The 57117-nt window shown below is 46.1% G+C and carries 59 protein-coding genes (2 of these 59 only partly in view); 23 read left to right on the top strand and 36 right to left on the bottom strand.

What is annotated here, in order from left to right:
• The 4 genes from FIU82_RS07405 to FIU82_RS07390 form a co-directional block, all read right to left on the bottom strand.
• A protein-coding gene (locus FIU82_RS07405; RefSeq protein ID WP_045978789.1) for a SulP family inorganic anion transporter crosses the window boundary here: on the bottom strand, positions 1-50 show its start. It extends 1507 nt beyond the left edge of the window; the window shows 50 of its 1557 coding nt (coding positions 1-50); its start codon is at positions 48-50; the stop codon falls past the left edge of the window.
• A 110-nt stretch (positions 51-160) separates the two neighbouring features.
• Positions 161-619 (bottom strand): Lrp/AsnC family transcriptional regulator, encoded by a 459-nt coding sequence (locus FIU82_RS07400; protein ID WP_022944202.1) that lies wholly within the window; start codon positions 617-619, stop codon positions 161-163.
• Between the two features lie 68 nt (positions 620-687).
• Positions 688-1329, bottom strand: a complete 642-nt coding sequence (locus FIU82_RS07395; protein ID WP_152440732.1) for an MBL fold metallo-hydrolase — start codon at positions 1327-1329, stop codon at positions 688-690.
• 3 nt (positions 1330-1332) lie between these two features.
• On the bottom strand, positions 1333-3102 hold the full coding sequence (locus FIU82_RS07390) for a M14 family metallopeptidase (protein WP_152440731.1): 1770 nt from the start codon (positions 3100-3102) through the stop codon (positions 1333-1335).
• Positions 3103-3221: 119 nt separating this feature from the next.
• On the opposite strand from FIU82_RS07390, the gene FIU82_RS07385 reads away from it, so the two are divergent.
• Positions 3222-4049: an SDR family oxidoreductase gene (locus FIU82_RS07385; protein ID WP_045978871.1), complete on the top strand. Its 828-nt coding sequence runs from the start codon at positions 3222-3224 to the stop codon at positions 4047-4049.
• Positions 4050-4121: 72 nt separating this feature from the next.
• On the opposite strand, the gene rplT is transcribed toward FIU82_RS07385, so the two are convergent.
• The 4 genes from rplT to thrS all read right to left on the bottom strand — a co-directional run bounded on the left by rplT (position 4122) and on the right by thrS (position 7437).
• Complete coding sequence (gene rplT / locus FIU82_RS07380) at positions 4122-4481, bottom strand: 50S ribosomal protein L20 (RefSeq protein WP_022944198.1); 360 nt, start codon at positions 4479-4481, stop codon at positions 4122-4124.
• Positions 4482-4496: 15 nt separating this feature from the next.
• A complete protein-coding gene (gene rpmI / locus FIU82_RS07375; protein WP_022944197.1) occupies positions 4497-4697 on the bottom strand; it encodes a 50S ribosomal protein L35 in 201 nt (66 codons plus the stop codon).
• A gap of 208 nt (positions 4698-4905) precedes the next feature.
• Positions 4906-5466: a translation initiation factor IF-3 gene (infC, locus tag FIU82_RS07370; protein WP_022944196.1), complete on the bottom strand. Its 561-nt coding sequence runs from the start codon at positions 5464-5466 to the stop codon at positions 4906-4908.
• Between the two features lie 60 nt (positions 5467-5526).
• A complete protein-coding gene (gene thrS / locus FIU82_RS07365) occupies positions 5527-7437 on the bottom strand; it encodes a threonine--tRNA ligase (RefSeq protein WP_152440730.1) in 1911 nt (636 codons plus the stop codon).
• Positions 7438-7683: 246 nt separating this feature from the next.
• Here thrS and FIU82_RS07360 point away from each other — a divergent pair, with 246 nt between their 5' ends.
• Positions 7684-8124: a DUF3010 family protein gene (locus tag FIU82_RS07360; RefSeq protein WP_022944194.1), complete on the top strand. Its 441-nt coding sequence runs from the start codon at positions 7684-7686 to the stop codon at positions 8122-8124.
• Between the two features lie 41 nt (positions 8125-8165).
• Here the strand turns inward: FIU82_RS07360 and FIU82_RS07355 are convergent, their stop codons facing one another.
• Positions 8166-9188 (bottom strand): DNA topoisomerase IB, encoded by a 1023-nt coding sequence (locus tag FIU82_RS07355; protein WP_152440729.1) that lies wholly within the window; start codon positions 9186-9188, stop codon positions 8166-8168.
• 287 nt (positions 9189-9475) lie between these two features.
• Between FIU82_RS07355 and FIU82_RS07350 the strand changes: the two genes are divergently transcribed.
• The 4 genes from FIU82_RS07350 (at position 9476) to FIU82_RS07335 (ending at position 15059) form a co-directional block, all read left to right on the top strand.
• Complete coding sequence (locus FIU82_RS07350) at positions 9476-9916, top strand: PA2169 family four-helix-bundle protein (protein ID WP_022944192.1); 441 nt, start codon at positions 9476-9478, stop codon at positions 9914-9916.
• 185 nt (positions 9917-10101) lie between these two features.
• Complete coding sequence (locus FIU82_RS07345; RefSeq protein WP_152440728.1) at positions 10102-11817, top strand: AMP-binding protein; 1716 nt, start codon at positions 10102-10104, stop codon at positions 11815-11817.
• A 115-nt stretch (positions 11818-11932) separates the two neighbouring features.
• A complete protein-coding gene (locus tag FIU82_RS07340; RefSeq protein WP_152440727.1) occupies positions 11933-13777 on the top strand; it encodes an ABC transporter ATP-binding protein in 1845 nt (614 codons plus the stop codon).
• Positions 13778-14015: 238 nt separating this feature from the next.
• Entirely contained in the window at positions 14016-15059 is a 1044-nt protein-coding gene (locus tag FIU82_RS07335; RefSeq protein ID WP_152440726.1) for an IS110 family transposase, read from the top strand.
• A 481-nt stretch (positions 15060-15540) separates the two neighbouring features.
• On the opposite strand, the gene FIU82_RS07330 is transcribed toward FIU82_RS07335, so the two are convergent.
• The 9 genes from FIU82_RS07330 to lrp all read right to left on the bottom strand — a co-directional run bounded on the left by FIU82_RS07330 (position 15541) and on the right by lrp (position 24872).
• The gene (locus FIU82_RS07330; RefSeq protein WP_152440725.1) at positions 15541-15936 is read right to left on the bottom strand and encodes a hypothetical protein; all 396 of its coding nucleotides are present in this window, start codon (positions 15934-15936) and stop codon (positions 15541-15543) included.
• A 132-nt stretch (positions 15937-16068) separates the two neighbouring features.
• Positions 16069-16770 (bottom strand): hypothetical protein, encoded by a 702-nt coding sequence (locus FIU82_RS07325; RefSeq protein WP_152440724.1) that lies wholly within the window; start codon positions 16768-16770, stop codon positions 16069-16071.
• A gap of 691 nt (positions 16771-17461) precedes the next feature.
• Complete coding sequence (locus tag FIU82_RS07320; protein ID WP_152440723.1) at positions 17462-17881, bottom strand: MAPEG family protein; 420 nt, start codon at positions 17879-17881, stop codon at positions 17462-17464.
• Positions 17882-17982: 101 nt separating this feature from the next.
• Positions 17983-19278 carry a serine--tRNA ligase gene (gene serS, locus FIU82_RS07315; protein WP_045978778.1) on the bottom strand — a complete coding sequence of 432 codons (1296 nt, stop codon included), beginning with the start codon at positions 19276-19278 and terminating at the stop codon, positions 17983-17985.
• An 8-nt stretch (positions 19279-19286) separates the two neighbouring features.
• The gene (gene crcB / locus FIU82_RS07310; protein WP_022944185.1) at positions 19287-19670 is read right to left on the bottom strand and encodes a fluoride efflux transporter CrcB; all 384 of its coding nucleotides are present in this window, start codon (positions 19668-19670) and stop codon (positions 19287-19289) included.
• Complete coding sequence (locus FIU82_RS07305; protein ID WP_152441474.1) at positions 19657-20940, bottom strand: replication-associated recombination protein A; 1284 nt, start codon at positions 20938-20940, stop codon at positions 19657-19659. Before FIU82_RS07305 ends, crcB begins: the two co-directional genes overlap by 14 nt.
• Positions 20941-20986: 46 nt before the next feature.
• Positions 20987-21631 (bottom strand): outer membrane lipoprotein chaperone LolA, encoded by a 645-nt coding sequence (gene lolA / locus FIU82_RS07300; protein ID WP_152440722.1) that lies wholly within the window; start codon positions 21629-21631, stop codon positions 20987-20989.
• A gap of 9 nt (positions 21632-21640) precedes the next feature.
• Positions 21641-24268 carry a DNA translocase FtsK gene (locus FIU82_RS07295; protein ID WP_152440721.1) on the bottom strand — a complete coding sequence of 876 codons (2628 nt, stop codon included), beginning with the start codon at positions 24266-24268 and terminating at the stop codon, positions 21641-21643.
• Positions 24269-24392: 124 nt separating this feature from the next.
• Positions 24393-24872 carry a leucine-responsive transcriptional regulator Lrp gene (lrp, locus tag FIU82_RS07290; protein ID WP_022944181.1) on the bottom strand — a complete coding sequence of 160 codons (480 nt, stop codon included), beginning with the start codon at positions 24870-24872 and terminating at the stop codon, positions 24393-24395.
• Positions 24873-25013: 141 nt separating this feature from the next.
• Between lrp and ald the strand changes: the two genes are divergently transcribed.
• Positions 25014-26135, top strand: a complete 1122-nt coding sequence (gene ald / locus FIU82_RS07285; protein ID WP_022944180.1) for an alanine dehydrogenase — start codon at positions 25014-25016, stop codon at positions 26133-26135.
• A 233-nt stretch (positions 26136-26368) separates the two neighbouring features.
• Here ald and FIU82_RS07280 read toward each other — a convergent pair whose 3' ends face one another.
• From FIU82_RS07280 to FIU82_RS07260, 5 genes are all read right to left on the bottom strand, one after another.
• Positions 26369-26758, bottom strand: coding sequence for a hypothetical protein (locus tag FIU82_RS07280; RefSeq protein WP_152440720.1), 390 nt, complete (start codon positions 26756-26758; stop codon positions 26369-26371).
• A 102-nt stretch (positions 26759-26860) separates the two neighbouring features.
• Positions 26861-27163, bottom strand: a complete 303-nt coding sequence (locus FIU82_RS07275; protein ID WP_152440719.1) for a hypothetical protein — start codon at positions 27161-27163, stop codon at positions 26861-26863.
• Positions 27164-27219: 56 nt separating this feature from the next.
• Positions 27220-28062 (bottom strand): IS3 family transposase, encoded by an 843-nt coding sequence (locus tag FIU82_RS07270; protein WP_253946357.1) that lies wholly within the window; start codon positions 28060-28062, stop codon positions 27220-27222.
• Between the two features lie 11 nt (positions 28063-28073).
• Complete coding sequence (locus FIU82_RS07265; protein WP_216651825.1) at positions 28074-28385, bottom strand: transposase; 312 nt, start codon at positions 28383-28385, stop codon at positions 28074-28076.
• Positions 28386-28506: 121 nt separating this feature from the next.
• Positions 28507-29949, bottom strand: a complete 1443-nt coding sequence (locus tag FIU82_RS07260) for a DUF2971 domain-containing protein (RefSeq protein WP_152440718.1) — start codon at positions 29947-29949, stop codon at positions 28507-28509.
• Positions 29950-30036: 87 nt separating this feature from the next.
• On the opposite strand from FIU82_RS07260, the gene FIU82_RS07255 reads away from it, so the two are divergent.
• Entirely contained in the window at positions 30037-30333 is a 297-nt protein-coding gene (locus FIU82_RS07255; RefSeq protein ID WP_152440717.1) for a hypothetical protein, read from the top strand.
• A 154-nt stretch (positions 30334-30487) separates the two neighbouring features.
• Here FIU82_RS07255 and FIU82_RS07250 read toward each other — a convergent pair whose 3' ends face one another.
• The 6 genes from FIU82_RS07250 to pssA form a co-directional block, all read right to left on the bottom strand.
• The gene (locus tag FIU82_RS07250) at positions 30488-31396 is read right to left on the bottom strand and encodes an AraC family transcriptional regulator (RefSeq protein WP_253946352.1); all 909 of its coding nucleotides are present in this window, start codon (positions 31394-31396) and stop codon (positions 30488-30490) included.
• Between the two features lie 16 nt (positions 31397-31412).
• Positions 31413-32039: a hypothetical protein gene (locus FIU82_RS07245; protein ID WP_152440716.1), complete on the bottom strand. Its 627-nt coding sequence runs from the start codon at positions 32037-32039 to the stop codon at positions 31413-31415.
• 27 nt (positions 32040-32066) lie between these two features.
• The gene (locus FIU82_RS07240) at positions 32067-32702 is read right to left on the bottom strand and encodes an SDR family oxidoreductase (protein WP_152440715.1); all 636 of its coding nucleotides are present in this window, start codon (positions 32700-32702) and stop codon (positions 32067-32069) included.
• 68 nt (positions 32703-32770) lie between these two features.
• Positions 32771-33706 carry an alpha/beta hydrolase gene (locus FIU82_RS07235; RefSeq protein ID WP_152440714.1) on the bottom strand — a complete coding sequence of 312 codons (936 nt, stop codon included), beginning with the start codon at positions 33704-33706 and terminating at the stop codon, positions 32771-32773.
• Between the two features lie 69 nt (positions 33707-33775).
• Positions 33776-34690, bottom strand: coding sequence for an alpha/beta hydrolase (locus FIU82_RS07230; RefSeq protein ID WP_152440713.1), 915 nt, complete (start codon positions 34688-34690; stop codon positions 33776-33778).
• A 611-nt stretch (positions 34691-35301) separates the two neighbouring features.
• Positions 35302-36627, bottom strand: coding sequence for a CDP-diacylglycerol--serine O-phosphatidyltransferase (gene pssA, locus FIU82_RS07225; protein WP_152440712.1), 1326 nt, complete (start codon positions 36625-36627; stop codon positions 35302-35304).
• 261 nt (positions 36628-36888) lie between these two features.
• Here pssA and trxB point away from each other — a divergent pair, with 261 nt between their 5' ends.
• The 4 genes from trxB (at position 36889) to infA (ending at position 39599) form a co-directional block, all read left to right on the top strand.
• Entirely contained in the window at positions 36889-37839 is a 951-nt protein-coding gene (gene trxB / locus FIU82_RS07220; protein ID WP_045978766.1) for a thioredoxin-disulfide reductase, read from the top strand.
• A 30-nt stretch (positions 37840-37869) separates the two neighbouring features.
• On the top strand, positions 37870-38613 hold the full coding sequence (gene aat / locus FIU82_RS07215) for a leucyl/phenylalanyl-tRNA--protein transferase (protein WP_152440711.1): 744 nt from the start codon (positions 37870-37872) through the stop codon (positions 38611-38613).
• Positions 38579-39283, top strand: coding sequence for an arginyltransferase (locus FIU82_RS07210; RefSeq protein WP_152440710.1), 705 nt, complete (start codon positions 38579-38581; stop codon positions 39281-39283). Before aat ends, FIU82_RS07210 begins: the two co-directional genes overlap by 35 nt.
• Positions 39284-39380: 97 nt before the next feature.
• Positions 39381-39599, top strand: coding sequence for a translation initiation factor IF-1 (infA, locus tag FIU82_RS07205; RefSeq protein WP_010560183.1), 219 nt, complete (start codon positions 39381-39383; stop codon positions 39597-39599).
• A 68-nt stretch (positions 39600-39667) separates the two neighbouring features.
• On the opposite strand, the gene clpA is transcribed toward infA, so the two are convergent.
• On the bottom strand, positions 39668-41935 hold the full coding sequence (clpA, locus tag FIU82_RS07200) for an ATP-dependent Clp protease ATP-binding subunit ClpA (RefSeq protein ID WP_045978764.1): 2268 nt from the start codon (positions 41933-41935) through the stop codon (positions 39668-39670).
• A 26-nt stretch (positions 41936-41961) separates the two neighbouring features.
• The gene (gene clpS, locus FIU82_RS07195; protein ID WP_026110999.1) at positions 41962-42279 is read right to left on the bottom strand and encodes an ATP-dependent Clp protease adapter ClpS; all 318 of its coding nucleotides are present in this window, start codon (positions 42277-42279) and stop codon (positions 41962-41964) included.
• Between the two features lie 200 nt (positions 42280-42479).
• Between clpS and cspD the strand changes: the two genes are divergently transcribed.
• The 9 genes from cspD (at position 42480) to FIU82_RS07150 (ending at position 51262) form a co-directional block, all read left to right on the top strand.
• Positions 42480-42701, top strand: a complete 222-nt coding sequence (gene cspD / locus FIU82_RS07190) for a cold shock domain-containing protein CspD (RefSeq protein WP_022944168.1) — start codon at positions 42480-42482, stop codon at positions 42699-42701.
• A 304-nt stretch (positions 42702-43005) separates the two neighbouring features.
• Positions 43006-45228, top strand: a complete 2223-nt coding sequence (locus tag FIU82_RS07185) for an NADP-dependent isocitrate dehydrogenase (RefSeq protein WP_151172808.1) — start codon at positions 43006-43008, stop codon at positions 45226-45228.
• A 64-nt stretch (positions 45229-45292) separates the two neighbouring features.
• Positions 45293-45928: a pseudouridine synthase gene (locus FIU82_RS07180; protein WP_138547248.1), complete on the top strand. Its 636-nt coding sequence runs from the start codon at positions 45293-45295 to the stop codon at positions 45926-45928.
• Positions 45921-46364: an NUDIX domain-containing protein gene (locus tag FIU82_RS07175; RefSeq protein WP_138547247.1), complete on the top strand. Its 444-nt coding sequence runs from the start codon at positions 45921-45923 to the stop codon at positions 46362-46364. The genes FIU82_RS07180 and FIU82_RS07175 overlap by 8 nt, the downstream gene beginning before the upstream one ends.
• 83 nt (positions 46365-46447) lie before the next feature.
• Positions 46448-47548, top strand: a complete 1101-nt coding sequence (gene mnmA, locus FIU82_RS07170; RefSeq protein WP_022944164.1) for a tRNA 2-thiouridine(34) synthase MnmA — start codon at positions 46448-46450, stop codon at positions 47546-47548.
• A 1-nt stretch (position 47549) separates the two neighbouring features.
• Complete coding sequence (hflD, locus tag FIU82_RS07165; RefSeq protein WP_045978760.1) at positions 47550-48152, top strand: high frequency lysogenization protein HflD; 603 nt, start codon at positions 47550-47552, stop codon at positions 48150-48152.
• Positions 48153-48219: 67 nt separating this feature from the next.
• On the top strand, positions 48220-49587 hold the full coding sequence (purB, locus tag FIU82_RS07160) for an adenylosuccinate lyase (RefSeq protein ID WP_152440709.1): 1368 nt from the start codon (positions 48220-48222) through the stop codon (positions 49585-49587).
• Between the two features lie 65 nt (positions 49588-49652).
• Positions 49653-50795 carry a cupin domain-containing protein gene (locus tag FIU82_RS07155; protein ID WP_152440708.1) on the top strand — a complete coding sequence of 381 codons (1143 nt, stop codon included), beginning with the start codon at positions 49653-49655 and terminating at the stop codon, positions 50793-50795.
• An 8-nt stretch (positions 50796-50803) separates the two neighbouring features.
• Positions 50804-51262, top strand: a complete 459-nt coding sequence (locus tag FIU82_RS07150) for a GNAT family N-acetyltransferase (protein WP_152440707.1) — start codon at positions 50804-50806, stop codon at positions 51260-51262.
• On the opposite strand, the gene FIU82_RS07145 is transcribed toward FIU82_RS07150, so the two are convergent.
• The 5 genes from FIU82_RS07145 to FIU82_RS07125 all read right to left on the bottom strand — a co-directional run bounded on the left by FIU82_RS07145 (position 51246) and on the right by FIU82_RS07125 (position 55884).
• A complete protein-coding gene (locus tag FIU82_RS07145; RefSeq protein WP_022944159.1) occupies positions 51246-51668 on the bottom strand; it encodes a DUF4826 family protein in 423 nt (140 codons plus the stop codon). The genes FIU82_RS07150 and FIU82_RS07145 overlap by 17 nt on opposite strands.
• Before the next feature lie 83 nt (positions 51669-51751).
• Complete coding sequence (locus tag FIU82_RS07140) at positions 51752-52993, bottom strand: lipoprotein-releasing ABC transporter permease subunit (protein ID WP_022944158.1); 1242 nt, start codon at positions 52991-52993, stop codon at positions 51752-51754.
• Entirely contained in the window at positions 52990-53688 is a 699-nt protein-coding gene (lolD, locus tag FIU82_RS07135) for a lipoprotein-releasing ABC transporter ATP-binding protein LolD (RefSeq protein WP_152440706.1), read from the bottom strand. The genes FIU82_RS07140 and lolD overlap by 4 nt, the downstream gene beginning before the upstream one ends.
• Positions 53681-54889, bottom strand: coding sequence for a lipoprotein-releasing ABC transporter permease subunit (locus FIU82_RS07130; protein WP_152440705.1), 1209 nt, complete (start codon positions 54887-54889; stop codon positions 53681-53683). The genes lolD and FIU82_RS07130 overlap by 8 nt, the downstream gene beginning before the upstream one ends.
• Positions 54890-54990: 101 nt before the next feature.
• Positions 54991-55884 carry a LysR substrate-binding domain-containing protein gene (locus tag FIU82_RS07125; RefSeq protein ID WP_240701081.1) on the bottom strand — a complete coding sequence of 298 codons (894 nt, stop codon included), beginning with the start codon at positions 55882-55884 and terminating at the stop codon, positions 54991-54993.
• An 89-nt stretch (positions 55885-55973) separates the two neighbouring features.
• Here FIU82_RS07125 and FIU82_RS07120 point away from each other — a divergent pair, with 89 nt between their 5' ends.
• Positions 55974-57101, top strand: a complete 1128-nt coding sequence (locus tag FIU82_RS07120; RefSeq protein WP_053911303.1) for an S-(hydroxymethyl)glutathione dehydrogenase/class III alcohol dehydrogenase — start codon at positions 55974-55976, stop codon at positions 57099-57101.
• Between the two features lie 8 nt (positions 57102-57109).
• Positions 57110-57117 carry the 5' end (the start) of an S-formylglutathione hydrolase gene (gene fghA, locus FIU82_RS07115; RefSeq protein ID WP_152440704.1) on the top strand. The gene runs 841 nt beyond the window's last position, so only the first 8 of its 849 coding nucleotides appear in the window; it begins with the start codon at positions 57110-57112; its stop codon lies beyond the right edge, outside the window.

Genomic DNA, 57117 nt, shown 5'->3' with positions numbered 1-57117 from the left:
AATATATCGTTTTTAGCAGAGCTTGGGGCTTTGCTTAATAAGTTAAACATTCATTCCTCGTGTACGTTAGGCAGAGCTCTTCGAAAAGGCCGCAGAGTCTAGCAAAATACCGAGAAATTAACAATTGAGTAAAAAGCTGAAGGCAGGCTTACTGCCACTTTTACAGTGGCAGTGCGGTGGAGCGCTTAACACAGGTCATAGTCACATTCGAATGTACTTCTTGCACATAGGGAAGGCTTAATAAGTGGTCTCGAACGAACTGCTCATAGCCTTCAATACCCTTGGAGATAATACGCAACATAAAGTCCATGGTACCCGCCATAGTGTAGCATTCAGTGACCTCATCATAGCTCATAATCAGCTTTTCAAAATCTGCGAGCTGGTCTCGGCCGTGGTTAGACAAACGTACATGGGCGTATACAAGCATATCGAAGCCTAGCTGCTTCTCATCTAGCAAGGCCACTTTGCCTTTGATATAGCCCTCCTGCTCAAGACGTGCAATACGGCGCCAACATGGTGATTGGGAAAGGCCGACTTGATCGGCTATTTCGGCGGTCGATAAACTGGCATCCTGTTGCAGCAATGCCAAGATCTGACGGTCAACTTGGTTTAATGACATTGATTTTTCTTTTTTAATTGTGAATTAGGTAAAATTATACATAACGCAAGGGTTTTCGTCTGTACTTTTTAACCGAATTTTCCGCTAATAAACGGGTTTTTATGGCGCTCTTGTCCTACCAAGGTCTCTTCACCATGACCGCTAAGCAATCGATAGTCATCATCTAGGCTAAGCACCTCTCGTTTGATAGAAGCGATTAATGTTGGGCCATCGCCTTTTGGAAAGTCCGTCCGCCCTATTGAACCTTTAAAAATCACATCGCCAACAACGGCAAGCTTATGACTATGACAAACAAAAATCACGTGCCCTGGCGTATGTCCCGGGCAATGGCGTACTTCAAATTGCTGCTCACCTAAACTTATTGTTTGCCCATGCTCGAGCCAGGTGTCGGGCAAAAAAGGCACTTGCGGCGCAAAGCCAAACATCTGAGCCTGCTGCGCCAAGGCATCAAACCAAAATTGCTCATCTCGTTGCGGGCCAACAATGTCGATTTGGTAATGTTTGCGCAATGTATCCGCTGCACCAACATGATCTAAATGGCCATGAGTTAGCCAAATCACACTGGGCTCAATGCCGCGCTGTGTTAACGCACGGATGATTTTATCACTATCGCCACCGGGGTCGATAATAGCGGCCTGACCACTTTGTGCGCATTGCAATATGCGGCAATTTTGCATAAAGGGAGTAACAGGAATGGTGGTAATTTTCATAAGTTAAAACTGCATTAATATTGGGTAGTGCAAATAATGCTGATCATAATACGGTGTTTGCGCATAAAGCCAAGCTCTGCGAGCATCACTGTCGTTTGCAAAGTCTTCATCTTTAAGTTTGGCGTTGTAACGCTCGGCGATATCCGGGTTTGACTCAAGCATTTGCTGCGCATATGGAGCGAGTGCATAGTTCTCAACATACTCAGTGCGCTGAAAAATACTGTGGAAGAAGCCCCACTGGAACAATGAGTCTGGCGCCTCTGGGTGCAGCATATGTGTAGCCAAAAGCCCTAAGGGTTGTGTCGTGCTTACCTTCAGCCACTGCTGATTTACTGTCGTTTTCGCCGTGCTGTAATCAAACTCTGCACTAACGCGAAAGCGCCCCTCAAATGGTGCTTGAGCAAATTGATGATTAACAATACGTGCTTGTGCCAATGGCAACTCGATGTCTGCGGTAACAGGCTTAATTTCAATTCCCTGCATTTTTAAGGTCGCGATCACATCAGTATATTGGCGTGGAATATAAAAAGCCTTGGGCACATCAACCTCGGTTTTTATCTCCTTTTGCCAGAATATGGGTAACGCATCGTAATGCTTAGGTTTGCCTAAATAACGTACTTCTTTAGCACCCGTTGCAGTGCTTTCATAGTAATCATAGGCAATCCCCTTAAAGGCAATGGTATCAGGCTCTTTGGCATAGCTGCGTTCAACAACGAGATGTTCTTGCTGCTGCACTTTAGACTGTGCCACGGCCGCGTTTATATCATCACCATGTCGGGTCAAGGCGGTGATAGCGCCGTCAATAAGCACATAAGTACCCAATACCCGTTGTTTATAGGGCTTAAGCGAATGGTTTTCTACCAAAATGGTGGGTAAATGGCGTAACTCGCCCCAACCATTTGAATAGCGAGGTCCAGCGACCCACCCAGCAAGACCTTTCGCAAAATCCATTTTATCCATGACGAACACTAAAGGCCCAGGAATATGCCCCATTTCTTCAAGTTTCTGGTCAATGACAGGCGCTATCCATTGATCCATCGCAGCTGTCACTTTTGGTGTGGCGCTGGCGAACGTTGGCGCATAACCATAAGTAATATCGTATTGGTAATCGGCGCCATCGGTAACATGAATATCGAGGTACAGACTGGGTTGATACTGATTAACAACCTCAGCTAATGCGCACACACCAGGGGTATCAAGCTTAGTGAAATCACGGTTTAAATTGAGGTTTTGACCATTGGTTCGAAAACCCATAACAGCAGGACCGCGCTGGTTGATGCGATTATAGGCACTGGCACGCTCGTGACCGTCAACGTTTAAAATCGGTATAAACAGTAGGTTAACGCTTTTTAAGATATCCAATCGTTTACCGGTGGCAATGTCTCGCAACAACATAAAGCCTGCGTCTTTACCGTCAATTTCACCACTGTGAATACCCGCTTGAATCAATAACGTGGGTTTGTCGCTATTAGCAATGTGCGCCGCGCTATTATTTCCTTGCTCGCTGGCAACCAGCATGTTGATATCACGACCCGCGTCACTTTGACCTATTTTAACTAGGCTGAACTGGGTCGGGTTAGCCTGTTGTAAGCGCTTTAAATAGGTCATCGTCGCTTGATAGTCGGGAGAGATCATTCCCCCAGAGTGTTCAAACGCCGTGGTTAACACGCCTTGTTGCTGCATCAACGCTTCACTTTGGCCATGCCAAGGGAACAGTTTGGGCAAGTGGGCATCAGCGGCTAGGGCCGTGGCTAATAACAAGCTGGTAAACATAATACGCTCTTTTTGTTGTTGTTTTGCTGTATTTGAGTATAACAAGGGGGCTTTAAAGGTGGCCAGGATTGCGACGAAATGGTAGTTTTTCGCTATGACGTTGGCACTGAGTGCAAATTATGAAAACCATTCTTATCACCGGCTGCTCTAGCGGTATAGGCTATTACTGTGCTAAACAACTGCAAAAGCGCGGTTACCAAGTGATCGCTAGTTGTCGCAATGTAGACGACGTACGCGCTCTCAACGAGCAAGGCATCACCTGTGTGCAGCTTGATTACACCGATACTGACTCCATTGAACAAGGGCTAGCCGATGCCCTGGCTTTTAGCGGCGGTAAACTAGACGCCTTGTTCAATAATGGCGCTTATGGTCAACCTGGCGCTGTGGAAGATTTACCCGTGGCAGCGCTGCGCCGGCAATTTGAAACCAATGTTTTCGGCTGGCATCACCTTACCCAATTAGTATGTAAAAAGATGCGCCAACAAGGTCATGGCCGTATCATTCAAAATTCATCGGTGTTGGGGTTAGTCACCTTGCCCTATCGCGGCGCTTATAATGCCAGTAAATTTGCATTGGAGGGATTAACAGATACCTTGCGCTTAGAGCTACAAGGCTCCGGTGTATATATTTCTTTGATTGAGCCTGGGCCGATCAGTTCGCGCTTTCGTGATAATGCACTGCACGCATTTTTAACCTCAGGCATTGATATTGAAAAAAGTGCGCACCGAGATAATTATTTAGCGCAGCAGCGGCGGTTGGAGTCCACCAGTGGCCCTCAGCCTTTTACCCTGGGACCTGAAGCGGTTTATAAACGCTTGGTGCATGCGTTAGAGTCGCAGCGCCCGCAGGCCCGTTACTATGTTACCACGCCCACCTATCTATTCGGTTTCCTTAAACGTATTTTACCAAGCAGCTGGCTTGACTGGGTGCTTACCAAGTCGCGCTAATGGCTATAGAAGTGATTTTCAGGCATTAAAAAAGGAGCCAAAAGGCTCCTTTCTTCTGCTAACACAGGTAGATTAAGCTGAAAGACCTTCTTTCGCTTTAGCTACTAATGCTGCGAATGCAGTTTGGTCATAAACAGCGATATCTGCAAGGATCTTACGATCGATTTCTACAGAAGTCTTTTTAAGACCGTTGATGAAACGGCTGTAAGACAAACCATTTTGACGAGCTGCAGCGTTGATACGTGCAATCCATAGTTGACGGAAAGTACGTTTCTTCGCACGACGGTCACGGTAAGCGTATTGACCCGCTTTAGTAACCGCTTGGAAAGCTACGCGGTAAACACGTGAACGTGCACCGTAGTAACCTTTAGCTTGCTTTAAAACTTTCTTGTGACGTGCGCGCGCGATAGTACCGCGTTTTACTCTTGCCATTATTCTATACCCCTATTAAGCGAATGGTAACATACGAGAAACTAAGCCGTGATCGTTCTTGTGAACCATTAGCTTAGGACGTAGGTGAAGCTTACGCTTAGAGGTTTTCTTGGTCAGAATGTGACGAAGGTGCGCTTGTTTACGCTTGAAACCACCAGAAGCAGTTTTCTTGAAGCGCTTAGCGGCGCCACGGTGTGTTTTTAGCTTATAAGCCATTGCAATAACTCCAATTGATATTGCTTAAATTTAGCAAGCAGGCGGTTTGAGTTCACAAACACTTTTTTGGCCCAACTTACTCCCAAAACCGGTGAGAGCGCTTAAAAAAGCGCCCTACTTCAACCGGATAGATACAGGTGCCACTGCCTTAGAAAATAAGTCATGTGGCTTGTAAACCTGCACTAATTCGTTAAACGCGCGGAGTATACTATTTTTTAGCCACCGGCGCTAGCATCATGATCATTTGGCGGCCTTCCACTTTTTTCGGGAATGACTCGACCTGTGCCAACTCTTGCAGATCATCTTTAATGCGATTCAAAAGCTCGATACCAATTTCTTGGTGGGCCATTTCACGACCACGGAAACGGATCGTTACTTTTGCCTTATCGCCAGCTTCTAAGAACTTGGTTAGATTGCGAAGCTTAACTTGGTAGTCACCAATGTCTGTACCAGGGCGGAACTTAACTTCCTTAACCTGAATTTGCTTTTGCTTCTTCTTCTGTTCTTTTTGCGCTTTGCTTTTTTCAAAAAGGAACTTACCGTAGTCCATTACCTTACAAACGGGGGGTTCAGCATTTGGGCTGATCTCTACTAGATCGACACCCGCCTCATCCGCCATTGACTGAGCTTCACTCAGGGACACGATGCCTGCTTGTTCACCTTCAAAGTCAATTAGTCGAACTTCTTTTGCCGTAATATCTTCGTTAATACGATTTTTTTGGACCTGTTGTTGGCCCTTTTTTCCGCCTCTAATGGTACGTTCCTCCAAGAATATTAAAAACTAAAAGGGTGTATTCGATACTGTTTGATACACCCTTTCGATCACAAATTACTGTCTTGTTTTAATTTCATTTGTGATTTTAGTGATAAAGTCATCGACTTTAAATTTACCTAGGTCTTCACCTGTACGTGTTCTTACTGCCACTTCTTGCTGCTCTACTTCTTTGTCACCAACAACTAGCAAGTAAGGAATACGTTTTAAAGTATGTTCGCGAATTTTAAAGCCAATTTTCTCATTTCTCAAGTCGGCTGCGGCGCGAATACCCAGTTTATTCAATTTTTGTACAACTTCGTGCACATAATCAGACTGTTTGTCAGTGATGTTCATAATCACCACCTGCTTAGGAGCAAGCCAGGTTGGGAACAGCCCTGCGTATTCTTCGGTCAAAATACCGATAAAGCGTTCGATTGAACCCAGAATAGCACGGTGAATCATCACCGGAGTGCGACGCTCGTTGTTCTCAGCCACATAAGTTGCGCCAAGACGTCCTGGTAACATAAAGTCTAGCTGTACTGTACCACACTGCCACGCTCGCTCTAAGCAATCATACAAAGTAAATTCAATTTTCGGACCATAGAAGGCACCTTCACCTGGTAGGTATTCGAATTCAATGTCTTTATCGCTCAATGCTTGCGCCAAGGCTTTCTCGGCTTTATCCCACAGTTCATCTTCACCGATGCGCTTTTCTGGGCGTGTAGAAAGCTTTACAACAATCTTTTCAAAACCAAAGGTCGAATAAGTGTCGTAAACCATATCGATACACGCCGTCACCTCTTGCAAGATTTGCTCTTCTGTACAGAAAACATGAGCATCATCTTGAGTAAAGCCACGTACGCGCATCAAGCCGTGCAACGCACCCGATGGCTCGTTACGGTGACAACAACCAAATTCGGCCATACGCAAAGGTAAATCACGGTAAGATTTCAAACCTTGGTTGAAAATCTGCACGTGACCAGGACAGTTCATTGGTTTAATAGCATACTCACGTTTCTCTGACTCCGTGGTGAACATGGCATCGCCGTATTTGTCCCAGTGGCCTGATTTTTCCCACAGTCCACGGTCCATCATTAGCGGCCCTTTCACCTCTTCATAGTCATATTCGCGCAGTTTTTCGCGAACAAACTCTTCGAGCTCGCGGTAAATGCTCCAACCATCATTGTGCCAAAACACCATACCTGGCGCTTCTTCTTGCCAGTGCCATAAATCTAGGGCTTTACCAATTTTACGGTGATCGCGTTTTTCCGCTTCTTCTAAGCGCTGCAAGTAGCCTTTAAGTTGCTTTTTATCACTCCATGCGGTGCCATAAATACGCTGCAACATTTTATTGTCAGAGTCGCCACGCCAGTATGCACCTGCTACTTTCATCAATTTAAAGTGCTGACAAAAGCTCATATTAGGTACGTGTGGGCCACGACACATATCCACGTACTCTTCGTGGTGGTATAAACCAGGACGGTCATCTTTAGCGATATTCTCGTCCAAGATTTCAACTTTATAAGGTTCGCCACGTTGTTCAAACGTGTCGCGGGCCTGTTGCCAGCTCACGGTCTTCTTAACCACGTCATATTTGGTTTTCGCAAGTTCTTTCATACGCTTTTCAAGCGCTTCTAAATCTTCTTGCGTCAGCGAGTGCTCCATATCGACATCATAATAAAAGCCGTTGTCGATAGTTGGACCAATGGCCATTTTTGCATCAGGATACAATTGCTTAATGGCGTGGCCGATAAGGTGCGCACAGGAGTGACGGATAATTTCTAAACCGTCTTCATCTTTTGCGGTGATGATCTCTAACCGTGCGTCTTCGCTGATTAAATCACAGGCGTCAACACGCTCACCGTTAACACGCCCAGCGATGGTCGCTTTGGCAAGGCCTGGGCCGATGTCTTGTGCTACGTCTAACGTGGATACAGGGTTTTCAAATGAACGCTGACTGCCGTCAGGAAGAGTAATTACTGGCATGTTTAATCCTTGTACAGTGGTGACACCTACGCCGCGCCACGTGTATTTATTTGTCTATTTAATAAGTCTAATCAACGCTTATACCAACAAGCATTGCGATGATACTGCCGCCCACACAGCGTGAGCGAGGCGCTATTTTGGCGCGCTATAGAGGTAAATACAAGGCTCGTCTGCTAATTTTCTTAACAAATTTTGTATGCGCTTCTGATATACTAATGCCATTGATAAAAAAGGTGATATTTGACTATGCATACTTGCGGCGTAGAAATAAAAGGCAGTGAAGTTTTACTATGCCTTCTAAGTAAAGAAAATGATGTGTTTGACATCCGTGATGTGCGCCAAACACGTTTTGTTTTAAGCGATGCCAACGATACTGAAGAAATCCAAAAGTTTCATCGCGACTTTAAAAAGCTGATGGAAGATTACCAAGTGGATGCTATCGCCATCAAGGCGCGACCTCATAAAGGAAAGTTCGCTGGCGGCGCGGTTGGCTTTAAAATGGAAGCGGCACTGCAGCTGATAACTAACTTAGATGTGCACATTATTAGTGCCACAGAGATGAAAGAGCAGCTTAAGCGCAACCCATTACCTATTGAGTTCGCTGATACGGGGCTGAAGAAGTTTCAAGAGCAAGCCTTTATGACGGCGTATGTCGATATTATGCTGCGCACTTACGCTAAGCAGTAATCTCCCCCGACAGTAACAGGCCGCAGAAATGGCCTGTTACGTTATCGCCCGGTAATAATCGCTAACGCATGCCTCTCATCCATGTCTAACTCCCCGGCTAAAGAGCGCGGTGTCGCGTCAAAATGCGCAAACGGGTGTTCATTTTCATAGTGTTCGCTGAGGTGTTCTAACACCTTCGGATGAATATAATACTGTTCGCAAATGTTCGCGGTATTGCCTAATTGTTTGGCAACGAGTTTAACCAGCTGAGACTTAAATTTGCGCCTTGGGTGCGCCTGTACCTGCTCTGCGGCTACGTGGGCAAAGCGCACCGCCATTCGCGTCCCCGCCCAGGTACGATAATCTTTGGCACTAAAGTGGCCGCCAAAAACACGGTGGATAAATTCGTTAATATCATCACTTTGCAGGTCATGCCATTGGCCTTGTTGATAATAACGTAGCAAGCTATACCCTTGTTGCTCTGCACTTGAAGCCACTAATTCAGCAAGCTCAGTATCGTCGATGCGCACCTCTCGGTGTTTTGCGTGTTTACCTTTAAAGCTAAATTGTACATGGTCGTCTTTAATATCCACATGCTTGCGTCGAAGCGTGGTTAACCCGCAAGTTTCATTGGCTTTGTAATAATTATTATTGCCTACACGAATCGCGGTAAGGTCTAAGATTGCGCACCCAAGCGCGCACACTTTGTCTTTCGTCCAATCAGGTTCTGCCAATAAGGATAAGCATTGCCCTCGCGCATCTGGAAGCTGAGCAGCGAATTCACCTAACTTGGCAAATTTTTTTTGCTGTTGCGCCAATTGCCAATGGGCGTGGTAAATGTATTGTCGCTTTCCTTTGCCATCAACGCCAACGGCCTGCACCTTATTGTACTGGCAAGCGCTAATACGTACATCACGCCACATAGGAGGCACAACCAACTCTCGCATTCGTTTTAAGTAAGCACGACTGGTTATCTTTTCCTTATCAAGATGGAAGTATTCAAATCCTTTTCCCCGTTTACGACGCGTTGTCGTAAGGGTATTACACTCGTGGTAGGTTGTGCTTGGGGCAACGTTACAATCCATTCTTCTTCCTTTTTTTTCCGATAATAGCTACTACGCAGCACATCTTCACCTGGCGCACTGTGAAAGGTAAAAAATAATACGCTTTGTTGGCTGTACGACTATGACGTTTTTACCGCCTACAATTGAAAAGCTTTCATAGTTGCCCATGAAAAAGGCGTTGGTTTATACATTTCAAGCGTTCGAAGATAAAGATAAAACACTGTTTAATAATGGTTTTTATGTATTCCCTCGATTTGGCACAAGCATTGCTCCTATTAAATCGAATTCAAAATTGAAGGAGCACAATTATGACAATGCAACGTTCAGAGAAAATCACAGACATTATCAAAGTACTAAAGGGTGGCATTGATTTTTACTCCGATGCCAAAGACAACATTGATAGTAATGATGTACGTACCGTGTTCCAAAACATGATCGATGAAAAGCACAAAGCGGTGACCGACTTGCAACCCTTTGCCATTGAAGAGCAAGGCGAAATTGAAACCGGCTCAGACACCCTGGTTGATGTACGTAAAACCTACACTAAGGTGATGAGCGCGATTAAGAGCAACGAAGAGCATACGTACATCAAACACCTTGAAGAGGTTGAAGATAAAGTGCTTGAAGAGTTCGACGATGCACTAGAAGAGTCGCAGCCACCTCAGTGCGCACAAGTTCTTTCTCAGCTTCGTGAACGCATGCAAATTTGCCACGATAAAATGAAGGCACTGCAAGAAGCAACGAGCTAAATTATTTCTCTCCCCAAGACGATGTAGCGGGCCCATGGCCCGCTTTTTATGTCGACAAAAACTAAACCTTTAGTCTAATTCCAATAGAAACCACCTCAAAATAATGGAAAGTGTCGACACTCTGTGCTTGATTAGGTGTTGAAGAACCTAAAATGACAACATCTATCCGGGCAAGGAGGCAGTCAATGCCGCAACAACAAGACAATCACTCCCCTTCACTACCGTTAACGTTGAGCCAGTACCACGGCTCATTTTTAACGCCGCTTAGCGAGCGAACCATCGCCGAGCATCTTGATTATATTGTCGACAAATACCCTGACAATGAAGCGATTGTGGTGCGCCACCAAGGGATCCGTTGGACTTACCGCCAGTATTTACGGGAAATAGAGCGCCTCGCTGCGGGCTTACTCGCTCTAGGTGTACAGCCAGGGGATCGGGTTGGCATTTGGTCTCCCAACAATATTGAATGGTCCTTGGTGCAATTCGCAAGCGCCAAAATTGGCGCCATTATGGTGTGCATTAATCCCGCCTATCGCCCTCATGAGTTGGCCTTTGCCATTAACAACGTGGGTGTAAAGTATTTGGTGATGGCCGAGCAATTTAAAGCATCAAACTACGTTGATATGATCTACCAACTTGCACCGGAATTAAAAGACGGTGGCAAAACCACCCTGCAAGCGCTGCCCACTCTAGAGCAAGTTATTATTCTCTCCGAGCAACCTTTTGCCGGCATGACATCATTTAAGTCGGTTCAACAATTGGGCGAGGATACGCACTACCAGCAAATGAGGGTTATTGAAGCGCAACTTCGACCCGATGACGCCATTAATATCCAATTTACCTCGGGGACAACCGGGAACCCCAAAGGCGCCACGCTCTCGCACCGCAATATTTTAAACAACGGTTTGCTGGTTGCCCAAGCGATGCACTTTAATGATAAAGACAGACTGTGTATTCCGGTGCCCCTGTACCATTGCTTCGGCATGGTGCTGGGTAATCTAGTGTGTTTGGCCAGTGGTGCCTGTGCGATATTTCCAGCTCCCTCATTCGATGCAATCAGCACCCTAAGCTGCGTTGAGCAAGAACGCTGTACGGCGCTCCACGGCGTACCAACGATGTTTATTGCGCAACTAGAGCACCCCGACTTTCAGCAGTACGATCTCAGTACCTTACGCACCGGAGTCATGGCTGGCAGCACCTGCCCGCAAGAATTGATGCGCAAAGTACACAGTGATTTTCATATGCGCGAGGTGGTGATTGGCTACGGGCAGACCGAGTGCAGCCCCATCAACCATATTACCCAAACCGATGCACCAATTGACAAACAAGTGCAAACCGTGGGCCGAGCGATGGCGCACACAGAAATTAAAATTATTGATGAACGCGGCCAAATCGCTGCCATTGGTAGCCCGGGTGAAATTTGTGCTCGCGGCTACTGTGTGATGCAAGGCTATTGGGGCGATGAAGCGAAAACTAACGCCACGATCGACGCTGAGGGCTGGCTACACTCTGGCGATTTAGGGGTCATGGATGAGCAAGGTTACGTGACCATCGTTGGCCGTATTAAAGATATGATAATTCGTGGTGGCGAGAACATTTATCCGCGCGAAATAGAAGAAGTGCTGTATTTGCACGATGCTGTCAGTGATGCGGCGGTCTTTGGTATCCCCGATGATAAATTTGGCGAGCAAGTATGCTTGTGGCTCAAAGCAAAGGACAACCGCGATATCGATGAGCCGCAAATTCGGGCCTACCTAAAAGATCAACTCGCATATTTTAAAGTGCCTAAGTATATTCGTATCGTCGAGGAATACCCGATGACGGTCACCGGGAAATTACAAAAGTTTAAAATGCGCGAAATGATGCTTGCAGAGCTCAATGAGCAAGCACAAAGCGCGTAGCTAGGAGTCGGCATAGTCACCACAGTGGTGCAAAATTAGCACACTCGTTGCGCTAGGTTTTACGCCGCAAAATCGCTACACTGACGCCTTAAATCAGTTAGTTATGTGTGGTGCTATGCTTTCCTTTTTCGAAAAACTAACCGCCCCTTTTCCCGAGCGCACAACTACCGCGCCACCCAAGGGATTATGGGCTTTTTGCCGTTATTACACCCAAGGCATGGGCTGGCCGCTGGCGGTGATGTCAATCAGCGCCGCCTTATTAGCCATTGTTGAAGTTTCGCTATTTAGCTTTATGGGTCAACTCGTTGACTGGCTTGGACAGACAACCCCGGATCAGCTGTTAAGCACCGAAACCGATACGCTTTGGTTTATGGGCCTAGTCACTATTGTGCTGTTGCCTATTTTAGTGTTTGCTCACTCAGCCGTTCTCCATCAAAGCTTGCTCGGTAATTACCCCATGGCCATCCGCTGGTTGGCGCACCGTTACCTGCTGCGCCAAAGTGTGAGCTTTTATGCCGATGACTTTGCCGGGCGCATTGCCACTAAGGTGATGCAAACGTCGTTGGCGGTAAGGGAAACCGTCATCAAGCTACTGGATGTCGCGGTGTATATTGTGGTGTATTTTTCCGCCATGCTGTTCTTTGTTGGCCAGGCAGATTGGCGCTTAATGATGCCAATTTTAGGCTGGCTTGTAGGTTATATTGCAGTGCAGCGTTATTTTATTCCGCGCCTTAAAGCGGTCGCCGAGCAACAAGCCGAAGCCCGCTCGCAAATGACAGGCCGTATTGTTGATAGCTATACCAATATCGCCACTATCAAACTCTTCTCTCATTCATCGCGGGAGGAGCAATATGCCCGTGAATCGATGGAGCTGTTTTTAGACCCGGTATATCGACAAATGCGTCTGGTCACTAAGTTACAAGTGAGCGTGCAGCTGCTTAACTACGGCTTGGTGGCGGTGATTGCGGCGTTATCGATTTACCTTTGGTCTATTAGTTTAATCAGCGTCGGCGCCATTGCCATTGCCGTTAGTTTAGCACTTCGCCTTAACGGCATGGCGCAGTGGATCATGTGGGAAGTCAGCGCCCTGTTTGAAAATATCGGCACCGTTGCCGATGGCATGAACACCTTAACGAAACCCATAACCATAACCGACGCAGAGGATGCCAACACGCTGAAGGTGACCCATGGGCGCATTGACTTTAATAACATCACCTTTAATTATGCCAAGCCAATTACCCCGTCACACCCGCCGGTGCTCGATGGGCTATCTCTGAACATTGGTGCTGGCGAAAAAGTTGGGGTTGTTGGTCGCTCTGGCGCCGGTAAATCAACCTTAGTTAACCTGTTATTGCGCTTTTATGATGTTGAGCAAGGACACATTCGTATTGATGATGCGCCGATAAACCAGGTGACTCAGGAAAGCCTACGCCAACATATCGCTATGGTGTCACAAGATACCGCGCTGCTGCATCGTAGCGTGCGCGAAAATATCGGTTATGGCTTAGCCGATGCCACGGATGAGCAAATCATCGCCGCTGCGAAAAAGGCTGAGGCATGGGACTTTGTTAGTGAACTGGAAGACAGTCATGGTAATAAAGGGCTGGATGCGCAAGTGGGTGAGCGCGGCGTTAAGTTATCAGGTGGCCAGCGTCAGCGTATCGCGATTGCCCGCGTACTGTTAAAAGACGCCCCTATTTTAGTGCTCGATGAAGCCACATCAGCTTTAGACTCTGAGGTAGAGGCAGCGATTCAAGCGAGCCTAGATACCTTAATGGAAAATAAAACCGTTATTGCCATTGCCCATCGCTTATCAACCATAGCGCAAATGGACCGCTTGGTGGTGATGGACAAAGGCCATATTGTTGAGCAAGGCACACACCAAGAGCTTATCGCCCAAGGGGGGATCTACGCCCAACTGTGGGCCCATCAAACCGGTGGCTTTATAGGCACAGACTAATAAACAAGGGGCCATACAAGGCCCCTTTTTTCTCGATGTTGAACGCCCCACTAAGGAGCGAGTAATGTTGAACGCCCCACTAAGGAGCGAGTAATTGTTGGCTAAAATGTGTAGCAAAGCGAAACCGAGTCAACGGTTACGAGTCCCGCTTCAGTGGCTTGATACTTATTGAACTTTCTCCCCGAAGTTTAGCGAAATACTAAACTTCAAGGCGACCAAACCAAAAGGAGAAAGCTCAATGAAATTTTATACCAAATTACATGATTTTTACTGTGGTATCGACTTACATGCTCGAATTCTTTATGTCTGTATCTTGAATGACAAGGGTGAAAAGGTGGTTCATAAAAAGATAAAGGCAGATAAACAAGCATTATTGTCACTCATTGATCCCTACATAGGGCAAGTAGTCATTGGCGTAGAGTGTATGCATTGTTGGTATTGGGTTAGCGACTTATGCAAAGAACATGATGTTGATTTCGTGCTCGGTCACGCTCTTTACATGAAAGCCATTCACGGTGGTAAAGCCAAAAAAGACAAAATTGATTCTTATAAAATCGCCAGTTTGCTACGCGGTGGCAACTTTCCTCTTGCTTATGATTATCCAAGTGAGATGAGAGCGACTCGTGATTTACTGCGTCGAAGAACCAAGCTTGTTCAGCATGGTGCTCAGCTTAAAGCGCATATCGTTAACACGAACAGCCAATATAATTATCCCGCGCTAGAGTTGCACATGAAAAACAAATGTGTGCGGGAAGAATTCAGAACGCGTTATGACGACCCCGTTGTTCAACGTAATATCAATTTCGACTTAGCCATCCTCGATAGCTACGCTCAAGAACTAAAATACCTTGAATGTTTTCTTGAGCGCAAAGCACAACAACATCGCCCTGACTATTACGCTCAATTGCGAACGGTACCAGGCATCGGGCTCATATTAGCGATGACCATACTTTATGAAATTGGCGACATAGAGCGCTTTGAGTCAGTCCAAAAGTTTGCTTCCTATTCCCGCTTAGTTAAATGCAAAGCTGAATCAGCAGGTAAAACCTACGGCACAAGTGGTAATAAAATTGGCAACGGTCATTTAAAATGGGCGTTCAGTGAAGCCGCTATTCTCTATTTACGAGGTAACGACAAAGCAAGACGTTATCTAAACAAACTACAAAAGCGTATGAGCAAAGCCAAAGCGTTATCCGCCTTGGCCCATAAACTCGGCCGCGCTGTTTACTTCATGTTAAAGAATAAAACGGTTTTCGATGATGAACGGTTTTTAAGCGCCTAAGTCGCACGATGGGGTGAGCTGAACGCCAAACTAGATAAGCAAGAACTATCGCGCGTTATTTGTGACGTATATGCCACAAAGCATGATATGGCAGGTAAATATAGTCGCCGTATAAGCTACTTGCGCTTGATTAGACACCCCATTGGTGCGCATTAACAATGAGCAAAATTGTTTACACCTTAGTTGAGCCTGAAACTAACTGGAGCCACGAGCCAACTGACTTGAATAGTGCCTTCTTAAGGTTAACCGATGAATGTCTAGTGCCCCTAACCACCATAAGGAATGACAGAGTTAGGCAGTGATGAGATCACAATAAGAGAGCCTCTATATGTGTTTGCCGTAAGCAATTTATTTAACGGCCACAATGACAGAGCGAAGTAGATTATTTTGCTAATTGAAAAACAGTTAGCTGCCTATCGGCAGCTAAAGAAGGTTCTATTGTTTATTTGACGGAAGAAGGTTCATATGTGTTATATACCGGTTAATCACCAGCCTTATTTTTAGGTAATTGCACTTTTAATAAAACATAAGCTGGTATTAAAGGGAGGAAGGCCAACCATGACAATGGAGATACAACCCAAAACCAAATAAACCAACATTCGGCAGCAACTAGCAGTAAAAATTTAATGGCACGATGAAGTAACATTAAATCCCCCATAAAGGCTATAGGTAAACCAAACCCGAGCATAGCTACTACAACAATAGATGGATGAAGTGCCTCAAAGGTTAATCCTTTAAACGAGTGATAAAATTCCCACCCATAACTGAAAAGCAATGGGCTTAGTATGCAAAACACACAAATTATACCCCAGCTAGTATCCCGCTGATGTTTTGAATGTGCGTCATTTTTTTCTTGAAGTTTACTCAATGCATCCATAGGTATATAACGCCGCATTAAGGTGTGAGCAACGCTACCACGAAACGAAACTATATCACCGTAAACATGAAACCCAACGATGGAATGAAAAATGCCAAGCGTTGGGAATCACTCTTAAATGCTTTGTTATGCTTATATGTTACGCATTGCCCACTTTTTTTGCTTATCAGACATCTTAAAATATTCCTTATTCAAATATGTATCGTTTAGATTGAACATATTAACTTTTTTTGTCTCTTGACCATTATAGGAAACTCTTAAGAAGACACTATGCTCCCCTCTATCAATCCATAAATCATCAAACTCTTGGATTGCAGCATCGAAGAAGAAGCAAAATTTTAGCTTTCGCTTTTTGTCTCTACTTTTACTTGGCAAAAAGTTAATTAATGTAGCGTACACATATGGTAATAGACCTGGCTCTAAGTTTGCGTACCCATAAACCCTAAGTTCTTTTGCACGTTTTAATATTGAGATGAACTCTTTAAAGTCTAGAAATGGAACAAGGTCTTGATTCAATACTCCATATATTTGTTCAATATTTTCCCTTACAAAATTTCTATTTCTTTCTTCAGCTTCAACATCAATTTTGGTCGGAGGCTTAGAGATATAAGGTCGAGCTGCTGGCTCTTTAGTTGGACAAAACTCTTTATCATTGTGATAAAAATGCCCGTCGTCTTTTTTATGCCCACCACGTGAATACATCGGACGTTTACAGACAGGACAACGACCACCACCCCAATCATTAGCTTTTTGATAACCCTTATCAGCAGCTAGCATTGTATATTCAGCGTGATCTATTAAACGAAACTCTTCTGGATGTAAAACTTGTAGCATCAGAAATTAATCCCTTTCAAATCAATAAATTAACGTGGAAATTTTACACTAAAATCTAGATATCACCACGACAAATAGCACACGATATGACACATTTTCAAATAAGCATAACAGCTTATTAGTGAGACCTTACAAGGTTTGCTACCTTGTAAGATAAGAAGTGGCCTATGATGTATAGACACACTAATGAAGCTACAAAAATTAAATTAAATCTTACACTAATAGAAGTAATCACATTTCACAACAAGAAGGCTGCTCCCCTTTATACGTTACCAGCGAAACTTAAACGATGATTTAAGTCACAAATTTCGATAGTTGAAAGCCTGCAATACATAGGCTGGTGTTGTTTAAAACTAACCGAATTGATTGTTATAAAGTCTTTATAGATGGCAAGCTTTGGAAGGAGCGCATTGGCTGGAACGACACCCTTGCTGGTGTTAGGAAAGCGCCACCCGAAACAGGTTAGAGACTAATATTGGTCACTCGCCCTAAAAAATCGGTAACTAAGGAAAAGTGGCTTAATTTAGTTCGAATTGGCCACAGACCCCAAACCGCTTTAATAAAAAAGCGGGCGAATACATCTCTACCCGCTTTCAGTATGCCTCTATCTCTAAGACATTTCACCCGCTTCAAGCTCGTAGATTCTACTGCTCACAGCATTAACAGATAAACACACCCCACACCGAAAAGATTAAAAGAATAAGATTTCCAGTGTGAGGAGCACGAGCATCACGATATTCGCAAGCCAGCCGATCATGAAGAAATAACTTCGGGGGCTGGGGTTGGATTCGGTGGCCATCACGTAGTAAAGCAGCATATGAATGACTCTAGCGGCGACAAATACCGCGCTGGCAATAGCGAAGATGGGCCCTGACACCCCCAAGTGCAGACCGACTAGGGCACAAACAATATACAGCGGCGCGTTTTCTAATGTATTTTGAAACGTTCGGTGGGCACGAAAGATAAATGAGTCATGAGACAGGTTATCATCAATTTTTCCTGGAATGGCGTTATCGGCCCTCGCCTTTACAGTTGAAGCCACAAACCACTGCGCTACCAACATCCAGGCAAACAACACCAATGACACCAAAATAACCGCAGAATAGTCCATACTTTCTCCTTGTAATTTGCTTTATATTAGCTACGGCCAAGGCGTGCGATGCGATCAAAAAAGGCCGCTAAAATGCGGCCTTTTCAATAAGCTACTAATAATTAAGCAGCACTGATACGCTCTAACCCACCCATGTAAGGGCGCAGCGCCTGTGGCACTTCAATACTGCCATCCGCCTGTTGGTAATTCTCCAAAATAGCCACTAACGTACGGCCCACGGCTAACCCTGAACCATTGAGTGTATGCAGTAATTCCGGCTTTTTCTCGCCCGCGCGGCGGAAACGCGCTTGCATACGGCGCGCTTGGAAGTCGCCCATATTTGAACAAGACGAAATTTCGCGATAGGTGTCTTGTGCTGGCAACCACACTTCTAAGTCATAGGTTTTCATTGCACCAAAGCCCATATCGCCGGTACACAACACTACTTTACGATACGGCAACTCAAGCGCCTGTAAGATTTGCTCGGCATGAGAAGTTAGCTCTTCCAGTGCCTGCATTGAATCTTCAGGTTTAACCAATTGCACTAACTCAACTTTGTCGAACTGGTGCTGACGAATTAAGCCCCGCGTATCGCGGCCATAGCTGCCTGCTTCACTGCGAAAACACGGAGTATGGGCAGTCATTCGTACTGGCAGCTCTTTTTCTTCAAAGATTTCGTCACGCGCACAGTTCGTCAGCGGCACTTCAGCGGTAGGGATCAGGCTAAAGCCATCATCGTGCTCACCCAGTTTCTCTGTGTGGAATAAGTCTTCTGCAAACTTAGGTAGCTGACCCGTGCCTAACAAACTGTCTTTATTCACTAAATAAGGCACATACATTTCGGTATAGCCGTTTTTATCGGTGTGCGTATCGAGCATAAACTGCACCAACGCGCGATGCATGCGCGCGATTTGCCCACGCATTACTGTAAAGCGGGCACCCGAGAGCTTCACCCCGGCTTCAAAATCCAGCCCTTTATCCAGCGCTTCGCCTAAATCAACGTGGTCTTTGACCTCAAAATCATAGCTCTTTGGCTCACCCCAACGGCTAACCTCGACGTTATCGTCTTCATCGTTGCCTGCTGGAACATCTTCTGCTGGCAAATTAGGCAGGCCTAAGGCAATGTCCTTTAATTCATTGAGGACGGCATCTTGCTCTTTTTTGGCATTTTCGAGCTCATCACCTAAATTGGCAACAGCATCCAATAAAGGTTGAATATCTTCACCCTTCGCCTTCGCTTGACCAATGGCTTTGGAACGGGAGTTACGCTCGCTTTGTAATTCTTGCGTTTTAGTCTGTAGCGCTTTACGTTGTTCTTCGAGTTGTGCCAGTTTCGCTACGTCTAATTCAAAGCCACGTGCCTTTAAACGGGCTGCTGTTTGCTCTACGTCCTGACGAAGATACTTTGAGTCTAACATGTGAGTTTTTAACCTTTTTGCGTTGTTAGCATGAGGCCTATCCAAGCCATAAATATACACATCCCCACATTAAGGAGGACGTTTAACGCCACTTTCAACCACTGCCCTTGCTGAAGCAACAACAGCGTATCCATGGAAAATGTAGAAAATGTTGTCAGCGCGCCCAAAAACCCGACTCCGAGTGTGACGCGGTGCGGATGCGATAGCATTTCGCGATCCAACAGGCCATATAATATGCCCATTAACAATGAACCGAGAATATTAACCGCCAGCGTGCCAAAAGGGAATCCCTTAGGCAGCAGTTTTAGTGCTAATTCACTTATACCAAAGCGGGCGCAGGCACCCAAGGCCCCGCCAATGGCAATAAAAAAGTAGGTACTAAGAGCGCTCATAGCGCTTCCTGTCGCTTTGCGCATCACGCTCTTGCAAATAAGCAAGCTTATCACTAATGCGTTTTTCTAAACCACGATCACTGGGATGATAATAGCGGCTGTCAGCAATCTCCTCGGGGAAGAAGTTCTCGCCTGCTGCATAGGCTCCCGGCTCGTTGTGGGCATAGCGATAATCCTCGCCGAAGCCCTGCTCTTTCATTAATTGCGTGGGCGCATTGCGAATGTGATAAGGCACATCGAGGTGAGCGGTCTCTTTCGCATGACGTTTGGCCTCATTAAAGGCCATATATACGGCATTACTTTTCGGCGCACTAGCTAGGTATAAGGTGGCTTGAGCTATGGCTCGTTCACCTTCGCTGGGGCCAACCCGGTGAAAGATATCCCAGGCATTCAGTGCCACCTCCATGGCTTTGGGGTCTGCATTGCCAATGTCTTCGGTGGCAATCGCTAATAGCCGCCGCGCCACATACAAGGGATCGCCTCCGGCGGTGAGAATACGGCAATACCAATACAATGCCGCGTCCGGCGCGGAGCCGCGCACTGATTTATGAAAAGCAGAAATCAAATCGTAGTAATGATCGCCCCCCTTATCGTATTGGGCAACCATTTGCGGCGCGACTTGCTTGAGCACCGCCTGATTAATACAGCCTTGGTGTTGCTGCGCCAAATTTGCCGCCACTTCCAGCAGGTTAAGTACACTGCGAGCGTCGCCATTGGCGCTGTGGCACAACTGCTCAAGGCTATCGGGCTCGATGGTCACACCTTGCTGGCGAAGAATGTCATCCTGTTCTAGCGCCTGATTCACCACTGCCTGCAAATCTTCAGCTGAAAGCTTTTTCAGCGTGTACACTCTGGCGCGCGACAGCACGGCGTTATTCAGTGCAAAAGAGGGGTTCTCTGTGGTGGCGCCAATAAAGATGAAGGTGCCGTTTTCAACATGCGGCAATAGTGCGTCTTGCTGCGACTTATTAAAGCGGTGTACTTCATCCACAAATAATAAGCTGCGTTTGCCTTGCTGTTGTAGCAAGTCGCTGGCACTGTCGACAGCCTCACGGATATCTTTCACCCCTGCGCTGACCGCCGATAACTCCAAAAACTGGGCATCGCTGTGGTGCGCAATAATATGCGCCAGCGTGGTCTTACCAACCCCAGGTGGCCCCCACAAAATTAAGCTGTGGCAATGGCCACTTTTAATGGCTTGGTACAAGGGTTGCTCTGTGCCTAATATGTGGCTTTGGCCGATGTACTGATCCAATGTGTGTGGGCGCATGCGCGCCGCCAACGGGCGCACATCGGGGGCAAAGTCTAGGGAGAAATTATTCGCCACGGTTTATCTCGGCTTGTGGCGCTCGCTGATCATCAACAAACACGTGCTCAGGAATGGTAAATTCAAACACGCTGTCATCAATATCAACATTGCGCTTGGGCGCATCAAAATGAAAGTGTGAACGCTGACCTGATTGGTCAAGCACCTCAAGTGCTGCAACTTGTTGCTGCTCATCAAAATGCAACGTCAGCTTTTCTGCTTGCGCATCTTCAGTATTTTTCGGGGTAATCTCAAAGCCAGCTTCGATTTGCTTGATACTAAACTGCTGCCACAGCTCTTCATCTTCTGTGGTGAGCAGAATAAACGGCGTATTATCAATTAGTTTAGAGGTATCCAGTACCGTCACTTGCTCGGCGAAAGGGTCAAAGTAATAGCTATCAACCCCGTTGGAGACAAACAAGGTTTCGTCTGGTTGTTGTTGCTCCCAACGAATTTTCCGTGGCTGTTCTAGTTGCAATTTGCCTTTACTTTCACTCACCAGCTGCCCCTGCGGGTCAAACACTTGCTGTGAAAAAGCCGAGCTGAGTGAGTCCAAACCCTTTAGCTGTTGTTGCAGCATCTGTGCGTCGTCGGCAAAAACTGTTGATGAAAACAGGGCGACACTTGCCACTGCACTGTATAAAAATTGTTTCATATTACTTCCTTAGCCAGCGTTATTCTTAACTAGCACTTCACGGGCGCCATTATGGCCGGGCGAACTGACTAAACCGGAGTGCTCCATTTGTTCAACCAATCGCGCAGCGCGGTTGTAACCAACACGCAGTTTACGCTGTACACTTGATACCGACACACGACCACTTTCAATAACAAAAGCGCAGGCCTCGTCATACAATGGGTCTGATTCATCGTCGCCGTCTTCGGATGTTTCCCCTGGCAGCAATACGTCTTCGACGGCGTCACCATTGAGTATTTCATCCACATAATCAGGTTTACCTCGGGCCTTCCAATCACTCACAACCGCGTGAACCTCATGGTCATCAACAAAGGCGCCATGAACTCGGATTGGCACACTGGTCCCTGGTGGTAAATACAGCATGTCACCCATGCCTAAAAGATGCTCGGCCCCTTGTTGGTCAAGAATAGTCCGCGAGTCTATTTTCGAGGACACCTGAAACGCCATACGTGTAGGGATATTGGCTTTAATCAGGCCGGTGATCACATCCACCGATGGACGCTGTGTAGCCAATACCAAATGAATGCCTGCAGCCCGTGCTTTTTGTGCTATTCGGGCAATGAGCTCTTCCACTTTTTTACCAACAATCATCATCATATCGGCGAATTCATCAATCACCACGACAATGCTGGGTAACTTGTCTAGCTCTTGCGGCCCATCAGCCATGCCATCTGTGTCTTTGAACAAAGGATCTAAAATAGGTTCCCCTGCGGCTTTAGCATCAAGCACTTTTTGGTTGTAGCCCTTAAGGTTACGCACCCCTAAAGCCGACATTAATTTATAGCGGCGCTCCATTTCACCAACACACCAACGCAGTGCATTGGCCGCTTCTTTCATATCGGTGACCACTTCACACAGTAGATGTGGGATCCCCTCGTACACCGATAACTCAAGCATTTTCGGGTCGATCATGATCATGCGCACATCTTCTGGCGGTGATTTATATAGCAAGCTTAAAATCATCACATTAACGCCCACTGACTTACCCGAGCCGGTGGTACCCGCTACCAACAAGTGCGGCATTTTGGCTAAGTCTGCAACCACAGGTTGCCCGGCAATGTCTTTACCTAATACCATGGTTAGTGGCGATTTATTTTGCTCAAACTTAGGGGCATTGATCACTTCTGATAGGCGCACAATTTCGCGGTGCTTATTAGGTAATTCGAGACCGACATAGGTTTTCCCTGGGATCACCTCAACCACACGCACACTGACCGCAGATAACGAGCGTGCTAAGTCTTTCGATAAACCGGAGATTTTCGCGACCTTTACCCCCGGCGCTAAATCGAGTTCAAAGCGTGTAACTACCGGACCGGGATAAACCCCTACAACGGACGCTTGTACGCCAAAATCTTGCAGCTTGCTTTCTACTAAACGAGAAACAGCCTCGAGCTCTTCTTCAGAAATGGGGTTTTTCTGTTTATCCGGCCTATCAAGTAAATCCAACGAAGGAAGCGGCTCCATGGGCGGCTTTTCTTCTAATAGCTGTTCGAATTTCTCTTTGGCTGTTGGCGCTTTTTTGTGTGCCACTGTGGTTGTTGCCACTGAATTGTTGGTCCCTTTGTGCGCTAATGCAACAGCCGAGTTCGCCCCTTTATTTTGGGGCTGTGTACTTGGTGTTGCCTCGGTGGGCACTTGGTCTAGCTCGTTAAGCGCGCTGACGGTATCAAAGCCCTCATCATCAATGGCGCTAAAATTCATCTCATCGCCGAGCATGGCATCAATATCATCAAATGCCGGATGTTGTTTAGGCGCCTCTTTAATAGCGCTCTGCGTATCACTGTCACTGCTTTGCTCCTGCCAAGGCTCTTTTTTAGGCTCTGGCGAAAACATAGCCGCAGCTTTATCTAACAATGATTTGTCTTTATCGGCTTCAACTTCTGTGTCGGCGTTATCGCTTTTAATTTCTAGCTTTGGCTCTTGAGCGCTCTGCATCGCTTCCACTTGTGGATTTGATTCATTGGCTAAGCTGCGCTGCTCGGCTTCAGCAAATTCACTTTGGTATTGGCCGCGTTTGCTTTGCAACCACTGCCAAACAAACAAGGCCGCTTTCATAACATACGCGCCCAAGGTATCAACAAATTGAACCCAAGAAACACCTGTAAGTAAGGTCATGCCGGCAAAGAAAAAGCACAATAATAGGATAGAGGTACCCGTGAAATTAAATGCTGGCATCATCGCACCGGCAATAACATCCCCCACTACCCCACCGGAAGAAAAATAAAAAATATCGTCAAAATTAATGGAGCTAATAGCGCAAGCGCTCAATGTAAACAGCACTAAGCCGATGAGGCGCAGCGCTAAAGTAACATAATCTAAGCTAAGCACTCTGTGGGGGCGTTTAAAAACGAGATACCCAAACAGTTGAATGGCTGCGGGAACTAAAAACGCCAACCAACCAAAACTAAATAATAAAATATCCGCCACCCACGCACCCGCTGTGCCGGTGATATTTTTAACATCGACAAACTCACCTGTTTGCGACCAGGACGGATCGGCTGGGTCAAAACTCACCAGCGCACACAAAATAAAAATGGCTAGCGCGGTGCTGACTATTAAGCCAGTTTCAAGCAGTCTTTGGACACCATTTAGGCGCATATTCCATTATCCTTATTCTTTCTTTCGATACTACAGCGCATTACTCTTACCTTATCAATTCTCAGCTGAATATGCACTGGGTTTATAATCAGTAATTGTAATCGGCACGAGCATTAACGGGCCCTTAAGGAACTTGTGGACGGATAATTAATGCCTCTTCACCCTTTACTTCTTCCATGACCACATAAGTGCGGCTTTCACTGATATTGGGTAGCTTCAGCAAAATATCGCCAAGCACCTGACGATACTCAGACATATCGGTCACTCGTGTTTTCAGCAAAAAGTCGAAGTTCCCTGATACTAAGTGGCACTCCACAATCTCATCGTGCTTTTTTACCGCTTGGTTAAATTCGTCAAACACATCGGGAGATGTTTTGGTAATGGTCACTTCCACATACACTAACAGCGCCTGACCGAGCTTGGCGGGGTCGACCACCGCTTTGTAACCACGAATATACCCTTCACGCTCAAGTTTTTTCACGCGTTCCAAACAAGGGGTCGCACTAAGGCCAATTCGTTTTGCCAATTCAACGTTGGAAATACGGCCATCCCGTTGCAATTCGACTAAAATTTTACGGTCGATGCGGTCTAGTTGTGTATACATAGTTAATGAAAGTGGATTTATCTAATTTTACTTTGATTTAAGTGTATTCAACTGGCTTGAAAATGTAAAACAGTGAGACACACTATTTAGGCATAAGTACAATAGTGAAAAATTTTCCTGTTCACAAAAGGTATAGTAACTATGATTATTGGTGTACCAAAAGAGATAAAAAACCATGAGTACCGTGTTGGTATGATCCCAGCCAGCGCGCGTGAACTTATCAACCATGGTCACGAAGTCATTGTTGAAACGAATGCTGGTTTAGGCATTGGTTTTACTGACGAAGATTACATCGAAGTAGGCGCAAAAATCTTACCAAACGCGGCAGATGTGTTCGCCCAAGCAGAGATGATCATCAAAGTAAAAGAGCCGCAAGCTGTTGAGCGTGCGATGCTACGCCAAGATCAAATCTTGTTTACTTACCTTCACCTAGCGCCAGATTTACCACAAACTGAAGACCTAGTGAAAAGCGGCGCTATCTGTATCGCATACGAGACCGTAACCGATGCTAAAGGCGGTTTACCGCTACTTGCTCCGATGTCAGAAGTGGCGGGTCGTATGTCTATCCAAGCCGGTGCTCAGGCACTTGAAAAGTCAAAGCAAGGCCTTGGCATGTTGCTTGGTGGCGTACCGGGTGTTGAGCCTGCTAAAGTTGTGGTTATCGGCGGTGGTATGGTTGGCCGTAACGCAGCCCAAATGGCTGTCGGCCTAGGCGCTGATGTGACCATTTTAGACCGTAACGTTGACGTACTACGTAGCCTTAACGCTCAGTTTGGTTCTCTTGCTAAAGTAGTGTATTCAACTGCCGACGCGCTAGAGAAGCACGTACTGGATGCCGACTTAGTGATTGGTGGCGTACTTATTCCAGGTGCTGCAGCACCTAAGCTTGTGACTGCTGAGCATATCAAAGCAATGAAGCCTGGTGCAGCGATTGTTGACGTAGCTATCGACCAAGGTGGTTGTATTGCGACTTCGAAGCCTACCACTCATGACGAGCCAACATACATTGTTGATGACGTAGTTCACTACTGCGTTGCGAATATGCCAGGTGCAGTACCACGTACATCAACCTTCGCGCTTAACAACGCGACATTGCCGTACATCATCAAGCTGGCTAACAAAGGCTACAAGCAAGCACTTCTTGAAGACGAGCACTTCCTAGAAGGCCTTAACGTCATCAAAGGTAAAGTAACTTATAAAGAAGTTGCTGAAGCATTTGATATGGAATACCTTGACCCACGCACTGCGGTTGAGAGCCTATAACGACAAGTTATAAGTGACTAAATATAAAGGGCAGATACACTATCTGCCCTTTTTTATTGCCGATTAACAACTATTCCAGATTATCTATGACCCTATCCCGAATAACGCGAAGCTTGTAAGCCTTTAATTTACTCAGTGACTGTTAATTAAGAGCAAGTATGAGACCGGTCGGAGGCGGTCGGACACACTCGATTTTGGACAAAAACACGTTAGAGTATTTATTCAGTAACGCCCTACTCAGCCGAGCCGTTGTTTGGCATCGGCTGCATTTGATTGTTAGGTAACGTTGCATGCCCAGCTTTAACTTGGTCTGCTATGTACTTATCTATAGCATTTTTTAAATTGCTGCTTGGGTGAGTGTTACAATATGAACCGATACTCAAAATAAAATTTTGACCTTCTGGCATTTTGTCAGGTGACTTACCTTGTTTAAAAACAACACCCGTTCCTGTTAAGTATCCAGCCCACCAATTTTTATAACCATATTGCCAATTGGGTTCATTTTTCTTTTTATTATATTGAGAGCACTCGACGCTACCGAATACAGTATTGTTTTCTGTTGCGTTTAATTGCTCAGCAATAATTAATGCAAATACGAGTGTAATCAGTTGCGAGAATCTCATTTATTTACCTAACGCCCGCATAATGGGCGGAGAAAGCTTGGCTAAAATCAGCGAGGAACGAACGTCAGCCAAGCTTTGGACGTCCGTTCACTAATGCGCTTGTCATACGTTTTTACCACTGATAATGATGTTACAAGCTTTAGTAACACTGTCCCGATAATACTCGATAGTTTCTTTTAATTCTTTATCAGCTTTAATCAGAAACTCTTCTGAGCACTTTGACCTAACATGAATTAAGGGTAAATGATCTGTTTCTGATTCAATTTCACCAAAAATATGAAATTCAGTGTTCCAGCATTGGCCATACTTTTCATTACCAATATGCGATAGCTTAATTACGTTATCTAAGTAATCTTCATCGCTTTCCAGCAGCTTTTTCGCAAACTTAATTGCTTCTTCAGGCATTCATTTTCTCCGAACTCTAGAAAAATTGGTCTTCCCCATCAAAAGTAGACAGGTTATTACGCAAACCGTTGTTCATACTCCAGCGGGCTGAGATAGCCTAACGCTGAGTGACGTCGTTTGCGGTTATAAAATATTTCAATGTATTCAAACATACAGGATTTAACGTGTTGTATCGAGTGGAATTTCTCGGCATAAACCAGCTCAACTTTGAGACGACTGAAGAAGGATTCCATCACCGCATTATCCCAGCAATTGCTCTTTCGGCTCATGCTGATTATCGCACCTGATGAACGCACTAAATCCTGATAGGCCACCGCACGGTACTGCACGCCTCTATCTGAGTGAAGCATCAAACCTGGTTTAACCTCCCTGCGGGCCAGTGCCATGTTGAAAGCATCTGAAATCAGCTTGACCGTCATCGACGTGTCTAATGCCCAACCGACAATCGCCCTTGAGAACAGGTCCATCACAGCGGCCAGGTAAAGCCACTGGCCGCGAACACGGATATAAGTGATATCTGATACCCATTTCCTGTTGGCACGCTCTGTGATGAACTGCTGGGCAAGCACATTCCCTTCTACATTCGAGTTTGAATAGCTGCTGCGACTGTAACGGAACGCTTTGCCATTTCTTGCCTTGAGAGCCAGCTCTTGCATGATTTTAGCGACCGTATTGAGGCTACATCGAACACCGCTGGCATTGAGTTCATAGGTTAGTCTGGGCGCGCCGTAGCGTGCCTTAAAGACCTCATAAGCCTCTTTCACATGATGGGCCAACTCAGCATGTTTCTGTGCTTTATTGCTCGGCTTTCGGTTCAAGTAACGATAAAAGCCAGAGCGTGAGACTTTCAATGCTCTGCACATCAAGGTGATCCGGAACTGGCCTACATACTGCGCAATCAGCGCGTACTTTACTCCTGGCTTTTCGCAAAGTACGCGGCTGCCTTTTTTAAGAATTCATTTTCCTCTTTCAGGTCGTGTAGCTCGCGCTTGAGACGGCGCAGTTCCTCACTTTCATGTTTCGAGTAATCAACGCCTTGAACGGTATTAAATTGCTTGTCGGAAAGACGGTTGAATTGCCTACGCCAGTTATAAATTTGCTGGGCGCTGATCCCCAGCTCTTCGGCGACGGATTTGTTGGTATTTCCGGGTTGCTCCGCCCTTCGAACCGCTTCGCGACGAAACTCTTCGGTATAGGCCTGGGTTCTTTTCTTTTTAGTCATGAGACACCTCTTTTCTAACTATAGAAGGTGTCTACTTTTTTTGGGTAAGTCCTAAATATAACGCCTTGCTCACCGGAAAATTAGGAGCGCAGCGAGTAATTTTTCCGAGTTCAGCAACTTGTTACACCTCTTTTTTGAAGCTGAGTAGAGACATTTCAGAATATGTTATACACTTTTCTTCCGGCGAGTAATTCGCTTGGTAAAACTTAAAATCATCTCTATCTGTTTCTCTACATTTTTTCTCAATTATTTTTATTACTTTCAATTTATCTTCTGTTGTCGTTTTAATCCCAAAAATAATGCCTTTAAGAGATGAGAATTCATAATTTAATGATCTATCTTTTGGATCAGAAAAACTATCTAATGAGCTCGCAAGGATCAAACGATGTTCGTTTTCATATGACCAATCTTTTGATTTAACTGTTACATCTCTATAAAAATTTTCCCAGTAATTTTCACGCCAACTATCTTCAGATTTAATCATGTCATCTGCACATTCACTCAAGGCACCATTTAACGAGTACCACATAGAATTCAGCTTAGGGATAGGAAGTCGACCAAGCATACGAAAGAAATCTATTTGACCATAACCTTGAATGTAATCTATCGGATAAAACATTCTGTTTCTAAATCCATAAGTAGGACCAGATGTAGAGCTGTAACCATTTCTTCCTTTTAGTTTTAGAAAGAATTTTTCATTAATTACATCAGCATTAAAGATCAAGCAAGCACCAGAATGATTATCACCATTATGCCCCCATACTGAAGAACTCTTACACTCAGACATAAAACATGCGGTATACCAATCAGGGAAAACCAACTTTTCAAGTTGAGAGATATATTCTTTAGGGAACTCAATAATTACTAGATTTCTATTCTTTTTGTCACTATCGATATTTCCATTAAATCGATATATAAGATCCATCTGTAGATTACTATGATGATGTGCTGAAAACATAGCGTTTGCTATTTTTTCATCACCACCGCTCTCAAGTAAGCTTTTCTCAAGAATACCTATAAAGTCTCGGCTTAATAGGTCGCGAATTGGTTTATCTGCTTCAGAGTTTCTGTTGTCTCGCTCAGGAATAAGTCCACTTCTTTCATATTCTGAATAAATGACTTCAAGCGCATAACTATGGATATTTCGAAGATAGAAAAACAATTCATCTCTTCTTACAGGTGTTGTTCGCTTGGAAATTGATTCGATAAGCTTAATTAGGCTTTCATTATCAAAGAATTTGTTTGTAATGTTTACGAATAACTCTTGATACATTGGCGTAGGAAAATCTTCCTCACCAGAAAAAACCGGCATGTGGGCTGTAGTTATGGGGTACTCTTCACCTGAAATTATTAACAAAGAACAAAGCCTCTCAAGGCATAATAGATAATGTCGGAACAAATTTCTCCATACTATGAAGTCACCTCTCCAATACATATCTCGAAAGCCTTCCATAGGATCGTTTAATGATTCTGGCTCTGCAAAATAGATGCTTTGATTTTCTAATTCTTCGAACTCTCCAATCAAACTATTAATACGTCTGAACCTGTAAAATTCCTTCTTCATATAATAGAACTCAATTTATTGGGGGGTGTAACAGCTTATTAGTGAGACCTTGCAAGGTATGCTACCTTGTAAGGTAGGAGATTACCTATGTATAGACAAACTAATAAAGCTTCAAAAAATTATCGTAAATCATACACTAATCGAAAATTTGCTATAGAACAAGAAAGCTTTGTAGAGCCACAAAACATTCCTGAACTAAGAAGAATAATCGAAATCACCGATTACGATAGTGGTGAACCCATTACTCATAAACTTGAGCTGTATAAAACTGATAGAATCGATTGTTATAAAGTTTTAGTCGACGGAAAGCTTTGGAAAAAACGTATTGGTTGGAGCAACATCTTGGCAGGAATTAGAAAAGCCCTCCCTAGATTAGCTAGATAGTGACAGTCCGTTTTGGGGCAGAAATACATTAGCCGAACGTTGCTTTGTAGAATTGGGCAAGTTGAATTTGATGACTGTTACCATCTCAAGAACGCTATTTAGTGGCCTCGAGCAATAGGCAACAACCGGCACCAGATGGTGCCGACTTGCTAATTTAAACTTGTTGTTTTAGTCGCTGTACATCTTTTTGCGGTGGTAAACCAAAGAGGCGGCTGTACTCTCGCGAAAACTGTGAAGGGCTTTCATACCCCACTACACCACTCGCTTGGTTGGCATCAAGACCATTTATAAACATTTGGTCCCTGGCTTCTTGTAGCCGCAGGGTTTTTAGATACTGGAGCGGACTTGTACCCGTTATGCTCTTAAAGTGTTGTCTAAACGAAGAAGCACTCATGTGAGCTTGTTCAGCCAGTTGATCAATATGTATTGGTCTCATGAAATTCTGCTTCAACCAACTGATCACTCTCACTATATGACTACTGGGTGAACCTTCTAAAGCCAACTTTCTTAAGTGTGGGCCGTGAGGCCCCTGCAATAAGCGAATAACAACCTCTTTCTCAATCAGAGGCAATAAACTGTCTCTAAGAGCATCGTTATATTCGAGCTCAAACAACCGGTTAAGGGCGTCAACCAGACCTGAATCTACATTATGTATAGACAAAGGCTCAAAAATTGTAGAACTCGTTTGCTTGGGGAAATTTAGTTCCGCCGCAGTACGCAAAATCATGTTGTAATCTAGCTTTAGCAACATCGCTACAAAGGGTTGGTGGCGGTTCGCTTCTGAAACATGTGATACCAAAGGCAAATCGAAGGTGGTCAACATACTTTGTCCTGCTGAACATGGCAGCACTTTATCTTCAATGGATAGGATTTTGGCACCTTGCAATATCACGGCAAGACTCAGAGTATAAATGCAGTGCAAAGGCTCTGTTGGCGTATTCCTAATGTGCATGGTTAGCTCAGGGATAAGACTTTTATGATCGCCGGGCTTTTTGCTAAATAAGGAGACCTTTTGCGCCAATGGCTTCACCAAGTCTAAATGATTGTTTTCGACCATACTCATTCTCTACTTACTGAACTTATAAACTATCAAGCTGAGCATCAAATTGCTCAAGTAATTCTTCGGTTGTTATCTGCGACCCCATGCGCCCGCGCTTCACGTATCTGTGGCTAAATGCCGTTGCACCATTGGACCTTACTAACTGTTCAAAGTCATCGATAAAATATTGCTCAAACTTACTATTAAAGGTGTTGAATAAGACCACCTTTTTATCGTTGAATTGATGGTCTTTAGCAAATTGCCATATCGGTGGCGCTGGGCTGTACAGCCAAATTGGCGACCCCAAAAAGATGGTATCGTATTGCTTAAGATCGATGTGGTTAGGCGTAATAGTCGCGATATCGCTTCTTGCGTCACTGAGCGCGCTTATCAATCCCGGTACGCCTAACTCATAACCTGAGTCAAATATCTCGTAAATATCGCCTTGGTATTTATCAGCTATATGTTGCGCTACGACTCCCGTATTTCCTGAACGAGAAAAGACGACCACCGCGACCTTCGTTTTTTGATTTGCAGCCTTTGGCGACGAATTTAACCGTGATTTGTTGTTTTCATACTGGGCGTTCTCAACACGAGTGACAGCAAATAAAACGACCAATACAGTTACTACAGCAAGAGCCAACAGTATCATCAACCACTTAATCATCAGCGTCACTCCCGTTTGAGAAAATCATTACATAAAGGCTGGCTTGTCGCCATCGGTGTTAGGCTTGTTAACACCGATATTTCTTTTTGAATAGGTGTCCGGCTGCAAAATGATGTCAGTGATTAACGTTGCCACACTCTTTCTCGACACCTCGGTGCCTTTAAATACTTCATTTCGCTCTGTGGTTTCAAAATCAACTTCGTCGTTATCGGTTAACCACGCGGCTCTTAAGATGGAGTAATCTAATTTCGAAGACTCAATGATATCTGCAGCTTCGCGATACGTTCCTAAGTATTGACCTATTTCACGGTCATTCCACTTACCAAATTCTCCTGGTAATTCATTGTAAATGCCCAACGAGTTGACAAAAATTAGCCGAGAAATATGTAATTTCTCCATCGCGCCTACAACGCTTTTTGCCATCGCAGCCATGTCGCCGAAAAGATTCGCATAGACAATATCAGCGCCTGCCAAAGCGGCTTCTAATTGCGATTGATTAAGAACATCCGCAGTCACAACATCCGCATTATTAGGGAGTTCACCTTGTAATTTACTGGCATCGCGCACCACTAAACGCATTCGGATATCATCTATATTGGCCAGCATAACCACTACCCAAGAGGCGATTTGCCCGCTGGCGCCTAAAATTACAACATTTTCCATCGCTCATTCTCTTTACAATATGCTGCAGTGGCGGTCACGCTGTGCGCAAAACCGCTCTGCATTTTGGGCTACAGATGTTGTGCTAAGAAAGGTAAAATACGCTCCATAGCAAGACCGACCGGCTCAGGGTTATCGTACAAGTCATAGTGTGACCAGTTTTCTAGCTCTACGAGCTGCCTGTCTTTTGACGCAAATGACTTACCGTACATTTCTTTACCATCACGATAAGCGCCAAATGCCCCCACATCTTGTCCAACAACCGCCATCATCGGCTGGGTCATGAGTATTTCAGCAAACGCGAATGCATCCCAACTTAATGTCTTTTGCGCGTGTGAAAACAACATGCGTGTTGCGCCACCCTCTGATTGACCCCGAGGCGTTTTATAGTAGTCGGTCGCTTCAAAGACGTCTCGCTCGGTTAAACCATTCTCTTTGGCAAATTCGACACTTGGTGGTAAAAGCTCATTCACCTGTAATTCGCCACCGAGTGCTTCGGCTGTGCGTTGTGCTGCCATTGCTTCAAGTGCACCAATAGGGTTGAACTCAGAGAACGCTTCTCTGAATAAACGACCTAAGTTAACAGGAGTGATACCTACCACTGCTTTAACGCGTTTCTCGGTGAGCGCTGAATTAAATACATAGCCACCACCGCCACAAACGCCAATTGAGCCTATGCGATTGTTGTCTACATAAGGCAGAGTCACTGCGTAATCAATAACACGGCTGATGTCTTCAACACGTTGTGAAGGGTCTTCAATATAGCGCGGTGTGCCGCCAGATTGACCCTGAAAACTCGCATCATAGGCAATTACCACATAGCCCGCTTCCGCTAATGCTTTGCCATACACACTGCTAGAGGTTTGCTCTTTACAGCTACCAAATGGGTGAACGCTCACTATGGTCGGGTATGCTTTGGAACCATCGAAGCCTTCTGGCGTTAGAATCAATGCCGAAATAGCCCACGCCATATCGTGATTTTGAATATTTACCGATTGAGTGTTCATGAAACTCTCCTAAATGCAAAATAAGGGTATGAGCCCAGTCAGGGGCTGGGCTCATACGAGCGTGTCTAGTTACAGAGTACGCTCAAAGAATGGTGCTAACACACCGATGGCTTCGGTGATTTCGCTCTCACCATCGTATAAATCCATGTGGTTTGCACCCTCTACAATGTGCATAGATTTATCGGTCGTTGCAGCACGCGCCATTAGGTCATCACTCATCCATTTACTGCCAGCATCACTGCCCACTACGGTTAGCAGAGGTTGAGTGAAGAAGGCTTCTGCTTTGAAAAATGCATCGTAGGTGATGATTTGGTTTAAGCTGCGAGCAGTGGCAAAACCCGGTGCTGTGCAGTATGCCGCACGGTCTGTGTGGTAATACTCCCATGCTTGGCGTAACTCTTCGTTTGGCGCATCTTCTTCTTTGAGCGGAGCCATAGGAATAGTCGCGATTGGGTTGCCACTGGCATCAGATGTACGTGAGTCAGAGCCTGCCTGAATGTAAGGAATTGCATCGCTGTCTTTAACACTGTTGTCCCAACCGTTTCGGAACATCTGGCCAATATTAACCATACTCACCGTGCCTACAGCCTTAATACGACGATCATTAATTGCGGCATTCGCTGTGTAACCTGCACCAGCACAAATACCCATAGCACCAATACGGTCGTTGTCGACATAAGGTAAGGTTATAAGGTAATCGATTACTGCGCTTACATCTTCCGTACGAACATGTGGGTTTTCAAGTTGGCGAGGCTCACCTGTACTTTCACCTTGGTAAGAAGCGTCGTACGCAACGGCAATAAACCCTTGCTCAGCAAGTTTGCGCGCATAAGTGCCCGCAGTTTGTTCTTTTACACCACCACCTGGGTGAGAAACTACAACCGCTGGGTATGTTTTTGATTCATCAAAACCTGCTGGCAGGTTAAGTAGTCCTGCAATTGTGATGTCTAAACCATTTGTGTTCGGGAAAGTAACGTTAGTCATGACAGTGTGTCCTCTTCGGGTTAATTGAATTAGGGCTCAGAGTACTCTCTGCTAGCGAGCAACTTGCTTAGCGCCCTTCATTGATATTAAGTATAGGTACCAGCACTCAACGATACTTGCCTAAAATGACGAGTTAATTGTCAAAAATGGTAAGCAATACTCGTATTTGACGATTTGAACGCTTGATTAGTCGGCCCGCTCTGCTTAATGCCAACCTACAATCAAGAACCCAATGAGGGAATACCCTGTGTGGGCATCGGGTAACCCATTATTTTGTTGAGAGTTCACATTTTGATTTATTGAACTGAGTGTGAGGCCCAAACGAGTTTATAAGATATGCTTAGTATACAAGGAGAGTAATTGTCCGTTCTTCTCAGCTCAAAGCCGCCCTTAGAGCGTTTGAGTTAACTTATAATGGGGCAAAAACGAGTTGCACCTGAAAACCTGGTTTTGGCACTGAATCGACCGTCGCACCAAATACTAAATCGGTATAACCTCCCTATTCTTCCCCCACACTTGGGTCACAATAAACGGGTGAAAACAACGATTACGCAAACAAAAAAGCGACCCGTTATGAGTCGCTTTATAAAGGTGAATGCTGCGATATGGCGTTAAATGAACCGTTTTACAACAAAGTCCACTTTGACGCGCTTAGCTTGGCCAAGAATCTTTTGCACTGGCTCTGGGTAGTCAGCCATTTTCTCCAGCTCTTTATAGCTGTTTAGGCGGGTACAATGTTGCATAATCGCCTGCTTCTCTTGCTCAATCGCTGCAACCATTTGTCCGTCTTTGTCATCAATAAAAATACCGTTTTCGATATCCAGACCCCAAGCTCGAGGATTAAGGTTATGACCACTTAATAAGTGGTAACGCTTGTCGCTGCATATACCCTTGAGGTGAAACGAGTTGCTGTCATGTTTCCACAGGTACACATTAAGATTACCCGCTTCGATAAAGCGCTTTTGGTTTTTTAGGAACTTGGCCAAAATGGTTTCGTATAAATAAGGCAGAGCCCCTACTTTCGAAAAGCGCTCAGGCGGAGGGATGTAAAAATCATTGGCGGTTTTATCACCGACAACAATGGTGACTTGCTTACCTTGACGTAAAAGCCTTCGTAGCGCTCTTAACAGCGGCGTTGGGAAATTAAAGTAAGGAGTATATAGCACAAGCTCATTATCGGTGATATCAAACAGTTGCTTGATTAAACGATTAAGTTTGTTGTTGCGCCGCCCAAGCCCAATAAAGGGGCGTACGGTTAAGGAAGCATGGCTGTCTTGGCTGCTCTGGCGGTAACTTGCTTTTTTCAGCGCCCTTACTAATTGCTTGTGCTCGGCTTTAATATCGACAAAGGCTGGAATTGGCCGTTTGTCTAAGCGCGGCACGGCGTCTGAGGCGATTAAGGTCTGCTCTACAAACTCAACAAAGGCGTCACTTAATTGTGCTTGCTTGATAACAAAATACCGGTCTAAGCGGTAGCGCTCGAAATAGTGTAGATAAACGTTATTTAGGCTCGCTCCGCTGTACAGCAAGGTGTCGTCGATGACGAAGCCTTTTAGATGCAGCACCCCAAACAATTCCTTAGCTTTTACTGGCACGCCATATACTTGCACGTTGGAGCCGCTTTGCTGTAAGCGCTGGTAATACAAAGCCGCATTGCCCTCGCTTTTGTCGGCACCAATGAGCCCACGCTGAGCACGATGAAAATCGACCAGTACTTTTACTTCCAACTCTGGGTTTTGGCGCGATGCGTCATGCAATGCATCAAGAATTTCCCGACCCGCTTCATCATCTTGAAGGTACAAAGCGGTGATATAAATACGGTGTTTAGCCGAGGCAATCAGCTCAAGCAGCCGCTGCCGGTAGCTTTTTGCATCAAGTAAAATATCAATGTCTTGTTGTTCGAGCGCATAGCCCGCTTGATGTTGCCAAAAATACATGAGGCCCTTATTTTTCTGCGTCGCCGGGGGCGCACCCTCGGGGCGAGTTTATAATTGCTCTAGAACATAGCAAAAAAAATATCACAGGTCATGAAATAACGGTTTGTTATTCGTTATTTGCTGTAATAACGCACAAGTACAGATTTTTTGACATCCTGCGGTTTTAGCGCTGAGTTATGTTTGCAAAATTGTTTACTTATGGATTGTTTTTCTTAGAATCACCCGCATAACTATGTTCACATGAATTAATTGGAAAGTTGTATGAGCGCCAAACACTGTAAATTACTTATTCTTGGCTCCGGCCCAGCGGGATACACCGCAGCCGTCTATGCCGCCCGTGCTAACCTTAACCCTGTGCTGGTTACTGGTATTCAACAAGGCGGCCAGTTAACCACGACCACTGAAGTTGAAAACTGGCCTGGTGATGCCCACGGTTTAACGGGTCCGGCTTTAATGGAGCGTATGAAAGAGCATGCTGAGCGCTTTGAAACTGAAATTGTGTTCGATCACATCAATGAGGTGAATACCCAGGTTCGTCCGTTCGAACTCAAAGGTGACAGCGGCACGTACACAGCCGATGCGCTGATCATCGCCACCGGTGCATCAGCTAAATACCTTGGCCTTGATTCAGAAACGGCCTTCCAAGGCCGTGGCGTGTCTGCGTGTGCGACCTGTGACGGATTCTTCTACAAGAACCAAAAAGTGGCTGTTGTTGGTGGCGGTAACACCGCTGTTGAGGAAGCGCTGTATTTGTCTAACATCGCCTCTGAAGTTCACGTAATTCACCGCCGTGATAGCTTTAGAAGTGAGAAAATCCTTTCTGATCGATTATTAGAAAAGGCTGAAAATGGCAACGTAACTATCCATTGGAATCGTACACTTGATGAAGTTTTAGGTGACGACATGGGCGTAACAGGTGTGCGTATTAAAGATGCCAATTCTGACGCCACCGAAGAGCTTGATGTAATGGGCGTGTTTATTGCGATTGGCCATAAGCCGAACACCGATATGTTCCAAGGCCAGTTAGAAATGAAAGACGGTTATTTAGTTGTTGAATCAGGCCTAAATGGCAATGCTACACAAACCAGTGTGGAAGGTGTTTTTGCTGCCGGTGACGTGTCTGACCACATTTACCGCCAAGCAATTACCTCTGCTGGTACAGGCTGTATGGCGGCGCTCGATGCCGAGCGTTACCTAGATAACTTAAAATAAGTATTGATGGGGCTGCGGCCCCATTATTCTATGACTCAATATTTACACCACTTGGGTAGCATTGACGAAGGCTTCCCACACCCGAATACTGCGCTAGAGAACCCTGATGGCCTCCTTGCTATTGGTGGTTGCCTTAGCCCTTCACGCTTAAGCGATGCGTATCGCCAAGGTATTTTTCCTTGGTATAGTGAAGGTGAACCTCTTATGTGGTGGTCTCCTAGCGAGCGCGCCGTCATCGAGCTTGATGATTTCCACGTTAGTCGTAGCCTGCGTAAAAGCGCACGCAAACTTGCTATCAGCGTAAGCGTGAATCAGTGTTTTGCTGAGGTTATCCATCAGTGCAAAGTACAGCGCATAGCGCAAGAAGGTACTTGGATCACCGATGCGATGGAGCACGCATATATCCAAGCTCATCATCAAAACCTAGCCCATAGCGTTGAAGTATGGCAAGGGCCCCGTTTGGTTGGCGGACTTTATGGCATTATGCTGTCACGCGTGTTTTGCGGTGAGTCGATGTTTTTTCGCCAACGGGACTGCTCCAAATTAGCAATGTGGGCGCTGGTGGAATTGCTCAAGCAACATGGTGGAGATTTTATCGACTGCCAAATGATGAACCCCTATTTGGCGCAGTTGGGGGCAACTCCCCTACCCAGAGAGGATTTTTTAGCTAGACTTAAAGAGAGTAATCAATATCCCATTGATTTGTCTTTTTGGCGAGCACGACAACTAGAGTCTCCTTATGGCGCAACACCTTCCCATAAAAATAGGCCTTAGCCAACGTTTTCCTTGTAGTTATCTTGATGAACAAGAAGAACAGCTGTTGGTTATTCTTGATCCCTTATGTTATACCCCGCAAGGGTTTGAAGCGCTCTTGCAACATGGCTTTCGCCGTAGTGGTGAACAAATATATCGACCCCATTGCCCCAGTTGCACGGCCTGTGAATCGGTGCGCATATTAGCCAGTGAGTTCACACCTTCACGTTCGCAAAAGCGTAAGCTTAATAAAGTCAAAGAGTTTGCCGTGCATGTGAGTCACTTTGAGCGTCCTGAATACTACCCGCTGTACGAACGCTATATTAATGAGCGCCACAGTGATGGCAGTATGTATCCCGCTGAGCGCAGTCAGTTTGAAAGTTTCTTACTGTGCAAGTGGATGAACATCGCTTTTATTGAGCTTTGGCATCAAGAGCGCTTGATTGGCGTTGCCGTTACCGATGTTATGCCCAACTCCTTGTCTGCGATTTATACTTTTTTTGACCCTGACTATGAGGCGCTTAGCTTGGGAAGCGTGATGATCCTTAAACAGATAGAGCATGCCCAGAAGCTGGCAAAAGACTTCGTCTATTTGGGATATCAAATCGATGATTGTCGCAAGATGCGCTATAAATTGCAGTACCGACCAGCGCAAAGATTGCATGCAGATGCGTGGATTGCTGTCGAATGAGCACAAATTCGACAAATTCAGTGCCTTGGCTTTACTTATTCGTTGCTTTTCGGCACAATCGCATGCGTTTAACTATCACAGAGGTGTTACGCTAGATATGGCGAAAGAAGACGTAATTGAAATGCAAGGGACGGTACTTGATACCCTACCTAATACTATGTTCCGTGTAGAACTAGAAAACGGCCACGTAGTTGTGGCGCATATTTCCGGTAAAATGCGTAAAAACTACATTCGTATTTTGACTGGTGATAAAGTAACTGTGGAACTTACGCCTTACGACTTAAGCAAAGGCCGCATCGTTTTCCGCGCGCGCTAATTTGCCAGCGAAGCCAGTTTAGCAAAAAGCCCAGCAAGTGCTGGGCTTTTTGCTAAGTGCCACGCACATTAGGCGGGGCTAAGCTCTTCAGAGTAGTTAAATTCCAGTTTATCGTTTTTGACATCCACTTTCACATCACCGCCATCAACGAGCTGACCAAATAATATTTCGTTAGCCAATGGTTTCTTAACTTGCTCCTGTATCACTCGCGCCATTGGCCGTGCACCCATAGCTTTGTCATAGCCTTTATGTGCCAACCAAGTACGTGCTTCGTCGGTCAGTTCAAGGTTGACTGATTTCTTATCAAGCTGTGCTTGCAGCTCTACCAAGAATTTATCAACCACTTGCAAGATCACCTCGGTATCAAGGTGGTTGAACCAAATGATATTATCCAAACGGTTTCTAAACTCTGGCGTAAATACCTTGTTGATTTCCGCTAACGCATCATGCGATGAGTCTTGCGTAGCAAAACCAATGGAATTTTTCACCGTTTCTTGCACACCAGCATTGGTGGTCATCACTAAAATAACATTACGGAAGTCCGCCTTACGGCCGTTGTTATCGGTTAGTGTGCCGTGATCCATAACCTGCAACAGGATGTTGTAAATATCACTGTGTGCTTTTTCGATTTCATCGAGTAGCACAACGGCATGTGGCTGCTTGATCACCGCATCAGTCAACAGCCCTCCTTGCTCGTAACCAACATACCCAGGCGGTGCGCCTATCAAGCGACTTACGGCATGGCGCTCCATATACTCAGACATATCAAAGCGGATAAATTCAATACCTAAACACGTGGCCAACTGTTTAGTCACTTCTGTTTTACCCACGCCCGTTGGACCGGCAAATAAGAATGAGCCCACCGGCTTATCTTCATTGGCAAGACCCGAGCGCGACAAACGTATCGCCGAAGATAAAGCCTCAATTGACTGATCTTGGCCGAACACCAACATTTTGAGGTTGCGGTCGAGGTTTTTAAGCACTTCTTTGTCGCTTGAAGACACACTTTGCTGCGGAATGCGCGCTATCTTAGCGATAATTTGCTCAATATCGGCAACATTAATGGTTTTCTTGCGCTTAGATACAGGCTGCAAGCGTTGATTTGCCCCCGCTTCATCAATGACATCAATGGCTTTATCAGGCAAATGACGCTCATTGATATATTTTGCACTTAGCTCTGCTGCCGCACGCAGTGCCTTTTGCGTGTAGCGTATGCCGTGGTGCTCTTCATAACGTTCTTTCAGACCATTAAGAATCTTTGCAGTGTCTTCAACGCTTGGCTCGCTCACATCTATTTTCTGGAAACGACGCACTAAAGCGCGGTCTTTTTCAAAAATGTTCTTAAACTCGTTATAGGTCGTCGACCCCATGCAGCGAAGCTCGCCACTTGAAAGCAATGGCTTAATTAAATTCGATGCATCCATAACGCCGCCCGAGGCTGCGCCAGCGCCAATAATGGTGTGGATTTCATCAATAAAGAGAATGGCCCCAGGTTCTTTTTGAAGCTGTTTGAGCAAACTCTTTAAACGTTTTTCAAAATCACCCCGGTACTTAGTACCAGCAAGCAAGGCACCCATATCAAGGGAGTAAACCACGCCATCGGCGATAACTTCAGGGACTTCATTGTGAATAATACGATATGCCAACCCTTCGGCTATGGCTGTTTTACCCACGCCCGCTTCGCCGACCAACAACGGGTTATTCTTTTTGCGCCGACACAACACTTGAACGGTACGCTCCACTTCTTGATCGCGACCGATCAGCGGGTCTACCTGCCCTTTTTCTGCCTGCACGTTGAGGTTAGTGGTATATTTGTCGAGAATATTTTGCTCTTCCGACGCTTCACCACCCATTTCCTCGTGAATTTCTTCATGATCACCGAGTTCTTCACCCTCGTCATCCATGCGCGAAATGCCGTGGGAGATAAAGTTCACTACATCGAGGCGATTAACGTCGTTTTTCTTCAATAAGTAAACGGCTTGGCTCTCTTGTTCAGAGAAGATAGCAACCAGCACGTTTACGCCTGTGACTTCACTTTTCCCGGACGACTGCACATGAAACACGGCACGCTGTAAAACGCGCTGAAAACCAAGTGTTGGCTGGGTTTCCCGTTCTTGTTCAAGATCTGAGATGACCGGCGTTGTTTCATCAATAAACTCAGACAATTCGTTACGCAACAAACTCAAGTCAACACCGCAGGCAATGAGGGCTTCATTCGCGGATGGATTATCTAGTAATGCCAGCAGCAAATGCTCCACCGTCATAAACTCATGGCGGCGTGTGCGGGCTTCTTTGAACGCGTTGTTCAAGGTAATCTCTAGATCTTTATTTAGCATTGGCAACCCCCAAAACTTTCAAACTTTTATTCCTGCTCACAACTGCAAAGCAGTGGATGCTCATGGTCACGGGCGTAGCGGTTAACCTGCTCTGTTTTGGTATGGGCAATATCTGCAGGGTAGATACCGCAAACCGCTTTACCCTCGTGATGGACCTTGAGCATCACGTCTGTTGCTCTTTCGCTATCCATATTGAAAAACGTTACTAATACTTCAATAACGAAGTCCATGGGCGTGTAGTCGTCGTTATTTAAGATTACCTTAAACTTACGCGGTGGCTGCAGCTTTTGCTTTTGCTCTTCACGACTACGCTCTACAACACCTGAATCTTTCATTCCACTCATATCTAAATATAGTCTTGTCTCTAGATCTCAAGCAAACCTGAAATCAAAAATAAATAAACTGTTAAAAAAATGCACAAAAAACTTGACTGAATGACCAAATAAACTACAGTCAAACGTGGACTGGCTATTCATTCGCCAGTCTAACAAACTATCAGGTTTAGATTAACTAAATTAGTCAACTTATAGAAGGATGTAGAAGTATGGCTTGTGGAAAAGTCAAATGGTTCAACAACGCCAAAGGGTTCGGTTTTATCCAGGAAGATGGCAGCGAAGAAGATATCTTTGCCCACTATTCCACTATTCAGATGGACGGATATAAAACACTGAAAGCTGGCCAAGATGTTACCTTTGAACTGCAACAAGGGCCTAAAGGCCTGCACGCAACCAATATTGCACCAACTGATGGCTCTGAACCGCTTTAATGCGGAAAGACCTAAGTGCTTTTGAAGCGTACGCAGACATCAAACAGTACATCGAAGAGCGGGCTTTGCAGTATTTCGGCTCGCTTTGATTTTCCCCCTGACCCCTCCCTCATTTTTATTTACCGTAAAATTCGTTCATTTGTGTAAACATTACTTGAATTTTTTCTAATCGCCCTAACGTCTAGGTGAATGGAGCTTTTCTGTTTAGCTTGTTACACTGCCATACAGTAACAGCACGAGTTGGCCGCGCTAAACTAGACTTTAAAAGCGGTCGATACGATACAACGATAAATTAGGACACAAAATGACCTCGAAAATCATTTATACAAAAACTGATGAGGCGCCAGCCCTGGCTACCTACTCACTCCTACCTGTTATTGAAGCCTATTCCAAAGCTGCGGGCGTTGAGGTAGAAACCCGTGATATCTCGCTAGCCGGGCGCATCATTGCGCTATTCCCCGATTTCCTAAACGAAGATCAGCGCATTGGCGATGCACTTGCCGAATTAGGTGAGTTGGCAAAAACACCTGAAGCAAACATTATCAAACTGCCTAACATCAGTGCCTCAATTCCACAGCTGAAAGCGGCTATTAAAGAGTTACAAGCGCAGGGTTATGCCCTTCCAGATTACCCAGATGAGCCAAAGAACGAGCAAGAACAAGACGTTAAAGCACGTTATGACAAAGTAAAAGGCAGTGCGGTAAACCCTGTATTACGTGAAGGTAACTCAGATCGTCGTGCGCCTTCTTCTGTAAAAGCGTACGCTCGCAAAAACCCACATTCAATGGGCGCATGGAGCAAAGATTCACAGTCACGTGTCGCGTCAATGCAAGACGGCGATTTCTTCGGCTCTGAGCAGTCAGTGACCGTTGATAAAGCCACTAGCGTGCGTATTGAACATGTTGACGGTGCAGGTAACACCACCGTATTAAAGCCAGAAGTAAAATTACTTGATGGCGAAATTATTGATGGCTCACGCATGAGCGCAGCAAAATTACAGGCCTTTATTGGCGAGCAAATTGATGCCGCGAAAGAGCAAGGCGTGTTGTTCTCGCTGCACATGAAAGCCACTATGATGAAAGTGTCTGACCCAATTATCTTCGGCCACGCGGTCAAGGTGTTCTACAAAGACGTTTTCGACAAGCACGGCGAGCTCTTTGATGAGCTGGGCGTAGACGTCAAAAACGGTATTGGCGATGTGTATGCACGTATCGAAAACCTTGATGAAGCCAAGCGCAAAGAAATCGAAGCGGACATTATGGCCGTGTATGACAAGCGCCCACGCGTAGCCATGGTTGACTCAGACCGAGGTATCACCAACTTACATGTACCTAGCGATGTGATCATTGACGCGTCAATGCCAGCCGCTATTCGTTCATCAGGGCAAATGTGGAACGCCGATGGCCAGTTGCAAGATGCTGCGTTTGTTATCCCAGATCGCAGCTACTCTGGCGTATACGATGCAACCGTTGAGTTTTGTAAAAAGCACGGCGCATTTGACCCAAGCACCATGGGCAGCGTGCCTAACGTCGGCTTGATGGCGCAAAAAGCGGAAGAGTATGGCTCACACGACAAAACGTTTGAGATCAAATCAGCCGGTAAAGTACGCGTTGTCGATGCGAACGGTCACACCTTAATCGAGCACGATGTTGAAGCCGGTGATATTTGGCGTATGTGTCAGGTTAAAGACGCGCCTATCCAAGACTGGGTTAAATTAGCAGTGAACCGTTCACGCGCGTCGAACACCCCTGCGGTATTCTGGTTGAATGAAAACCGCGCCCATGACGCCGAGCTAATCAAAAAGGTGAACACCTATTTACCTCAGCACGATACTGACGGCCTAGATATTCGTATCATGGACCCAGTCGCGGCAACGCAGTTCTCATTAGAGCGTATCAAAGACGGTAAAGACACCATTTCCGTTACCGGTAACGTATTGCGTGACTACCTAACTGACCTATTCCCGATTCTAGAGTTGGGAACCAGTGCTAAAATGCTGTCTATCGTTCCATTAATGAATGGTGGTGGCCTGTTTGAAACTGGCGCCGGCGGTAGTGCACCTAAGCACGTGCAGCAATTCCAAAAAGAAAACCACTTACGTTGGGATTCTTTAGGTGAATTCCTTGCGCTGGCAGCATCATACGAGCACCTAAGCGGCCGCTTTGACAATGCCAAGGCACAAGTGCTCGCCGATACGTTAGATGCAGCAACAGCGAAGTTCTTAGATGAAAACAAATCACCGTCTCGTAAAGTAGGTGAAATCGATAACCGTGGTAGCCACTTCTACCTAACGCTGTTCTGGGCCGAAGCGCTTGCAGCTCAAGATGACGATGCTGATCTAAAAGCACGTTTCACAGAAATTGCAGGTGAGTTGCGTAGCAACGAGCAGAAGATTATGGATGAGCTTAACGGTGCCCAAGGTAAAGCCATGGACATTGGTGGTTATTACCAGCCAAATGAACAACTTGCCTTCGGCGCGATGCGTCCAAGCGAGACATTTAACGCGATTCTAGCTAAACTTAAGTAATCGCCATTAATGCATTGGAAGGCACCCGTAATGGGTGCCTTTTTTATTGGAAAAACTAACATTGATGAAACAACCACGTGGATTTAAAAGCGCAAGCGGGCATGCGCGCACGCGCCCGAAAAAAGCCAGCAAGCCCCCGTTGCCGAAAGAGCAAGTAAAAGTCGTGCTGTTTAATAAGCCTTTCGATGTGCTTAGCCAATTCACCGACGCTGAAAAACGGCAAACCCTGGCGGATTTTGTTCCAATTAAACATGTGTATGCCGCTGGTCGCCTAGATAGAGACTCTGAAGGCCTGCTACTGCTTACTAACTGCGGTAAGTTACAACATCAACTGGCTAATCCGAAAAAAAACACCTTTAAAACCTATTGGGCCCAAGTCGAAGGCGCAGTCAGTAAAGAAGCGCTCGAGGCACTACGAACCGGGGTCGAATTAAAAGATGGTCTGACCCGCCCTGCCAAGGTAAGTGTGATTGCCGAGCCACCTCACCTTTGGCCTCGTAACCCGCCTATTCGTGAGCGCAAAAGTGTGCCCACTACCTGGCTGCAAATTGCTATCAGTGAAGGGCGTAACCGCCAAGTAAGGCGCATGACCGCCCATGTGGGCCACCCCACCCTTAGGTTGGTAAGAGCCAGCATAGGTGAGTATCAATTGGGTGAGTTACAACCCGGCCAGTATCAGGAACTGCACCCTTATGCATAAGCCAAATGTCACGGTCGCCATAGTCGTAAAGAGCGCAGAGCGCTATTTACTGGTAGAAGAGCGCGATAAAAGCACCGGCCAGCGTGTATTGAATCAGCCAGCCGGCCATTTGGAAGCGAACGAAAGCTTAATAGCAGCAGCGCAGCGCGAGTTATTGGAAGAAACAGGGCTCAACCTCGCGCCGCAAGGCCTAGTGGGTATTTACAGTTTACAAGCGCGCAATGGCACCCATTATTTGCGATTTTGCTTTTTTACTGAGCTCGATGAAGCAAGTGAAACCGCTCCCCAAGATAGCGATATTATTGCCTGCCACTGGCTGAACATAGCGCAAATCAAGGAGCAGCCATTGCGTTCGAGCATCGTGTTAACATGCATTGATGACGCCCAAAACCGCCCTATTTTACCCTTAGAATATCTGCGTCATTGTCAAGACTAAGCGCGCAGCAGTACTTCAAGCCCTTATGTAAGCGTGGTATAATCCGCGCCTTAGTAGCAACGTGATAGTTATTTTCAGTTTTTATGACCGATAACAGCCAAATAAAAGTCATCGTCGGCATGTCCGGCGGTGTAGATTCCTCCGTCTCAGCATACCTGTTAAAAGAGCAAGGCTACCAAGTGGAAGGCTTGTTTATGAAAAACTGGGAAGAAGACGACAATGACGAATATTGTGCCGCCGCCGAAGATTTAAAAGATGCGGAAATGGTATGTGAAAAGCTGGGAATTGAGCTGCATACGGTCAACTTCGCTGCCGAATACTGGGATAACGTGTTTGAGTACTTCTTAGCCGAATACAAGGCAGGACGTACCCCGAACCCAGATATCATGTGCAATAAAGAAATCAAATTTAAAGCCTTTTTAGAATTTGCTGCAGAAGCCTTAGGCGCCGACTATATAGCCACAGGTCACTATGTGCGCCGTGAGCAACGCGGTGATAAGTTTGTTATGCTGCGCGGCGAAGACGACAATAAAGACCAAAGCTACTTTTTGTATACTTTGAGTCATGAACATATCGCGCAAACCCTCTTCCCGGTCGGTGATATTCCCAAGCCACAAGTGCGTGCTATCGCTGAGCAACAAGGCCTAGTCACCCACGATAAAAAAGACAGCACTGGTATTTGCTTCATCGGCGAGCGCAAATTTAAAGACTTTCTACAGCGTTACTTGCCCGCCCAACCCGGTAACATTGAAGATACCGAAGGTGAAGTTGTCGGCGAGCATGAAGGGTTGATGTATCACACTCTAGGACAGCGTAAAGGTTTGCATATAGGCGGTTTAAAAGAAGGTTCAGGTGAGCCTTGGTATGTGGTTGATAAAGACATTGAGCGCAACGTGCTTATCGTTGGCCAAGGCAAAAATCATCCACGGCTATTTAGCAACGGCTTAAACGCCAATCAACTGCATTGGGTTGATCGCATCGGGCCTAAGGGCACATGCCGACTTACGGTAAAAACCCGCTATCGCCAACAAGATATCCCCTGCACTGTGGTCGCTGGTGAAGACGGCGTCGCACGCGTGCTTTTTGATGAGCCGCAAAAAGCGGTAACACCCGGTCAATCGGCGGTCTTTTATGATGGAGATGTGTGCCTAGGTGGCGGCATTATCGACTCGGTGATTAAATAATATGAATGCCAATCAGATCATGGCCCTAGCCGCTATGTGCCAAGTGGCCATTCAAGTACAAAAGCTCGCTAAGTATGGCCAAGCCCAGCAAAGTGATATCGAACCCCTGCTCAATTCGCTGGTAGTTACCGACCCGGATAACGTCGAAGATGTATACGGCTCTCGTCGCGAGCTATACAGCGGCTATCGCGCCCTGGTGGCGCAGCTAAGTGCCGGCACCGAGAAAAACGTCGAACTCGTAAAATATGTCGGTGGCTTAATTCAGCTCGAGCGTATCTTAGCCTCCAAGCCCGAGGCGTTGAATAAGTTGGGTAGTGAAATTCAAACCACTAAAAATAAGCTGACTCATTTAGAGCTAATGGATGAGTCCATTATTGCCGCTTTTGCCGAGACTTATGCGACGGTAATAAGCCCCCTTGGGCAACGTATTCAAGTATTTGGTCAGCCTCAACTACTCAAACAAAGCAGCATCCAAAACCGTATTCGCGCCCTGCTATTAGCCGGTATTCGCGCGGCGGTGTTATGGCGCCAGTTAGGCGGAAAACGGCGGCATTTTATTTTTGCCAAGCGCAAGATGTTGGCATTGGCCAAAGAACAACTTTAAACCCCAGCGCCGCCCCGGTGGCGTACACATAGACATTATCGTTCAAACGTAAAACTTAGGAGTTAATATGGAGCTTTCAGCGTTAACCGCGATCTCTCCGGTAGATGGGCGCTACGGTAGCAAGACCAGCGAATTACGTAGCATTTTTAGTGAATACGGCCTGATCAAATACCGCGTACAGGTAGAAGTACGTTGGTTACAAGCTCTTGCTGCTGCCGAGCAGATCACTGAAGTTCCGGCTTTAAGTAGCGAAGCCAATGCACTCCTCGATGGCATTGTAGCCAATTTCAACGAGCAAGACGCACAGCGTGTCAAAGATATCGAGCGCACCACCAACCATGATGTTAAAGCCGTTGAATATTTACTAAAAGAAAAAGTGGCTGATAACGCTGAGCTTAACGCCATCAACGAATTTATCCACTTCGCCTGCACCTCGGAAGACATTAACAACCTATCTCATGGTTTAATGCTGCGCGAAGCCCGTGATAGCGTATTACTCCCTTACATGGATCAACTGCTTGAGGCTATTAAAGCCAAAGCGGTTGAGTACAAATCGGTGGCGATGATGACCCGTACTCACGGTCAGCCTGCTTCGCCTTCGACCATGGGTAAAGAGTTTGCCAATGTTTATATGCGCTTAAAACGCCAACGTGATCAGGTTGCGAGCATTGAATTGCTTGGCAAGATCAATGGCGCAGTCGGTAACTATAACGCTCACTTAAGTGCTTACCCTGATTACGATTGGCACCGCCACGCCGAGCGTTTTGTTACAAGCCTGGGCCTAAGCTGGAATGCCTTTACAACACAAATCGAACCGCATGACTATATTGCCGAGCTGTTTGATGCCGTTGCCCGCTTCAACACCATTATCATCGACTTTGACCGTGATGTGTGGGGTTATATTGCTCTAAACCACTTTAAGCAAAAGACCATTGCCGGCGAGATTGGCTCATCAACCATGCCGCATAAAGTGAACCCGATTGATTTTGAAAACTCCGAAGGTAACCTTGGCATCGCCAACGCTATTTTCGCCCACCTAGCGCAAAAACTACCAATTTCTCGTTGGCAGCGTGACCTCACCGACTCAACCGTATTACGTAACTTAGGTGTAGGCATGGGTTATACCTTGATTGCCTACCAAGCGACGTTAAAAGGTGTAAGCAAGCTAGAAGTGAACGAAGAGCGCCTATTAGCTGAGCTTGACCAAAACTGGGAGCTACTTGCTGAGCCGATTCAAACCGTAATGCGTAAATACGGCATTGAAAAACCGTATGAAAAGCTTAAAGAGCTGACTCGAGGTAAACGTGTAGACCAAGCCGCTATGGCCGAGTTTATCGACACCCTAGCGTTACCCGAGCAAATCAAAGCGCAATTAAAAGAATTAACACCGGCAAATTATATTGGCCGTGCCGTTGAATTTGTAGATAACCTATAAGTCCATCGACAGTGATAACATAAAAGCGAAAGGGCTGCCCTTTCGCTTTTTTATTGGGAGAAACTATGTATAGCTTAACAATCAATGAGCTGACTAAAGAACAGTTTTTGCAACACTATTGGCAAAAGAAGCCCCTGCTGATAAAAGCGGGCTTTACTGATTTCAATGATCCACTTTCGCCCGAAGAGCTTGCCGGGCTTGCTATGGAAGAAGGGATTGAATCACGGATTGTCACCAATGATGGCAGTTGGCAATGTCTAAATGGTCCTTTTGAAGACTTTAGCGCCCTTGGCGAGTCTGACTCAACCTTGCTGGTGCAGGCGGTGGACCATTGGCATCCTGAGACAAGTCAATTGCTGGAACCATTTCGATTTATCCCGAACTGGCGTATTGATGATTTAATGGTTAGTTACTCTACCCCAGGCGGCGGCGTTGGCCCCCACTTGGACCAGTATGATGTGTTCATTATTCAAGGGCAAGGTCAACGCCATTGGCGCGTTGGCGAGGTCAATAAGAACCTACGTCAATTCAGTGCTAATAAGGGATTATTACAAGTCGACCCCTTTGAAGCCGTTATTGATGTGCAACTAGAGCCTGGCGATATTCTCTATATTCCCCCGAATGCACCGCACGAAGGCTATGCTGTGGCCCCCTCACTGAACTACTCGGTGGGCTTTCGCGCTCCCAACCAAGTTGATTTAATGAGTGCCTTTGCCGATCACCTTATCGATCACGACCTCGGTCAACATCGCTATGGCGACCCAGAACTGGCAATTCGTAGCAGCCAAGGCCAGCTTCATACACACGAGCTCGACACCCTACGTGCGCTAATGCATCAGGTAATCGATGATGATAAGGTGTTTTTGCGCTTTATTGGCGAAACGTTGAGCCAACCTAAACACGACAAAGACTTACTCCCTGTTGAACCCGCCATGTGCGCAGATACTATTTGCGACTATGTGAGCGATTATCCGCATTTATACAAGGCAGGAGGCTTACGAGCCCTATACATTACTCGCGATAACGCGGTGATATTATTTGTCGAGGGACACAGCTTTTCCCTACCAATTGAGCATCTTGGCGTTATACGAGCCTTGTGTGATCAGCAAAGCATCTGCACATCTGTACTTGAGCCTGCGTTAAATTGTTTACTTTTTCGACAAACCTTGTCTACACTGATCAATGAGGGATACTGGTACAGTGAATAGGAGGGTATATGTCCTATCAGATCCACCAAGTCGACTGGGGATCACAAGACAACCCAATAAGGCAAATTCGCGAAAGGGTTTTTGTGTGTGAGCTGAATATACCAAAGGCCATCGAGTTTGATGGCCGCGATACAACCGCCCTACACTTTATTGCCTATGCAGATAACGGCGAACCCGTTGCCACTGCGCGGCTATGTAAAGATGGCTTACTTGGCCGAATAGCTGTGCTACCGCCCCATCGAAATCGAGGCATTTACTCGCAAATGCTCACTTTCATACTGAGCAACGCGGCCAGCAATGGCTTAGAGTCGATATGCATTAACTGCTTACTCGATGAAGTAGAGCGCTTTAAGAACAAGGGGTTCTCGCCGTGTGGGTGCGTGTTTATGGAGGCGGGCATTCCAAGGCAACGCCTGCAATGCCCCATTTCACAATGTGACTCAAGCCCTTTTACGATGGTTCATTAACCCATAACGCGTCTTTGTCACACAGCTCATACAAGCCGTGAGCGCGCTTGATTAGCAGTTGTGCAAAGTCGTGTTGGGTTTTATCTAAGTTTTGGCTATTGAGTAGCTGCTCAGCTTGCATTTGCCACTGCAACGAGAAATAGCGCATTGCCTCACGTGCGTTGGTCGCTGCTGTAACCTCAACATGATCAGCAGGCAAGCGCCCTGTGATCACCCAATAGGTTTTGCCGTTTTGCGCTCTAAATTTCCACACTGCACACAAAGGGGCGAGGAATCGACTGTCTTTGTCGACAACCGATTTAGGCATAATGCCCTTCTCTGCTAAGTGCTTTTGCGCACTTTGGAAACAGTGGCGTTGGAATTCGCGAATTTCTTGTTCTTTTTGCTGTTCTTGTTGTTCTGACATGTTACTACTTTTTTATCTGTTAACGCTGGCTTCACTTTACGAATTACCACTGCGTGTTGCAAGAGCTACGACGGATTTTGCCGTTAATTGCCAAGTACTTTAGCTGGGTCCACTTTACTGGCCTGCCAAGCTGGGTATATAGAGGCTAAAACAGTGATGACAAGGGCAATCACAGCAATAGCAACAATATCCTGCCAATGGATTTGCGAAGGTAAAAAGTCGATAAAGTAGACCCCAGCTAGCTTGTTCTCACCGATAAAGGCACTCCACCAAGCAAAAAGTTCGGTGATGTTCATGGCTAACAGTACGCCGATAACAATACCTACTATAATCGCGAACAGCGCTGACACCACACCTTGCAGTAAAAATGCATGCATAATCACAAAGTCACTGGCCCCCATGGTGCGCAATATAGCGATGGCGCTTTGTTTTTCTTTTACTTCCATAAATAGAGACGAAACGATATTAAAGCTCGCCACCGCGATGATCAGAAAGACACTTAAATACACAATAGTGCGAACCATTTGAATGTCCGCATAGAGGCTGCCTTGGGTTCTTATCCAGCTATTGACGTACACATAATCACTGAGTGTACGGCCTATGGCCATTGCCTGAGTTTGCGCGGCAAAGACATCATGCAGTGTTACTCTTAGCCCTGTGACCTGATGGTCAGCCATTGAAAAAGCCGATTGCAACCTAGACATAGGCAGGTAAATCAATTGCTTATCAAGCGGCCCATGGCTGTTTAGCATGGCCACCACCCGACCTTGTATGCGGATCGGTGCAGACAGTCCTTTGCTTTTATTCGTCACATCACTCATTAGCAAAGTGATATCATCACCAATATTAACCGCCAGTTGTTTTGCTAGCTGCTGGCCGATAATAACCTCATTGCCTGCGAGTTGTGCTAAAGGTTTACCATCAATAAACTCATCGGCGATTGATACTTGGCTCTCAAACTCCGGCACAATCCCCCGAAGCTGGGCGGCGGCAAGTTCACCTCGATATTGCGCCATAGCATTGGCAGCAACAAAAGGCGCCGCGCTGGCTACCGCATCCTGCTCAGCCAGTTGCTGGCGTTTCGCTTGCCAGTTATCAATAGGGGTATCAGCGGCGACATACTCTACATGAGGCACCAAGGCTAGCAGCCGCTCTACTAACTGCTGCTGAAACCCATTAACCACCGAGAGCGCTAATATCAGTACCGCCACACCGAGGATAATGCCAAGACTGGAGCTTTTCGCCATAAAGCCCATAAATCCTGAGTGATGCTGAGATTTACGAAACCGCCGCGCAAGTTGGTAGCTTAGCTGTAGGGCATTCATTGCGCTGTGCCCACCACAGGTTCATGAAGCACCCCTTCATCAAGTTCCACCTGGCGACTCAACTTCCCTGCTAACTCCAAATCATGGGTTACCACCACAAAGCTGGTTCCTAAATCTTGTTGTAACTGAGCAATTAGTTCATAAATACGCTGGGCATTATGTTTGTCTAAATTACCTGTGGGCTCATCGGCCAAGACTAAGGCAGGCTCGTTAACGATGGCCCGAGCAATAGCAACTCGTTGGCGCTCTCCGCCGGATAGCTTGGCAGGCTTATGGCTCAAGCGGTGTGAGAGGCCAACGCGCTCAAGCATAGCTGCTGCCTTTTGCTGGGCTTGTTTAGCGTTGACCCCAGCGATGAGCAGTGGCATAGCGACATTTTCTAGTGCGGTAAACTCCATCAATAGGTGATGAAACTGATAGATAAAACCGAGGTGCTTGTTACGAAATTGGGCCTGTTGCTTACGGCTGAGCGCCGCAACATCGGTATCACAAATACGTAATTGGCCGCTACTTGGTACATCTAAGGTGCCAAGAATATGCAACAAAGTGCTTTTTCCAGACCCAGAGGCGCCAACAATGGCAACACTTTCGCCGCGCTCTAAAGATAAATCGATGCCTTTTAAAACAGTAAACTCTTCTGCTGCATCGGCATATGTTTTGATTAGGCTTTCACAGCGTAACACTGCATTACTCATATCGTAGAACCTCTGCCGGGCGGACCTGCGCCGCTTTTTTTGCTGGGTATAGCGTTGCTAAAAAGCTCATAAAAATCGCTCCGGCAACAATCGCTAATAAATTAATAGAGGATACCACCACGGGCAGCTCCTGCTGCCCTAGAAGCTGGATTCCTATACTCGCTAAAAGGGTATTCAAATTGCTCACCACCAACAGTGCCAATACGGCGCCGATAATGCTACCCACTACACCGTTGTACATACCCTGAACCATAAACACGCGAGCCACTTGGCGGTAGTTAAGCCCTAATGTTTGCAAAATAGCGACTTCACCTTGTTTTTCTCGCACCATCATGGTCAACGACGAAACAATATTAAATACCGCCACCAATATAATCAGTCCGAGCAGTAGGCTCATGATACGCTTTTCCATTGCCACTGCTGAAAACAGGCTTCCCTGACTTTGCCGCCAATCGGTTATGCCTTCACGCTGGCCGATGGGGAGTTTACGTAGCACCTCACCCACTAAGAAAGGGTCCTTGAGCATCACTTCTAATGGCGCGTGCGCTTGCTCACGGATGCGCATCACGCGTTGCAATGATTCGCCAGAGGTGAACAAGGTATGCATATCAAGCTCCGACCCAGTGCGATAGATGGCGTTAATGGTAAATAATCGCTGTGCGGGAATACGCCCCATGGGGGTATAGGTCGAGACACTGGGAATGGTCACACGCAACGTGTCTCCCAAGCCGACCTGCAAAGAACGAGCAAGGTAACGGCTAATGGCGATGGTGTAGCGCTGGGCAAAAACCTGCCTACTATCGCCTACTTCAACATGTTCTGTGACATGCTCAGGAAGCGCTTCATAGGGAGCTTGCAGCAATACACCTTGGATATCGGCGCCGCTTTGCACAATCGCCTGCGCTTGATGGTAACGGTTGATAGCTTTGACCTCAGGCATTTGCTGCAACCTTGTTTGCAGTGCTTGTTGCTGCGCTTCATTGCGTTGCTGCATATCGATTTGCAGATGAGGGATCATCGATAACATTGAGCGTTTGAGGTTGTTTTCAAAGCCATCCATCACCGACATAACCGTAAACAAGGCGGTGATCCCTAAGGCGATACCAGCGATGGAGAAAAACGACACAAAAGACACAAAGGCACTGCCTTTGGAGAGTCGCGAATATCGCAGGCCAATAAATAAACTGACAGGCTTATACATCAACAGGTTAACAGTCCAATTGCAAAGCGATGATGCTAACACAGGGGCCAGCGAATAGGTATCCCAACGCGTCCATCACCTGTGTTTACACAGAGCTGGGCTTAAAAATTAGGCTTGAGCGTTTCACTGAGGTGATCGGCAAAGTAATCTAGCAAGGTTTTGGTGGCATTCGCTAAATAAAGGTTAGCCGGGGTGACGGCCCAAATGGGCTCTTTGCGTATCGCAAATGGTTGCAGTACCTCATGCAAACGCCCCTGTTGTAAATCGCTGCGCACGTAGTAATCAGGCAGTTGCACCAATCCTAGTCCTTGCTTGGCGGCATCCGCTAGTGCCCAACCGCTATTACAACGCAGCCGGGTTTTAGTGATTTTCACATGGCGCACCCGTTGTTGCTCAGCAAAACGCCAATAATCCGAATGACCAACTAGGCAATGATGATAGTTGAGTTCGCTTAAAGCATAAGGCTCTCCCTGCTGCTCAAGGTATGAAGGTGCGCCACAAACCACCACAGCGCGGGCACCAATGCGCCGTGCAGTGAGGTTGGAGTCAGCCAGCTCACCGATACGGATGGCCAAGTCGATATGTTCTGATATCAAATCTAAAGATTGGTTACTGAGCATCATATTGACGCTCACTTTGGGGTATTTAGCCATAAATCGATGCACCAAGGGCATAATAAATTGCTCACCAAACATCACCGGTGCGGTAATTTTAAGTTGCCCACTGGGCTGCGCTTGTTGCTCTTTGAGAGCCCACTCCCCTTGCTCCAATACCGCTTGCGCCTTTTTAGCATGATGCAACAGCAGCTCACCTTGCTGCGTTAGCACCACTTTACGTGTGCTGCGGATAAACAGCTGAGTATTGTAGTACTCCTCCAAAGCGCTTACCGAGCGGCTTATATGCGCCACAGATGTGCCTAGTTGTTTGGCTGCTTGAGTGAAAGAAGCCGCTTGCGCAGCAGCGACAAACTCGACCATACCTTGCCAGCGCATTATTACCTCTGTGTAAAAGTATATTAATCTGGGCCAAAAAGTATCATATTGTGTAATAATTTCACCACTTTTACATAAACGGGAACACAAAAATGGCCGAATTTATTAAATCAAAAGCTGCTGTAGCCTGGGGTCCAAAGCAACCACTTAAAATTGAAGAAGTGGATGTCATGATGCCTAAGGCCGGTGAGGTGCTGGTTAAAGTCCATGCATCTGGCGTATGCCACACTGACGCATTCACTCTTTCCGGTGAAGATCCAGAGGGCATATTCCCTGCCATTTTGGGCCATGAAGGAGGCGGTGTTGTTGAAGCCGTCGGTGAAGGAGTCACCAGTGTGGCGGTAGGCGATCATGTTATTCCACTTTATACGCCAGAGTGTGGTGAGTGTAAATTCTGTACTTCTGGCAAAACCAACCTATGTCAGAAAATTCGCGAAACCCAAGGTAAAGGCCTGATGCCAGATGGCACCACACGCTTTTATAAAGACGGTGAGCCAATTTATCACTACATGGGCACCTCTACCTTTTCGGAGTACACGGTCCTACCGGAAATCTCATTAGCAAAAGTGAATAAAGAAGCGCCTTTGGAAGAAGTGTGTTTACTTGGTTGCGGCGTCACCACCGGGATGGGTGCGGTGCTCAATACTGCAAAAGTACAGCCGGGTGATACCGTCGCTATTTTTGGTCTCGGTGGCATTGGCTTGTCAGCCATTATTGGCGCGAAAATGGCCGGTGCAAGCCGTATTATCGGCATTGATATCAACGAGAGCAAATTCGCCCTGGCAGAAAAACTGGGGGCCACTGACTTAGTTAATTCCAATGATTACGACAAGCCTATCCAAGAGGTCATTGTCGAGATGACCGACGGCGGCGTTGATTTCTCGTTTGAGTGTATTGGTAACGTCAATGTTATGCGCAGTGCTCTAGAGTGCTGTCATAAAGGCTGGGGTGAGTCCGTAGTTATTGGTGTTGCCGGTGCTGGACAAGAGATTTCTACCCGTCCTTTCCAATTGGTCACCGGTCGTGTATGGCGCGGAAGTGCCTTTGGTGGCGTTAAGGGACGCTCAGAGTTACCAGAAATTGTAGAGCGTTACCTAAACAACGAATTTGCTCTTAATGATTTCATAACCCACACCATGGGCCTTGAGGATATCAACGAGGCGTTTGATCTGATGCATCAAGGCAAGAGCATTCGCAGCGTCATCCATTTTGATAAGTAGAGGGTACTATGAGCCT

The sequence above is a fragment of the Pseudoalteromonas sp. THAF3 genome, from assembly GCF_009363775.1.
Lineage (GTDB): Bacteria > Pseudomonadota > Gammaproteobacteria > Enterobacterales > Alteromonadaceae > Pseudoalteromonas > Pseudoalteromonas ruthenica.
The sequence above is the reverse complement of the archived record's forward strand: the minus strand, read 5'-3'. Positions and strand labels throughout refer to the sequence as shown.

What these genes read in the sequence shown, in the direction of transcription:
- FIU82_RS07385 (WP_045978871.1), top strand. Translation starts at nt 3,222, where the DNA reads ATGAAAACCATTCTTATCACCGGCTGCTCTAGCGGTATAGGCTATTAC.
- FIU82_RS07260 (WP_152440718.1), bottom strand. Translation starts at nt 29,949, where the DNA reads ATGAAGAAGGAATTTTACAGGTTCAGACGTATTAATAGTTTGATTGGA.
- cspD (WP_022944168.1), top strand. Translation starts at nt 42,480, where the DNA reads ATGGCTTGTGGAAAAGTCAAATGGTTCAACAACGCCAAAGGGTTCGGT.
- clpA (WP_045978764.1), bottom strand. Translation starts at nt 41,935, where the DNA reads ATGCTAAATAAAGATCTAGAGATTACCTTGAACAACGCGTTCAAAGAA.
- FIU82_RS07150 (WP_152440707.1), top strand. Translation starts at nt 50,804, where the DNA reads ATGTCCTATCAGATCCACCAAGTCGACTGGGGATCACAAGACAACCCA.
- crcB (WP_022944185.1), bottom strand. Translation starts at nt 19,670, where the DNA reads ATGAGCGCTCTTAGTACCTACTTTTTTATTGCCATTGGCGGGGCCTTG.
- serS (WP_045978778.1), bottom strand. Translation starts at nt 19,278, where the DNA reads ATGTTAGACTCAAAGTATCTTCGTCAGGACGTAGAGCAAACAGCAGCC.
- FIU82_RS07275 (WP_152440719.1), bottom strand. Translation starts at nt 27,163, where the DNA reads ATGCCTGAAGAAGCAATTAAGTTTGCGAAAAAGCTGCTGGAAAGCGAT.
- FIU82_RS07120 (WP_053911303.1), top strand. Translation starts at nt 55,974, where the DNA reads ATGGCCGAATTTATTAAATCAAAAGCTGCTGTAGCCTGGGGTCCAAAG.
- FIU82_RS07185 (WP_151172808.1), top strand. Translation starts at nt 43,006, where the DNA reads ATGACCTCGAAAATCATTTATACAAAAACTGATGAGGCGCCAGCCCTG.
- FIU82_RS07180 (WP_138547248.1), top strand. Translation starts at nt 45,293, where the DNA reads ATGAAACAACCACGTGGATTTAAAAGCGCAAGCGGGCATGCGCGCACG.
- FIU82_RS07245 (WP_152440716.1), bottom strand. Translation starts at nt 32,039, where the DNA reads ATGATTAAGTGGTTGATGATACTGTTGGCTCTTGCTGTAGTAACTGTA.
- clpS (WP_026110999.1), bottom strand. Translation starts at nt 42,279, where the DNA reads ATGAGTGGAATGAAAGATTCAGGTGTTGTAGAGCGTAGTCGTGAAGAG.
- FIU82_RS07210 (WP_152440710.1), top strand. Translation starts at nt 38,579, where the DNA reads ATGGCGCAACACCTTCCCATAAAAATAGGCCTTAGCCAACGTTTTCCT.
- FIU82_RS07145 (WP_022944159.1), bottom strand. Translation starts at nt 51,668, where the DNA reads ATGTCAGAACAACAAGAACAGCAAAAAGAACAAGAAATTCGCGAATTC.
- mnmA (WP_022944164.1), top strand. Translation starts at nt 46,448, where the DNA reads ATGACCGATAACAGCCAAATAAAAGTCATCGTCGGCATGTCCGGCGGT.
- FIU82_RS07130 (WP_152440705.1), bottom strand. Translation starts at nt 54,889, where the DNA reads ATGTATAAGCCTGTCAGTTTATTTATTGGCCTGCGATATTCGCGACTC.
- FIU82_RS07355 (WP_152440729.1), bottom strand. Translation starts at nt 9,188, where the DNA reads ATGGATTGTAACGTTGCCCCAAGCACAACCTACCACGAGTGTAATACC.
- lolA (WP_152440722.1), bottom strand. Translation starts at nt 21,631, where the DNA reads ATGAAACAATTTTTATACAGTGCAGTGGCAAGTGTCGCCCTGTTTTCA.
- FIU82_RS07345 (WP_152440728.1), top strand. Translation starts at nt 10,102, where the DNA reads ATGCCGCAACAACAAGACAATCACTCCCCTTCACTACCGTTAACGTTG.
- FIU82_RS07295 (WP_152440721.1), bottom strand. Translation starts at nt 24,268, where the DNA reads ATGCGCCTAAATGGTGTCCAAAGACTGCTTGAAACTGGCTTAATAGTC.
- FIU82_RS07340 (WP_152440727.1), top strand. Translation starts at nt 11,933, where the DNA reads ATGCTTTCCTTTTTCGAAAAACTAACCGCCCCTTTTCCCGAGCGCACA.
- FIU82_RS07305 (WP_152441474.1), bottom strand. Translation starts at nt 20,940, where the DNA reads ATGCGCCCACACACATTGGATCAGTACATCGGCCAAAGCCACATATTA.
- hflD (WP_045978760.1), top strand. Translation starts at nt 47,550, where the DNA reads ATGAATGCCAATCAGATCATGGCCCTAGCCGCTATGTGCCAAGTGGCC.
- FIU82_RS07265 (WP_216651825.1), bottom strand. Translation starts at nt 28,385, where the DNA reads ATGACTAAAAAGAAAAGAACCCAGGCCTATACCGAAGAGTTTCGTCGC.
- FIU82_RS07350 (WP_022944192.1), top strand. Translation starts at nt 9,476, where the DNA reads ATGACAATGCAACGTTCAGAGAAAATCACAGACATTATCAAAGTACTA.
- FIU82_RS07390 (WP_152440731.1), bottom strand. Translation starts at nt 3,102, where the DNA reads ATGTTTACCAGCTTGTTATTAGCCACGGCCCTAGCCGCTGATGCCCAC.
- FIU82_RS07240 (WP_152440715.1), bottom strand. Translation starts at nt 32,702, where the DNA reads ATGGAAAATGTTGTAATTTTAGGCGCCAGCGGGCAAATCGCCTCTTGG.
- FIU82_RS07335 (WP_152440726.1), top strand. Translation starts at nt 14,016, where the DNA reads ATGAAATTTTATACCAAATTACATGATTTTTACTGTGGTATCGACTTA.
- FIU82_RS07400 (WP_022944202.1), bottom strand. Translation starts at nt 619, where the DNA reads ATGTCATTAAACCAAGTTGACCGTCAGATCTTGGCATTGCTGCAACAG.
- FIU82_RS07360 (WP_022944194.1), top strand. Translation starts at nt 7,684, where the DNA reads ATGCATACTTGCGGCGTAGAAATAAAAGGCAGTGAAGTTTTACTATGC.
- rpmI (WP_022944197.1), bottom strand. Translation starts at nt 4,697, where the DNA reads ATGGCTTATAAGCTAAAAACACACCGTGGCGCCGCTAAGCGCTTCAAG.
- purB (WP_152440709.1), top strand. Translation starts at nt 48,220, where the DNA reads ATGGAGCTTTCAGCGTTAACCGCGATCTCTCCGGTAGATGGGCGCTAC.
- FIU82_RS07250 (WP_253946352.1), bottom strand. Translation starts at nt 31,396, where the DNA reads ATGAGTATGGTCGAAAACAATCATTTAGACTTGGTGAAGCCATTGGCG.
- aat (WP_152440711.1), top strand. Translation starts at nt 37,870, where the DNA reads ATGACTCAATATTTACACCACTTGGGTAGCATTGACGAAGGCTTCCCA.
- ald (WP_022944180.1), top strand. Translation starts at nt 25,014, where the DNA reads ATGATTATTGGTGTACCAAAAGAGATAAAAAACCATGAGTACCGTGTT.
- FIU82_RS07280 (WP_152440720.1), bottom strand. Translation starts at nt 26,758, where the DNA reads ATGAGATTCTCGCAACTGATTACACTCGTATTTGCATTAATTATTGCT.
- lolD (WP_152440706.1), bottom strand. Translation starts at nt 53,688, where the DNA reads ATGAGTAATGCAGTGTTACGCTGTGAAAGCCTAATCAAAACATATGCC.
- FIU82_RS07255 (WP_152440717.1), top strand. Translation starts at nt 30,037, where the DNA reads ATGTATAGACAAACTAATAAAGCTTCAAAAAATTATCGTAAATCATAC.
- FIU82_RS07235 (WP_152440714.1), bottom strand. Translation starts at nt 33,706, where the DNA reads ATGAACACTCAATCGGTAAATATTCAAAATCACGATATGGCGTGGGCT.
- FIU82_RS07155 (WP_152440708.1), top strand. Translation starts at nt 49,653, where the DNA reads ATGTATAGCTTAACAATCAATGAGCTGACTAAAGAACAGTTTTTGCAA.
- pssA (WP_152440712.1), bottom strand. Translation starts at nt 36,627, where the DNA reads ATGTATTTTTGGCAACATCAAGCGGGCTATGCGCTCGAACAACAAGAC.
- FIU82_RS07140 (WP_022944158.1), bottom strand. Translation starts at nt 52,993, where the DNA reads ATGAATGCCCTACAGCTAAGCTACCAACTTGCGCGGCGGTTTCGTAAA.
- FIU82_RS07320 (WP_152440723.1), bottom strand. Translation starts at nt 17,881, where the DNA reads ATGGACTATTCTGCGGTTATTTTGGTGTCATTGGTGTTGTTTGCCTGG.
- lrp (WP_022944181.1), bottom strand. Translation starts at nt 24,872, where the DNA reads ATGTATACACAACTAGACCGCATCGACCGTAAAATTTTAGTCGAATTG.
- FIU82_RS07325 (WP_152440724.1), bottom strand. Translation starts at nt 16,770, where the DNA reads ATGCTACAAGTTTTACATCCAGAAGAGTTTCGTTTAATAGATCACGCT.
- rplT (WP_022944198.1), bottom strand. Translation starts at nt 4,481, where the DNA reads ATGGCAAGAGTAAAACGCGGTACTATCGCGCGCGCACGTCACAAGAAA.
- FIU82_RS07395 (WP_152440732.1), bottom strand. Translation starts at nt 1,329, where the DNA reads ATGAAAATTACCACCATTCCTGTTACTCCCTTTATGCAAAATTGCCGC.
- infA (WP_010560183.1), top strand. Translation starts at nt 39,381, where the DNA reads ATGGCGAAAGAAGACGTAATTGAAATGCAAGGGACGGTACTTGATACC.
- FIU82_RS07330 (WP_152440725.1), bottom strand. Translation starts at nt 15,936, where the DNA reads ATGGATGCATTGAGTAAACTTCAAGAAAAAAATGACGCACATTCAAAA.
- FIU82_RS07230 (WP_152440713.1), bottom strand. Translation starts at nt 34,690, where the DNA reads ATGACTAACGTTACTTTCCCGAACACAAATGGTTTAGACATCACAATT.
- trxB (WP_045978766.1), top strand. Translation starts at nt 36,889, where the DNA reads ATGAGCGCCAAACACTGTAAATTACTTATTCTTGGCTCCGGCCCAGCG.
- thrS (WP_152440730.1), bottom strand. Translation starts at nt 7,437, where the DNA reads ATGCCAGTAATTACTCTTCCTGACGGCAGTCAGCGTTCATTTGAAAAC.
- FIU82_RS07175 (WP_138547247.1), top strand. Translation starts at nt 45,921, where the DNA reads ATGCATAAGCCAAATGTCACGGTCGCCATAGTCGTAAAGAGCGCAGAG.